At 59.1% G+C, this 56995-nt stretch carries 52 protein-coding genes and 1 tRNA gene (1 of these 53 running past the window's edge); 38 read left to right on the top strand and 15 right to left on the bottom strand.

Annotated elements, in window-relative coordinates; genetic code table 11:
• From uppS to ispD, 19 genes are all read left to right on the top strand, one after another.
• Positions 1 to 426 carry the 3' portion of a polyprenyl diphosphate synthase gene (gene uppS / locus AC07XF_RS15530; RefSeq protein WP_495027173.1) on the top strand. Its footprint begins 330 nt before the window's first position, so 426 of the gene's 756 nt are visible here — the last part of the coding sequence; the start codon falls outside the window, past its left edge; the stop codon is at positions 424 to 426.
• Positions 426 to 1232: a phosphatidate cytidylyltransferase gene (locus AC07XF_RS15525; protein WP_495027172.1), complete on the top strand. Its 807-nt coding sequence runs from the start codon at positions 426 to 428 to the stop codon at positions 1230 to 1232. Before uppS ends, AC07XF_RS15525 begins: the two co-directional genes overlap by 1 nt.
• Entirely contained in the window at positions 1229 to 2419 is a 1191-nt protein-coding gene (ispC, locus tag AC07XF_RS15520) for a 1-deoxy-D-xylulose-5-phosphate reductoisomerase (protein WP_495027171.1), read from the top strand. Before AC07XF_RS15525 ends, ispC begins: the two co-directional genes overlap by 4 nt.
• Before the next feature lie 53 nt (positions 2420 to 2472).
• A complete protein-coding gene (gene rseP, locus AC07XF_RS15515) occupies positions 2473 to 3825 on the top strand; it encodes a sigma E protease regulator RseP (protein ID WP_495027170.1) in 1353 nt (450 codons plus the stop codon).
• Positions 3826 to 3899: 74 nt separating this feature from the next.
• Positions 3900 to 6275, top strand: coding sequence for an outer membrane protein assembly factor BamA (gene bamA / locus AC07XF_RS15510; protein WP_495027169.1), 2376 nt, complete (start codon positions 3900 to 3902; stop codon positions 6273 to 6275).
• Between the two features lie 45 nt (positions 6276 to 6320).
• Positions 6321 to 6824: an OmpH/Skp family outer membrane protein gene (locus AC07XF_RS15505; protein WP_085724503.1), complete on the top strand. Its 504-nt coding sequence runs from the start codon at positions 6321 to 6323 to the stop codon at positions 6822 to 6824.
• 3 nt (positions 6825 to 6827) lie between these two features.
• Positions 6828 to 7883: a UDP-3-O-(3-hydroxymyristoyl)glucosamine N-acyltransferase gene (gene lpxD / locus AC07XF_RS15500; RefSeq protein ID WP_495027168.1), complete on the top strand. Its 1056-nt coding sequence runs from the start codon at positions 6828 to 6830 to the stop codon at positions 7881 to 7883.
• Between the two features lie 108 nt (positions 7884 to 7991).
• On the top strand, positions 7992 to 8432 hold the full coding sequence (gene fabZ / locus AC07XF_RS15495) for a 3-hydroxyacyl-ACP dehydratase FabZ (RefSeq protein ID WP_007978374.1): 441 nt from the start codon (positions 7992 to 7994) through the stop codon (positions 8430 to 8432).
• The gene (lpxA, locus tag AC07XF_RS15490; protein WP_495027167.1) at positions 8429 to 9205 is read left to right on the top strand and encodes an acyl-ACP--UDP-N-acetylglucosamine O-acyltransferase; all 777 of its coding nucleotides are present in this window, start codon (positions 8429 to 8431) and stop codon (positions 9203 to 9205) included. Before fabZ ends, lpxA begins: the two co-directional genes overlap by 4 nt.
• A gap of 2 nt (positions 9206 to 9207) precedes the next feature.
• The gene (gene lpxB / locus AC07XF_RS15485) at positions 9208 to 10338 is read left to right on the top strand and encodes a lipid-A-disaccharide synthase (protein WP_495027166.1); all 1131 of its coding nucleotides are present in this window, start codon (positions 9208 to 9210) and stop codon (positions 10336 to 10338) included.
• An 11-nt stretch (positions 10339 to 10349) separates the two neighbouring features.
• On the top strand, positions 10350 to 10976 hold the full coding sequence (gene rnhB / locus AC07XF_RS15480) for a ribonuclease HII (protein ID WP_008019543.1): 627 nt from the start codon (positions 10350 to 10352) through the stop codon (positions 10974 to 10976).
• Positions 10977 to 11053: 77 nt separating this feature from the next.
• On the top strand, positions 11054 to 14575 hold the full coding sequence (dnaE, locus tag AC07XF_RS15475; protein WP_008052762.1) for a DNA polymerase III subunit alpha: 3522 nt from the start codon (positions 11054 to 11056) through the stop codon (positions 14573 to 14575).
• A 139-nt stretch (positions 14576 to 14714) separates the two neighbouring features.
• A complete protein-coding gene (locus tag AC07XF_RS15470; RefSeq protein ID WP_421139264.1) occupies positions 14715 to 15662 on the top strand; it encodes an acetyl-CoA carboxylase carboxyltransferase subunit alpha in 948 nt (315 codons plus the stop codon).
• 131 nt (positions 15663 to 15793) lie between these two features.
• Entirely contained in the window at positions 15794 to 17122 is a 1329-nt protein-coding gene (gene tilS / locus AC07XF_RS15465) for a tRNA lysidine(34) synthetase TilS (protein WP_495027165.1), read from the top strand.
• Between the two features lie 274 nt (positions 17123 to 17396).
• Positions 17397 to 19028 (top strand): CTP synthase, encoded by a 1632-nt coding sequence (gene pyrG, locus AC07XF_RS15460; RefSeq protein WP_495027164.1) that lies wholly within the window; start codon positions 17397 to 17399, stop codon positions 19026 to 19028.
• A 5-nt stretch (positions 19029 to 19033) separates the two neighbouring features.
• A complete protein-coding gene (gene kdsA / locus AC07XF_RS15455) occupies positions 19034 to 19879 on the top strand; it encodes a 3-deoxy-8-phosphooctulonate synthase (RefSeq protein WP_495027163.1) in 846 nt (281 codons plus the stop codon).
• Between the two features lie 171 nt (positions 19880 to 20050).
• Positions 20051 to 21340, top strand: a complete 1290-nt coding sequence (gene eno, locus AC07XF_RS15450) for a phosphopyruvate hydratase (RefSeq protein WP_008019783.1) — start codon at positions 20051 to 20053, stop codon at positions 21338 to 21340.
• 169 nt (positions 21341 to 21509) lie between these two features.
• On the top strand, positions 21510 to 21788 hold the full coding sequence (gene ftsB / locus AC07XF_RS15445) for a cell division protein FtsB (RefSeq protein WP_007970710.1): 279 nt from the start codon (positions 21510 to 21512) through the stop codon (positions 21786 to 21788).
• A complete protein-coding gene (gene ispD / locus AC07XF_RS15440; protein WP_495027162.1) occupies positions 21785 to 22492 on the top strand; it encodes a 2-C-methyl-D-erythritol 4-phosphate cytidylyltransferase in 708 nt (235 codons plus the stop codon). The genes ftsB and ispD overlap by 4 nt, the downstream gene beginning before the upstream one ends.
• A gap of 177 nt (positions 22493 to 22669) precedes the next feature.
• On the opposite strand, the gene AC07XF_RS15435 is transcribed toward ispD, so the two are convergent.
• Positions 22670 to 23566, bottom strand: a complete 897-nt coding sequence (locus tag AC07XF_RS15435) for a LysR family transcriptional regulator (RefSeq protein ID WP_495027161.1) — start codon at positions 23564 to 23566, stop codon at positions 22670 to 22672.
• Positions 23567 to 23673: 107 nt separating this feature from the next.
• On the opposite strand from AC07XF_RS15435, the gene AC07XF_RS15430 reads away from it, so the two are divergent.
• The 8 genes from AC07XF_RS15430 (at position 23674) to rpoS (ending at position 30808) form a co-directional block, all read left to right on the top strand.
• Positions 23674 to 24786 carry an S-(hydroxymethyl)glutathione dehydrogenase/class III alcohol dehydrogenase gene (locus AC07XF_RS15430; protein ID WP_495027160.1) on the top strand — a complete coding sequence of 371 codons (1113 nt, stop codon included), beginning with the start codon at positions 23674 to 23676 and terminating at the stop codon, positions 24784 to 24786.
• A gap of 8 nt (positions 24787 to 24794) precedes the next feature.
• Positions 24795 to 25640 carry an S-formylglutathione hydrolase gene (fghA, locus tag AC07XF_RS15425; RefSeq protein WP_495027159.1) on the top strand — a complete coding sequence of 282 codons (846 nt, stop codon included), beginning with the start codon at positions 24795 to 24797 and terminating at the stop codon, positions 25638 to 25640.
• Positions 25641 to 25683: 43 nt separating this feature from the next.
• A complete protein-coding gene (gene ispF, locus AC07XF_RS15420; RefSeq protein ID WP_007970721.1) occupies positions 25684 to 26157 on the top strand; it encodes a 2-C-methyl-D-erythritol 2,4-cyclodiphosphate synthase in 474 nt (157 codons plus the stop codon).
• On the top strand, positions 26154 to 27212 hold the full coding sequence (gene truD, locus AC07XF_RS15415; RefSeq protein WP_495027158.1) for a tRNA pseudouridine(13) synthase TruD: 1059 nt from the start codon (positions 26154 to 26156) through the stop codon (positions 27210 to 27212). The genes ispF and truD overlap by 4 nt, the downstream gene beginning before the upstream one ends.
• A complete protein-coding gene (surE, locus tag AC07XF_RS15410) occupies positions 27200 to 27949 on the top strand; it encodes a 5'/3'-nucleotidase SurE (RefSeq protein WP_495027157.1) in 750 nt (249 codons plus the stop codon). The genes truD and surE overlap by 13 nt, the downstream gene beginning before the upstream one ends.
• Before the next feature lie 41 nt (positions 27950 to 27990).
• Complete coding sequence (locus AC07XF_RS15405) at positions 27991 to 28626, top strand: protein-L-isoaspartate(D-aspartate) O-methyltransferase (protein WP_172435346.1); 636 nt, start codon at positions 27991 to 27993, stop codon at positions 28624 to 28626.
• A 211-nt stretch (positions 28627 to 28837) separates the two neighbouring features.
• Positions 28838 to 29695 carry a peptidoglycan DD-metalloendopeptidase family protein gene (locus tag AC07XF_RS15400; protein WP_495027156.1) on the top strand — a complete coding sequence of 286 codons (858 nt, stop codon included), beginning with the start codon at positions 28838 to 28840 and terminating at the stop codon, positions 29693 to 29695.
• A 105-nt stretch (positions 29696 to 29800) separates the two neighbouring features.
• Positions 29801 to 30808: an RNA polymerase sigma factor RpoS gene (gene rpoS / locus AC07XF_RS15395; RefSeq protein ID WP_007990225.1), complete on the top strand. Its 1008-nt coding sequence runs from the start codon at positions 29801 to 29803 to the stop codon at positions 30806 to 30808.
• A gap of 608 nt (positions 30809 to 31416) precedes the next feature.
• On the opposite strand, the gene fdxA is transcribed toward rpoS, so the two are convergent.
• The gene (gene fdxA, locus AC07XF_RS15390) at positions 31417 to 31740 is read right to left on the bottom strand and encodes a ferredoxin FdxA (RefSeq protein ID WP_495027155.1); all 324 of its coding nucleotides are present in this window, start codon (positions 31738 to 31740) and stop codon (positions 31417 to 31419) included.
• 142 nt (positions 31741 to 31882) lie between these two features.
• Positions 31883 to 34462, bottom strand: a complete 2580-nt coding sequence (gene mutS / locus AC07XF_RS15385; protein WP_495027154.1) for a DNA mismatch repair protein MutS — start codon at positions 34460 to 34462, stop codon at positions 31883 to 31885.
• A gap of 209 nt (positions 34463 to 34671) precedes the next feature.
• On the opposite strand from mutS, the gene AC07XF_RS15380 reads away from it, so the two are divergent.
• The 5 genes from AC07XF_RS15380 (at position 34672) to recX (ending at position 38156) form a co-directional block, all read left to right on the top strand.
• Positions 34672 to 35406, top strand: a complete 735-nt coding sequence (locus AC07XF_RS15380) for a LexA family transcriptional regulator (protein ID WP_495027153.1) — start codon at positions 34672 to 34674, stop codon at positions 35404 to 35406.
• Between the two features lie 172 nt (positions 35407 to 35578).
• The gene (locus AC07XF_RS15375) at positions 35579 to 35920 is read left to right on the top strand and encodes a phage holin family protein (protein ID WP_495027152.1); all 342 of its coding nucleotides are present in this window, start codon (positions 35579 to 35581) and stop codon (positions 35918 to 35920) included.
• A gap of 117 nt (positions 35921 to 36037) precedes the next feature.
• A complete protein-coding gene (locus AC07XF_RS15370) occupies positions 36038 to 36538 on the top strand; it encodes a CinA family protein (RefSeq protein ID WP_007971146.1) in 501 nt (166 codons plus the stop codon).
• Positions 36539 to 36621: 83 nt separating this feature from the next.
• Positions 36622 to 37680 carry a recombinase RecA gene (gene recA, locus AC07XF_RS15365; protein WP_007996915.1) on the top strand — a complete coding sequence of 353 codons (1059 nt, stop codon included), beginning with the start codon at positions 36622 to 36624 and terminating at the stop codon, positions 37678 to 37680.
• Positions 37681 to 37688: 8 nt separating this feature from the next.
• Positions 37689 to 38156, top strand: a complete 468-nt coding sequence (gene recX, locus AC07XF_RS15360; RefSeq protein WP_495027151.1) for a recombination regulator RecX — start codon at positions 37689 to 37691, stop codon at positions 38154 to 38156.
• A 46-nt stretch (positions 38157 to 38202) separates the two neighbouring features.
• On the opposite strand, the gene AC07XF_RS15355 is transcribed toward recX, so the two are convergent.
• Positions 38203 to 39321, bottom strand: a complete 1119-nt coding sequence (locus AC07XF_RS15355) for an LOG family protein (protein WP_495027150.1) — start codon at positions 39319 to 39321, stop codon at positions 38203 to 38205.
• A gap of 481 nt (positions 39322 to 39802) precedes the next feature.
• Between AC07XF_RS15355 and AC07XF_RS15350 the strand changes: the two genes are divergently transcribed.
• Positions 39803 to 39997 carry a hypothetical protein gene (locus AC07XF_RS15350; RefSeq protein WP_085715629.1) on the top strand — a complete coding sequence of 65 codons (195 nt, stop codon included), beginning with the start codon at positions 39803 to 39805 and terminating at the stop codon, positions 39995 to 39997.
• Here the strand turns inward: AC07XF_RS15350 and AC07XF_RS15345 are convergent, their stop codons facing one another.
• Positions 39998 to 40420 (bottom strand): quorum-sensing-regulated virulence factor family protein, encoded by a 423-nt coding sequence (locus AC07XF_RS15345; RefSeq protein ID WP_007990204.1) that lies wholly within the window; start codon positions 40418 to 40420, stop codon positions 39998 to 40000. It lies immediately after the preceding gene.
• 187 nt (positions 40421 to 40607) lie between these two features.
• Here AC07XF_RS15345 and AC07XF_RS15340 point away from each other — a divergent pair, with 187 nt between their 5' ends.
• From AC07XF_RS15340 to AC07XF_RS15330, 3 genes are all read left to right on the top strand, one after another.
• Complete coding sequence (locus tag AC07XF_RS15340) at positions 40608 to 41366, top strand: tRNA-uridine aminocarboxypropyltransferase (RefSeq protein WP_495027149.1); 759 nt, start codon at positions 40608 to 40610, stop codon at positions 41364 to 41366.
• 219 nt (positions 41367 to 41585) lie between these two features.
• Positions 41586 to 42236, top strand: a complete 651-nt coding sequence (gene erdR, locus AC07XF_RS15335) for a response regulator transcription factor ErdR (RefSeq protein ID WP_495027148.1) — start codon at positions 41586 to 41588, stop codon at positions 42234 to 42236.
• Between the two features lie 75 nt (positions 42237 to 42311).
• Complete coding sequence (locus tag AC07XF_RS15330; protein WP_007990199.1) at positions 42312 to 42674, top strand: diacylglycerol kinase; 363 nt, start codon at positions 42312 to 42314, stop codon at positions 42672 to 42674.
• Here the strand turns inward: AC07XF_RS15330 and AC07XF_RS15325 are convergent.
• Positions 42671 to 43597 carry a LysR family transcriptional regulator gene (locus AC07XF_RS15325; protein WP_007996903.1) on the bottom strand — a complete coding sequence of 309 codons (927 nt, stop codon included), beginning with the start codon at positions 43595 to 43597 and terminating at the stop codon, positions 42671 to 42673. The two genes, AC07XF_RS15330 and AC07XF_RS15325, sit on opposite strands and share 4 nt — an antisense overlap.
• Positions 43598 to 43742: 145 nt before the next feature.
• Between AC07XF_RS15325 and fpr the strand changes: the two genes are divergently transcribed.
• Positions 43743 to 44522 carry a ferredoxin-NADP reductase gene (fpr, locus tag AC07XF_RS15320; RefSeq protein ID WP_003443014.1) on the top strand — a complete coding sequence of 260 codons (780 nt, stop codon included), beginning with the start codon at positions 43743 to 43745 and terminating at the stop codon, positions 44520 to 44522.
• Between the two features lie 182 nt (positions 44523 to 44704).
• On the opposite strand, the gene tsaA is transcribed toward fpr, so the two are convergent.
• From tsaA to rimO, 6 genes are all read right to left on the bottom strand, one after another.
• Positions 44705 to 45400 carry a tRNA (N6-threonylcarbamoyladenosine(37)-N6)-methyltransferase TrmO gene (tsaA, locus tag AC07XF_RS15315; protein ID WP_495027184.1) on the bottom strand — a complete coding sequence of 232 codons (696 nt, stop codon included), beginning with the start codon at positions 45398 to 45400 and terminating at the stop codon, positions 44705 to 44707.
• A gap of 185 nt (positions 45401 to 45585) precedes the next feature.
• Positions 45586 to 46356 carry an SDR family oxidoreductase gene (locus AC07XF_RS15310; protein ID WP_495027147.1) on the bottom strand — a complete coding sequence of 257 codons (771 nt, stop codon included), beginning with the start codon at positions 46354 to 46356 and terminating at the stop codon, positions 45586 to 45588.
• Between the two features lie 213 nt (positions 46357 to 46569).
• Positions 46570 to 47040, bottom strand: a complete 471-nt coding sequence (locus tag AC07XF_RS15305; RefSeq protein ID WP_007996900.1) for a YehS family protein — start codon at positions 47038 to 47040, stop codon at positions 46570 to 46572.
• A 76-nt stretch (positions 47041 to 47116) separates the two neighbouring features.
• A complete protein-coding gene (locus AC07XF_RS15300) occupies positions 47117 to 47827 on the bottom strand; it encodes an rRNA pseudouridine synthase (protein WP_495027146.1) in 711 nt (236 codons plus the stop codon).
• A gap of 201 nt (positions 47828 to 48028) precedes the next feature.
• Positions 48029 to 48502 (bottom strand): GNAT family N-acetyltransferase, encoded by a 474-nt coding sequence (locus tag AC07XF_RS15295; RefSeq protein ID WP_495027145.1) that lies wholly within the window; start codon positions 48500 to 48502, stop codon positions 48029 to 48031.
• Positions 48503 to 48614: 112 nt separating this feature from the next.
• Positions 48615 to 49952: a 30S ribosomal protein S12 methylthiotransferase RimO gene (rimO, locus tag AC07XF_RS15290; RefSeq protein WP_008052161.1), complete on the bottom strand. Its 1338-nt coding sequence runs from the start codon at positions 49950 to 49952 to the stop codon at positions 48615 to 48617.
• 291 nt (positions 49953 to 50243) lie between these two features.
• Here rimO and AC07XF_RS15285 point away from each other — a divergent pair, with 291 nt between their 5' ends.
• Complete coding sequence (locus AC07XF_RS15285; RefSeq protein WP_495027144.1) at positions 50244 to 52145, top strand: potassium transporter Kup; 1902 nt, start codon at positions 50244 to 50246, stop codon at positions 52143 to 52145.
• Between the two features lie 253 nt (positions 52146 to 52398).
• Here the strand turns inward: AC07XF_RS15285 and AC07XF_RS15280 are convergent, their stop codons facing one another.
• From AC07XF_RS15280 to AC07XF_RS15270, 3 genes are all read right to left on the bottom strand, one after another.
• On the bottom strand, positions 52399 to 53694 hold the full coding sequence (locus tag AC07XF_RS15280) for a virulence factor family protein (RefSeq protein WP_495027143.1): 1296 nt from the start codon (positions 53692 to 53694) through the stop codon (positions 52399 to 52401).
• Positions 53694 to 56336, bottom strand: coding sequence for a bifunctional lysylphosphatidylglycerol flippase/synthetase MprF (gene mprF / locus AC07XF_RS15275; RefSeq protein WP_495027142.1), 2643 nt, complete (start codon positions 56334 to 56336; stop codon positions 53694 to 53696). The genes AC07XF_RS15280 and mprF overlap by 1 nt, the downstream gene beginning before the upstream one ends.
• Before the next feature lie 279 nt (positions 56337 to 56615).
• Positions 56616 to 56692: transfer RNA gene (locus tag AC07XF_RS15270), tRNA-Met, on the bottom strand.
• Positions 56693 to 56995 lie beyond the last annotated feature (303 nt).

The following is a 56995-nucleotide window of genomic DNA, read 5'->3' as shown; positions in this document are numbered from 1 at the left end:
TTTCATCCCGAGCTGCAGGCTGCCATGCGCGAAGCCGAGGCCATGACAGCTGGTGCCAATCGTTTTGTCCTGCAGATCGCCGCCAATTACGGCGGTCAGTGGGATATTGCGCAAGCTGCGCAACGACTGGCGCGAGAGGTTCAGGCCGGACACTTGCGTCCGGAAGACATCACACCTGATCTGCTGCAGGCCTGCCTGGTCACGGGTGACCTGCCGCTGCCGGACCTGTGTATCCGGACCGGTGGCGAGCACCGCATCAGCAACTTCCTGCTCTGGCAGCTGGCCTATGCCGAGTTGTATTTTTCCGACCTGTTCTGGCCGGACTTCAAACACGATGCCATGCGCAATGCGCTGGCCGATTTCGCTTCCCGCCAGCGCCGCTTCGGTAAAACGAGCGAGCAGGTCGAGGCTGGAGCCCGGGTTTAATGCTTAAACAACGAATCATCACCGCACTGATCCTGCTGCCGATAGCCCTGTGCGGGTTTTTCCTGCTTGAAGGTTCCGGTTTTGCACTGTTCATCGGGCTGGTCGTAACCCTTGGTGCCTGGGAATGGGCGCGTCTGGCGGGTTTCGCCGGTCAAGCGTTCCGCGTCGGCTATGCCGCTGTGGTCGCTTTGATGCTGTTCGTCATGTACATCCTGCCCGGCCTCGCGCCTTGGGTATTGGGCGCTTCGGTGCTGTGGTGGGCAGTGGCGACGTATCTGGTGCTGACCTATCCGCGTTCGAGCGAGCATTGGTCCAACGCAGCGACCAAGTTGGTGATCGGTCTGTTGATTCTCCTGCCGGCCTGGCAAGGCCTGGTACAGATCAAGCAATACCCGCTGGGTAACTTGCTGATCATGGCGGTGATGGTGTTGGTCTGGGGGGCCGATATTGGTGCCTACTTCTCCGGTCGTGCTTTCGGCAAGCGCAAGCTCGCACCGCAGGTCAGTCCGGGCAAAAGCTGGGAAGGCGTGTACGGTGGTCTGGCGCTGAGTCTGGTGATTACCGCATTCGTTGCTCTGGTGCGCGACTGGACGGTGGCCGAGCTGCTCAAAGGGCTGATCGGCGCTGCACTCATCGTGTTTATCTCGGTGGTGGGCGACCTCACTGAAAGCATGTTCAAGCGCCAGTCCGGCATCAAGGACAGCAGCAATCTGCTTCCGGGTCACGGTGGTGTGCTGGATCGTATCGACAGCCTGACGGCAGCGATACCGGTGTTTGCCGTGCTGCTGTGGATGGCAGCCCCATGAGCCGCCCGCAACAGATTACCGTTCTGGGGGCGACCGGTTCGATTGGTCTGAGTACGCTCGACGTCATCGCTCGCCACCCTGATCGTTATCAAGTCTTTGCCTTGAGTGGTTTCACTCGCTTGAGTGAATTGCTGGCGCTATGCGTGCGCCATGTCCCGCGATTTGCTGTAGTGCCTGAGGTCGCTGCTGCCCGCACCTTGCAGGATGATTTGCGCGCGGCGGGTCTTTCGACCCGGGTTCTGGTGGGTGAGGAAGGTTTGTGTCAGGTTGCCTCCGATCCGGAAGTCGATACGGTCATGGCGGCCATCGTTGGCGCAGCGGGATTGCGCCCGACACTGGCAGCGGTCGAAACCGGCAAGAAGATCCTCCTGGCCAACAAAGAAGCGCTGGTCATGTCCGGTGCATTGTTTATGCAGGCAGTGCGCAAGAGCGGTTCGGTGTTGTTGCCGATCGATAGTGAACACAACGCGATTTTCCAGTGCATGCCGCTGGATTATGCCCGTGGCCTTGAGGCGGTCGGCGTGCGTCGGATTTTACTGACGGCTTCCGGTGGCCCGTTCCGACAGACGCCAATGGCTGAGTTGGCGCATGTTTCACCTGACCAGGCGTGTGCTCACCCGAACTGGTCCATGGGGCGAAAAATCTCCGTTGATTCGGCCAGCATGATGAACAAGGGGCTTGAGTTGATCGAAGCCTGCTGGCTGTTCGATGCCAAGCCATCCCAGGTCGAGGTAGTGATTCACCCGCAAAGCGTGATTCATTCGCTCGTCGACTATGTCGATGGTTCTGTCCTGGCGCAGTTGGGTAATCCGGACATGCGCACGCCCATCGCCAATGCCCTGGCCTGGCCTGAGCGGATCGATTCGGGTGTGGCGCCACTGGATCTGTTTACCATTGCGCGCCTGGATTTCCAGGCGCCTGACGAAGAGCGTTTCCCGTGCCTGCGCCTGGCTCGTCAAGCGGCCGAAGCGGGTAACAGCGCGCCGGCGATGCTCAATGCAGCGAACGAAGTGGCGGTGGCGGCATTTCTCGACGAACGGGTTCGTTACCCGGAAATCGCGAGTATCATCGAAGAAGTACTGAATCTGGAGCCTGTAGTGGCAGTGGATGATCTCGATGCAGTGTTCACGGCAGACGCGAAGGCGCGATTGCTGGCCGGACAGTGGTTGAGCCGTCACGGACGGTAAATGCTGCGGATAGTTGACCCAGGCAGCAGCGGATAGGATTGCGGAGAAAGTAGATGAGCGCGCTCTATATGATTGTCGGCACCCTGGTCGCTCTGGGTGTGCTGGTCACCTTCCACGAGTTCGGCCATTTTTGGGTCGCGCGTCGCTGTGGGGTCAAAGTGCTGCGCTTCTCCGTAGGCTTCGGCATGCCATTGCTGCGCTGGCACGACAGGCAAGGTACCGAGTTCGTTGTGGCCGCGATCCCGTTGGGCGGCTACGTCAAAATGCTCGACGAGCGTGAGGGTGAAGTTCCCCTCGATCAGCTCGACCAGACCTTCAATCGCAAATCCGTTCGTCAGCGCATAGCCATCGTAGCCGCGGGGCCGATAGCCAACTTCCTGTTGGCATTGGTGTTCTTCTGGGGATTGGCAATGCTCGGCAGCGAGCAGGTGCGTCCGGTTATCGGGGCTGTCGAGTCCGGCAGTATTGCGGCCAAGGCGGGATTGAGCCCTGGCCAGGAAATCATGGCCATTGATGGTGAGGCGACTTCCGGCTGGGCGGCGGTGAACCTGCAATTGGTTCGTCGCCTGGGCGAAAGCGGCTCGTTGCAGATAATGGTGCGCGAGCAAGGCTCCACGGCCGATTCTCCTCGTGAGCTTGTGCTGGACAAATGGCTCAAAGGGGCCAACGAGCCCGACCCTATCCACTCGTTGGGCATTCGTCCCTGGCGCCCGGCATTGCCGCCCGTTCTGGCCGAACTCGATCCAAAGGGGCCGGCTCAGGCTGCCGGCCTGAAGACCGGTGATCGGTTGCTGGCGCTCGATGGTCGTACGCTGGACGACTGGCAGCAGGTAGTCGACACCGTCCGTATGCATCCTGATACCAAAATCATGCTGCGGGTTGAGCGTGACGGTGCTCAAATCGACGTCCCGGTGACGCTGGCCGCTCGCGGCGAGAGCAAGTCACCCAGCGGTTACCTGGGGGCAGGGGTGAAGGCTGTCGATTGGCCACCTGAGATGATCCGCGAAGTCAGTTACGGCCCATTGGCAGCGATTGGCGAGGGGGCTCGACGTACCTGGACCATGAGCGTGCTGACCCTCGATTCACTGAAGAAAATGTTGTTCGGTGAGCTCTCGGTAAAAAACTTGAGTGGACCGATAACCATTGCTAAAGTGGCGGGCGCTTCGGCCCAGTCGGGTGTTGCTGATTTCCTGAATTTCCTTGCTTATCTGAGTATTAGCCTGGGGGTTCTGAACTTGTTGCCCATTCCGGTACTGGATGGGGGGCATTTGTTGTTTTATCTGATCGAGTGGGTGCGTGGTCGTCCCTTGTCAGATCGGGTGCAAGGTTGGGGGATACAGATCGGTATCAGTTTGGTGGTCGGGGTGATGTTGCTTGCTCTGGTCAATGATCTGGGTCGACTGTAACGCTTCGCTGAATTGCGAATCTGCCGCATTTTGCGGCAGTTTGTTTATTGCCAGTTGGAATAAGAAAGGACTTCATGAAACGTCTGCTGCTAACTGCGGTTCTCACCGTATTGATGATCGCCGAAGTTCACGCCGAGTCCTTCACTATCTCTGATATTCGCGTCAATGGCCTCCAGCGGGTCTCCGCGGGTAGCGTCTTTGGTGCTTTGCCGTTGAACGTCGGTGAACAGGCGGATGATCGTCGCCTGGTGGAATCCACTCGTGCTCTGTTCAAAACCGGTTTCTTTCAAGATATCCAGCTGGGCCGCGATGGCAACGTCCTGGTCATTACGGTAGTCGAGCGCCCGTCGGTCGCCAGTATCGAGATCGAAGGTAACAAGGCGATCTCTACCGAAGACCTGATGAAAGGCCTCAAGCAATCCGGTCTGGCCGAAGGCGAGATCTTCCAGCGTGCCACCCTCGAAGGTGTGCGTAACGAACTGCAGCGCCAGTACGTCGCTCAGGGTCGCTACTCGGCTACCGTCGATACCGAAGTGGTGCCGCAGCCGCGCAACCGCGTCGGCCTGAAGGTCAATATCAACGAAGGCACCGTTGCGGCGATCCAGCACATCAACGTGGTGGGCAACACAGTCTTTCCCGATGAAGACCTGATCGACCTGTTCGAACTCAAGACCACCAACTGGTTGTCGTTCTTCAAGAACGACGACAAGTACGCCCGTGAAAAGCTGTCCGGTGACCTGGAGCGTCTGCGTTCCTACTACCTGGACCGTGGCTATATCAACATGGATATCGCTTCGACCCAGGTATCCATTACGCCGGACAAGAAACACGTCTACATCACTGTCAACGTCAACGAAGGCGAAAAATACACCGTTCGTGACGTCAAGCTCAGCGGTGACCTGAAAGTCCCGGAAGACCAGGTCAAGTCCCTGCTGCTGGTGCAAAAAGGCCAGGTGTTCTCGCGCAAGCTGATGACCACGACCTCCGAGCTGATCACCCGTCGTCTGGGTAACGAAGGTTATACCTTCGCCAACGTCAACGGCGTGCCTCAACCGCACGATGAAGATCACACCGTAGACATCCTGTTCGCCGTCGATCCGGGCAAGCGTGCTTACGTGAACCGCATCAACTTCCGTGGCAACACCAAGTCCGAAGACGAAGTACTGCGTCGTGAAATGCGTCAGATGGAAGGCGGCTGGGCTTCGACTTACCTGATCGACCAATCCAAGACCCGTCTGGAGCGTCTGGGCTTCTTCAAGGAAGTCAACGTCGAGACCCCGGCCGTGCCGGGTGTCGATGACCAGGTGGACGTCAACTACAGCGTTGAAGAGCAAGCCTCCGGTTCGATTACCGCCAGCGTCGGTTTCGCCCAGAGTGCCGGCCTGATCCTCGGTGGTTCGATCACCCAGAACAACTTCCTGGGTACCGGTAACAAGGTCAGTATCGGTTTGACCAAAAGTCAGTACCAGACGCGTTACAACTTCGGTTTTGTCGACCCCTACTGGACCGCTGATGGCGTGAGCCTGGGTTACAACGCCTTCTACCGCACCACTGACTACAATGACCTCGACGTCGATGTAGCGAGCTATGCCGTCGACAGCCTGGGTGCAGGTGTGAGCGTCGGTTACCCGATCAGCGAAACATCGCGTCTGACCTTCGGCCTGAACGCGCAGCAGGACAAGATCAAAACCGGTATTTACACCGTTGACGAGATTTTCGACTTCGTTAACAAGGAAGGCGATCAGTACCTGAACTTCAAGGCTTCGGCCGGCTGGTCCGAGTCCACCCTGAACAAGGGCGTACTCGCAACCCGTGGTCATTCCCAGAGCCTGGTGCTGGAATCCACGGTTCCAGGCAGCGACCTGTCGTTCTTCAAGCTCGACTACCGTGGCCAGCTGTTCCAGCCATTGTCCGAGAACTACACCATGCGCCTGCATACCGAGCTGGGTTATGGCGATGGTTACGGTTCGACCGACGGCTTGCCTTTCTATGAAAACTACTATGCTGGTGGTTTCAACTCGGTACGTGGCTTCAAGGACAGCACTCTGGGTCCTCGCAGTACGCCAAGTACCGGCAAGAACCCTGGCACTCAATTCGACCCGGACCAGGATCCACTGCCGTTTGGTGGTAACGTCCTGATTCAGGGTGGTGCTGAAGTATTGTTCCCTCTGCCGTTCGTCAAGGACCAGCGTTCCCTGCGTACTTCGGTATTCTGGGATGTGGGTAACGTGTTCAATTCATCGTGCTCGGATACCACAAACGCCGATGGCACGAAGTCCAACACCAAGTGCGACGATATCAGCTTGAGCAACATGGCCAGTTCTGTCGGTGTGGGTGTGACCTGGGTCACCGCACTGGGTCCTCTGAGTTTCGCGTTGGCCATGCCAGTCAAGAAACCGGATAACGCTGAGACTCAAGTGTTCCAATTTTCCCTCGGCCAGACGTTCTAAGCGTCTGACCCAAGATAACGACAATGAATTTTGTAGGAGTGCATCGTGCGTAAGTTGACTCAATTGGTTCTCCTGGCCAGCGTACTGGTCGCTGGTCCGGCATTTGCCGACATGAAAATTGCTGTTCTGAACTATCAGATGGCTCTGCTGGAGTCCGACGCGGCCAAGAAATATGCCGTGGATGCCGAGAAGAAGTTCGGTCCTCAGTTGACCAAGCTCAAGGCGCTGGAAACCAGCGCCAAGGGTATTCAGGACCGCCTGATGGCCGGTGGCGACAAAATGCAGCAGGGCGAGCGCGAGCGTCTGGAGCTTGAATTCAAGCAAAAGGCCCGTGACTTCCAGTTCCAGTCCAAGGAACTGAACGAAGCCAAAGCCGTTGCCGACCGTGAAATGCTGAAGCAGCTCAAGCCGAAACTGGACAGCGCTGTGGAGGAAGTCATCAAGAAAGGTGCTTATGACCTGGTCTTCGAGCGTGGCGCAGTGATTGATGTCAAGCCTCAGTACGACATCACTCGCCAGGTTATCGAGCGCATGAATCAGCTGAAGTAATCCATGACCGTGACCATTAAGCTCGGCCAGCTGGCCGAGTTCCTCGGCGCCACGCTACGTGGCGACCCCGAGAAAGCAATTACTGGGCTAGCCACCTTGCAGGAGGCTGGCCCAGCTCAGTTGAGCTTTCTCGCAAACCCCCAATACCGTAAGTACCTGGCAGACAGTCAGGCTGCAGCGCTGTTGCTGAAGGCTGCTGATGCCGAAGGTTTTGCCGGTAATGCGCTGGTGGTGCCAGATCCGTATCTGGCCTACGCGCGTGTTTCCCACCTGTTCGATCCAAAGCCGAAAGCGGCTGCCGGTATTCACCCGACAGCCGTTGTGGCCGAGGACGCGGTGGTTGACCCGGCTGCGAGTATTGGTGCCTTTGCGGTGATCGAAAGCGCGGCACGTATTGCTGCCGGCGTGACCATCGGTGCGCATTGCTTCATCGGTGCCCGTTGCGAAATCGGCGAAGGCGGTTGGCTGGCCCCGCGGGTCACGCTGTACCACGACGTGCGCATCGGCAAGCGTGTGGTCATTCAGTCAGGTGCCGTGCTCGGTGGCGAAGGTTTCGGTTTTGCCAATGAGAAAGGTGTCTGGCAGAAAATTGCCCAGATCGGTGGTGTGTTGGTCGGTGACGATGTGGAGATTGGCGTGAATACCGCTATCGACCGCGGCGCATTGGCCGATACCGTTCTTGGTAATGGTGTGAAGCTCGACAACCAGATCCAGATCGCCCACAACGTTCAGGTCGGTGATCACACCGCCATGGCGGCCTGTGTCGGGATCTCCGGCAGCACCAAAATCGGCAAGCATTGCATGCTCGCTGGCGGTGTAGGGCTGGTGGGACATATCGAAATTTGCGACAACGTTTTCATCACCGGGATGACCATGGTGACCCACTCGATTACCGAAAAGGGTTCCTATTCTTCCGGTACGGCCATGCAGCCAGCAGCCGAATGGCGCAAAAGCGCGGCTCGCATTCGTCAGCTCGATGACATCGCGCGACGTCTGCGACAGCTGGAAAAGCAGGTAGGGGAAGTGACCCCTGACGGTAATGCTTCATCAGATGGCTGATACCATTTCCATATCAAGTGTGCACAGCCGCTAGACTGCCTCCTTGATTTGCTAGCGGAGCGTGTATCAGTCGCGCGCTCCCAATCTTTACATAGGCTTCCCCCCGAAATGATGGACATCAACGAGATTCGCGAATACCTGCCTCACCGTTACCCGTTCCTGCTGGTGGACCGGGTAGTGGAGCTGGATGTTGAAGGCAAGCGCATTCGCGCCTACAAGAATGTCAGCATCAACGAACCGTTCTTCAATGGTCACTTCCCTGCGCATCCAATCATGCCGGGCGTATTGATCATCGAGGCAATGGCTCAGGCTGCCGGGATCCTTGGTTTCAAAATGCTCGACGTGAAACCGGCTGACGGCACCCTCTATTACTTCGTCGGTTCCGACAAGCTGCGCTTCCGCCAGCCAGTATTGCCGGGCGATCAACTGATCCTTGAAGCCAAATTCATCAGCTGCAAGCGTCAGATCTGGAAGTTCGAGTGCCAGGCTTCGGTCGATGGCAAGCCTGTCTGCTCGGCTGAGATCATCTGTGCGGAACGCAAGCTATGAGTTTGATTGACCCTCGTGCAATCATCGATCCGACAGCCGTTCTGGCTGACGGCGTCGAGGTCGGCCCGTGGTCGATCGTCGGCGCAGGTGTGGAAATCGGCGAGGGGACAGTCATCGGGCCGCACGTGATTCTCAAGGGCCCGACCCGAATCGGTAAGCACAATCGCATCTACCAGTTTTCCTCGGTGGGTGAAGACACACCAGACCTGAAGTACAAAGGCGAGGAAACCCGCCTGGTGATTGGCGATCACAACGTCATCCGTGAAGGCGTGACGATTCACCGTGGCACCATCCAGGACCGTTCGGAAACGACCCTGGGCGATCACAATCTGATCATGGCCTATGCCCACATCGGCCACGACAGCGTTATCGGCAACCACTGCATCCTGGTCAACAACACCGCACTGGCGGGCCATGTGCATGTGGAGGACTGGGCAATCCTCTCCGGTTTTACCCTGGTTCACCAGTATTGCCACATTGGCGCCCACAGCTTCTCGGGCATGGGTACAGCGATCGGCAAGGATGTTCCTGCGTATGTCACGGTATTCGGCAACCCTGCCGAAGCCCGTAGCATGAACTTCGAGGGCATGCGCCGTCGGGGATTCAGCGAAGATGCGATCCACGCACTGCGCCGTGCCTACAAGGTGGTTTACCGCCAGGGCCTGACCGTGGAGCAGGCGCTCGTCGAACTGGCCGAACCATCGGCCCAGTATCCGGAAGTGGCGGTGTTCCGTGACTCCATCCAGTCTTCGACTCGCGGCATCACCCGCTAATCATGGCCAATCTGCGTATTGCGCTGGTAGCGGGTGAGGCTTCCGGTGACATTCTGGGCGCGGGCCTCATGCGCGCGCTCAAGGTTCGTCACCCGGCCGTTGAATTCATTGGAGTTGGCGGTCCGCTGATGCAGGCCGAGGGCCTGACCCCGTACTTCCCGATGGAGCGCCTGTCAGTGATGGGGCTGGTGGAAGTCTTGGGCCGTCTGCGCGAGTTGCTGGCGCGACGCAAAAAACTGGTCGCTGACCTGATCGCCGCCAAGCCCGATGTCTTCATCGGTATCGATGCGCCGGACTTCAACCTCAATATCGAACTCAAACTGCGCCAGGCCGGTATCAAGACGGTGCATTACGTCAGCCCGTCGGTCTGGGCCTGGCGACAGAAGCGTGTGCTGAAGATTCGCGAAGGCTGCGACCTGATGCTCACGCTGTTCCCGTTCGAAGCCAGGTTCTATGAAGAGAAAGGCGTGCCGGTGCGGTTTGTCGGTCATACCCTGGCCGATGCCATTCCACTCGAAGCCGATCGCGCGGCTGCGCGGGCCGAGCTCGGTTTGCCTGACGGGCCGCTGGTGGCGTTGATGCCTGGCAGCCGTGGCGGTGAGGTTGGCCGGCTCGGTGCGTTGTTTCTCGATACCGCGCAGCGCCTGCGGGCATTGCGCCCGGGTGTGCGGTTTGTCATGCCTTGCGCCAGTGCGCAACGTCGCGCACAGCTTGAAGAACTGTTGGCCGGTCGCGATCTGCCACTGACCCTGCTCGATGGACAGTCTCATCTGGCCCTTGCAGCGTGCGATGCGGTGTTGATTGCTTCCGGTACAGCAACGCTTGAAGCGTTGCTGTACAAACGGCCGATGGTGGTTGCCTACCGCCTGGCACCGCTGACGTTCTGGATTCTCAAGCGCATGGTGAAAAGCCCCTACATTTCGTTGCCGAACTTGTTGGCCCAGCGTCTGTTGGTGCCCGAGTTATTGCAGGACGATGCCACGGTCGGAGCGCTGGCCCAGACGTTGTCACCGTTGATCGAAGACGGGGAAGAGCAGACCCGTGGCTTTGACGAGATTCACCGGACCCTGCGTCTGGATGCCTCCAACCAGGCTGCGGACGCAGTGCTGAACCTGATCGGCCAAGTCAAATGAGTAAAACGAACATGCAGATGGGGCTGGATTTCACCTTGGTCGCTGAAGTCGAAGAGTTGGTTGCCGGCGTCGATGAAGTCGGTCGCGGCCCGCTCTGTGGCGCGGTGGTGACAGCGGCGGTGATCCTCGATCCGAACCGCCCGATCCTCGGCCTGAACGATTCGAAGAAGCTCACCGAAGCCCGTCGCGAAAAGCTCTACGACGAAATCTGCGAAAAAGCCCTGAGCTGGTGCATCGCTCGCGCCGAAGTCGAAGAAATCGACGAACTGAATATCCTGCACGCCACCATGTTGGCCATGCAGCGTGCTGTCGCCGGGCTGCATATCCAGCCGAAACTGGCGATGATTGACGGTAACCGTTGCCCGAAACTGCCGATGCGCTCCGAAGCTGTGGTCAAGGGCGACAGCAAGGTTCCAGCCATCGCCGCCGCATCGATTCTGGCCAAGGTCAGCCGCGACCGGGAAATGGCCGCGTTCGAGTTGATCTACCCCGGCTACGGCATCGGTGGTCACAAGGGCTACCCGACCCCCGTTCATCTGGAAGCACTCGCGCGTCTTGGCCCAACGCCGATTCACCGGCGTTCGTTTGCTCCGGTGCGGCTGGCCTATGAAGCTCGCGAAGGTTTGATCGAGAGTTAGTCGCAAGGCTGATTTTTTTTGCCAAGGCCCGGTACAATCCGGGCCTTGTTGTCTTCACGTTTCTAGACAGGATCACTATGCCGGCTTCATTCGTTCACCTACGCCTGCACACTGAATACTCCCTGGTCGACGGTCTGGTGCGGATCAAGCCGCTGGTCAAGACCCTGGTCGGCATGAACATGCCTGCCGTGGCGGTCACCGACCAGAACAACATGTGTTCCCTGGTCAAATTCTATAAAAACGCCATGGGTGCCGGGATCAAGCCGATCTGCGGCGCCGACCTGTGGCTGTCGAACAAGGATCCGGACAACCCGCTGAGCCGGATCAGCCTGTTGGTGATGAATGCCGAAGGCTATCGCAACCTTACTGAACTGATTTCCCGCGGCTTTATCGATGGTCAGCGCAATGGCGCGATCATCATCGAGCGCGAATGGGTAGCCGAAGCCAACGCAGGCCTGATCATGCTATCGGCGGCCAAAGAAGGCGAGATCGGCCAGGCCATGCTCAGCGGCAACCCGGCGGAAGCGGAAACCCTGGCCCGCGAATGGATGGAAGTGTTTCCGGATCGTTTCTATCTGGAAATCCAGCGCACCAACCGCCCCAACGATGAAGAACAACTGCACGGTGCCGTGGCGCTGGCCGAGAAGCTCGGCGCGCCGCTGGTGGCGACCAACGATGTGCGCTTCATCAAGCAGGAAGACTTCGCCGCCCACGAAACCCGCGTTTGCATCGGTGAGGGCCGTGCCCTTGACGATCCGCGGCGCTCGAAGAATTACAGCGATCAGCAGTACCTCAAAAGCGCCGAGGAAATGGCCGAGCTGTTCAGCGACATTCCCGAAGCGCTGGAAAACACCGTCGAGATCGCCAAGCGCTGCAACATCGAAGTGAAGCTGGGCACGCACTTCCTGCCCAACTTCCCGATCCCCGATGGCATGACCATCGACGAGTATTTCCGCAAGGTCTCGTTTGACGGTCTGGAGGAGCGGTTGGCGGTACTGCTGCCCAAAGACACCACCGAAGACTACGAGGCCAAGCGTCAGGTCTATGTTGATCGGCTGAATTTCGAGCTGGATATCATCATCCAGATGGGGTTCCCCGGTTACTTCCTGATCGTGATGGACTTTATCCAGTGGGCCAAGAACAACGGCGTACCGGTAGGTCCTGGCCGTGGATCGGGTGCCGGATCGCTGGTGGCCTATGTGCAGAAGATCACCGACCTCGACCCGCTGGAATACGACCTGCTGTTCGAGCGTTTCCTCAATCCGGAACGGGTATCGATGCCCGACTTCGACGTCGACTTCTGCATGGACGGTCGTGACCGGGTGATCGACTACGTGGCCGAGAAATACGGCCGCAACGCGGTAAGCCAGATCATCACTTTCGGTTCCATGGCCGCCAAGGCTGTGGTCCGTGACGTGGCGCGGGTGCAGGGCAAGTCCTATGGCCTGGCGGATCGTCTGTCGAAGATGATTCCGTTCGAAGTCGGCATGACCCTGGAGAAGGCCTACGAGCAGGAAGAAATCCTCCGTGACTTCATCAAGGTCGATGAAGAAGCCGCGGAAATCTGGGAGATGGCCCGCAAGCTCGAAGGCGTTGTGCGTAACGTCGGCAAGCACGCTGGTGGTGTGGTTATCGCGCCGACCAAGCTGACCGACTTTTCGCCAATCTACTGCGACGAGGCCGGTGACGGTCTGGTAACCCAGTTCGACAAGGATGACGTTGAAGCGGCCGGTCTGGTGAAGTTCGACTTCCTCGGCCTGCGGACCCTGACGATCATCGACTGGGCGCTGAAAACCATCAACCGCGACCGCGCCAAGGTCAACGAGCCACCGCTGGATATCGCGTTCATCCCGCTGGACGACAAGCCGACCTACACCCTGCTGCAAAAAGCCGAAACCACGGCAGTGTTCCAGCTTGAATCCCGCGGCATGAAAGAGCTGATCAAAAAGCTCAAGCCCGACTGCCTGGAAGACTTGATCGCACTGGTGGCGCTGTTCCGTCCGGGGCCGCTGCAATCGGGCATGGTGGATGACTTCATCAACCGCAAGCACGGTCGCGCCGAGCTGGCCTATCCGCACTCGGACTACCAGTACGAAGGCCTCAAGCCCGTACTGGCTCCGACTTACGGCATCATCCTGTACCAGGAACAGGTGATGCAGATTGCCCAGGTCATGGCCGGTTACACCCTCGGTGGCGCGGATATGCTGCGTCGAGCCATGGGTAAGAAAAAACCCGAGGAAATGGCCAAGCAGCGTGGCGGCTTCATTGAAGGTTGCGCCACCAACAATATTGATGCTGACCTGGCCGGTAACATCTTCGACCTGGTGGAAAAGTTCGCCGGTTACGGCTTCAACAAGTCGCACTCCGCCGCCTACGGGCTGGTGTCGTACCAGACCGCGTGGCTGAAGGCGCACTACCCGGCGCCGTTCATGGCCGCGGTACTCTCGGCGGATATGCACAACACCGACAAGGTCGTGACCTTGATCGAAGAAGTGCGGACCATGAAGCTGCGTCTCGACGCGCCGGACGTGAATACTTCCGAATTCAAGTTCACGGTGAACGACGAAGGCCGGATCATCTACGGCCTGGGTGCAATCAAGGGCGTGGGTGAGGGGCCGGTCGAGGCGATCACCGAAGCGCGTCTGGCCGGTCCGTTCAAGGATCTGTTCGATTTCTGCGCCCGGGTCGACCTCAAGCGTATCAACAAGCGCACCCTCGACGGTTTGATCCGCAGCGGTGCCCTGGATCGCCTCGGGCCGTATTTCCACGATGAGCAAAAAGCCTACCAGGCCAACATCGACCGCAATCGCGCGGTGCTGCTGACGGCCATGGAAGAAGCGATCAAGGCGGCCGAACAGACCGCGCGCACCCAGGACAGTGGTCACTCTGACCTGTTTGGCGGTCTGTTTGTCGAAGAAGACGCCGACGTCTACGCCAATCACCGCAAGGCCAAGGAGCTGACCCTCAAAGAGCGCCTGAAAGGGGAAAAAGATACCCTCGGCCTGTACCTGACCGGTCACCCGATTGACGAATACGAGGGTGAAATCCGTCGCTTCGCCCGCCAGCGCATCATTGATCTGAAACCGGCGCGCGATACCCAGACCGTCGCCGGGATGATCATCGCCCTGCGGGTGATGAAGAATAAAAAGGGCGACAAGATGGGGTTCATCACCCTTGATGACCGCTCTGGACGGATCGAGGCCTCGCTGTTTTCCGAGGCGTTCCATTCGGCGCAGTCGCTGTTGCAGACCGACGCGATGGTGGTGGTCGAAGGCGAGGTCAGCAATGACGACTTCTCCGGTGGCCTGAAGTTGCGGGTCAAGCGGGTGATGAGCATGGAAGATGCGCGCACCAATCTGGCCGAAAGCCTGCGCCTGAAGTTACATGCCAAGGACCTCAAGGGCGATCAGCTACGCTGGCTGGGTGAGCTGTTGAAGCGTCATCGCGGTGCGTGCCCGATCACCATGGACTACACCAGCCCTGATGCGAAAGCCTTGCTGCAGTTCGGCGAAGGCTGGCGGATCGATCCGGCGGATGCGTTGATTCAAGCCCTGCGTGACCAGTTCGGGCGAGACAACGTCTTCCTCCAATACCGTTGACGGTCAGTGCTATCAGATTGCCCTGACCTTGACCTGAATTTTTAATCTCGACCTCAACGCGCCTCTCCCTTAAGGTAGGGCGCGAATAGACAACCGGCCGGCCCAAGATCCCTTGGGACTCGACCCAAGACGGACGCCTATGAACCCGAATTTTCTAGATTTCGAACAGCCGATCGCCGACCTGCAAGCCAAGATCGAAGAGTTGCGCTTGGTCGGTAATGACAATTCGCTGAATATCGGCGATGAGATCTCCCGCCTGCAGGACAAGAGCAAAACGCTGACCGAAGACATTTTCGGCAAGCTGACCAGCTGGCAGATCGCACGTCTGGCGCGTCACCCGAAACGTCCGTATACCCTGGACTACATCGAACACATCTTCACCGAGTTCGACGAGTTGCACGGTGACCGCCACTTCTCCGACGACGCTGCGATCGTTGGCGGTATTGCCCGTCTGGACGACCAGCCGGTGATGATCATCGGTCACCAGAAGGGCCGTGAAGTGCGCGAGAAGGTTCGCCGCAACTTCGGCATGCCGCGTCCGGAAGGCTACCGCAAGGCATGCCGCCTGATGGAAATGGCTGAACGTTTCAAGATGCCGATCCTGACCTTCATCGACACCCCGGGCGCATACCCTGGCATCGACGCCGAAGAGCGCAACCAGAGCGAAGCGATTGCCTGGAACCTGCGTGTCATGGCCCGCCTGAAAACCCCAATCATCGCCACCGTGATCGGTGAGGGTGGTTCCGGTGGTGCACTGGCGATCGGTGTCTGCGACCAGTTGAACATGCTGCAATACTCGACCTACGCGGTGATCTCGCCGGAAGGTTGCGCTTCGATTCTGTGGAAAACCGCCGAGAAAGCACCGGATGCCGCAGAAGCGATGGGCATCACCGCCGAGCGCCTCAAAGGCCTGGGCATCGTGGACAAGGTGATTGGCGAGCCATTGGGTGGCGCGCACCGTGACCCGGCCGCTGCTGCGGCATCGATCCGCGCCGAGCTGAGCTCGCAACTGGCGATGCTGAAGAAGTTCGATAACGAAGCGCTGCTCAAGCGTCGTTACGATCGACTGATGAGCTACGGTCTCTGATCTGACCTCGGCTTGAATGTGGGAGCGGGTTTGCTCGCGAAAGCGGTATAACAATCAACTGATGTGTTGAATGTTCAGCCGCCTTCGCGAGCAAGCCCGCTCCCACATTTGATTTGTGCAAAGGGAAAGATATGGATCGGCCCGCGATTGACTTGCCTTCCAGGCTTTTGCTGAATCTGAAACCGTGGCGCAATGCTGCGACCTGGCGCATCGCCTTCTCTGGCGGCCTGGACTCCACCGTCCTGCTGCATCTGCTCGCATATCTCGCAAAAACCGAATCCCTGCCGGCGCTGAGCGCCATCCATGTTCATCACGGCCTTCAAGCTGTGGCCGATGCGTGGCCGGAACATTGTCGTTCTGTGTGCGCTGCGTTGGGTGTCCCGTTGCAGATCGTTCGGGTGCAGGTGCAGCCCGGTGCCAGTCTGGAGCGTGCGGCGCGGGATGCGCGTTATCACACGTTCGCCGACGTGACTCGGCCTGGCGACGTACTGCTGACGGCCCAGCACCGCGACGATCAGGCGGAAACCCTGCTGTTTCGATTGTTGCGCGGCGCGGGCGTACGCGGACTGTCGGGAATGCCGCGTCAGCGCTCGTTGGGCAAGGGCCATCTGCTGCGGCCATTGCTCGATGTCACGCGGGCTGAACTGGAGGCCTATGCCAACGAGCATGGCTTGAGCTGGATCGAAGATCCTTCAAACGAAGATCGGCAGTACTCGCGCAACTACCTGCGGCACCAAGTCTTCCCCGAATTGACCCGGCGCTGGCCACAAGCGGTGGCGACCATGGCTCGCAGCGCGGCACATTTGACTGAAGCGCAGGGGTTGCTCGAAGAACTGGCAGAAATGGATTTGCGTGAGGCCAACTCTGTCAGTGAGTTCGACTGGCTGGGATTGCGGTCCCTTGAACTGGCGCCGCTTGCGCAACTGTCTGATGCCCGGCAGCGCAATGCCCTGAGTCATTGGCTCGAGCCGCTGACCCGCCTGCCGGACACTGACCATTGGTCGGGTTGGGCGGATTTGCGCGACGCCACCGGCGATGCCTGCCCGGTGTGGCGGCTGGCCGATGGCGAACTGCACCGGGCAGGCGGGCGGATCTGGTGGCTGTCCGGTCGTTGGTTGCAACCTCTGCCTGCCGTCGGGGCATGGCAGAATCCGGCTTCACCACTGGTTATCCCGGACAACGGCGTGCTTTCGCTCACCGGGCAGATCCCCGACGGCCCGTTACAGATCCGCTATCGTGAGGGGGGAGAGGTCATGGCTTTGCCAGGCCGCGGCCATCGGGACCTGAAACGTTTGCTCAATGAAAGCGGTGTACCGTCCTTCGTGCGCGGCAGATTGCCGCTGCTCTACAAAGACGGGCAATTGCTGGCGGTAGCGAACCTCAAGGGGCTCGATGGCGATGCGAGCGGCGACTGGCATTTGCATTGGCAGCCATTGAACGAAGATCAAGGTTTGAGCTGAAAGGGGCTTTCCGGTAGACTACGCTCCCTTCTTGATACAACTTCTGTGGATTCGCCTGAATTGCAGGAGTTGCCGATTACCAAGCAGTCTTTGCTGGGCGATTCCAAAAAATGTGTAGCGAGCAACGAACCGGTGATTCATTTCCCGGTCTGTCCCAACGCGGCGGTTTTTTTGAAAGGTGCACTGTGATTAATGCAGGTGATCGGGGGCTTCGGCCTTCCTTCGCTTTCCCCGGCGGCTCGGACCGCTTTAACGCAGACTTCTAGGGTTTTTCATGACGCGCTACATATTCGTCACGGGCGGTGTTGTTTCTTCATTGGGGAAAGGCATTGCATCGGCATCATTGGCGGCCATCCTGGAGGCGCGGGGACTTAAGGTCACCATGCTGAAGCTGGACCCGTACATCAACGTCGACCCGGGCACCATGAGCCCGTTCCAGCACGGTGAAGTGTTCGTCACCCACGACGGCGCCGAGACCGACCTGGACCTGGGTCACTACGAGCGGTTCATCCGCACGACCATGACCCAGAACAACAACTTCACCACCGGCCGTGTCTACGAACACGTCCTGCGCAAAGAGCGCCGTGGTGACTACCTGGGTGCAACCATCCAGGTGATCCCGCACATCACCGACGAAATCAAGCGCCGCATCATCAAGGGTGCTGGCGACGCTGACGTGGCAATGGTCGAGATCGGTGGCACCGTGGGTGACATCGAGTCGCAACCGTTCCTCGAGGCGATCCGCCAACTGCGTTTTGAAGTCGGCGCCAAGCGCGCGATGCTGATGCACCTGACACTGGTGCCGTACATCGCCACTGCCGGCGAAACCAAAACCAAGCCAACCCAGCACTCGGTGAAGGAACTGCGTTCCATCGGCCTGCAACCAGACGTGCTGGTCTGCCGCTCCGACCACCCGATCGATGTGTCGTCCCGTCGCAAGATCGCGCAGTTCACCAACGTTGAAGAACGTGCGGTGATCGCCCTGGAAGACGCCGATACCATCTACAAGATCCCGGGCATCCTGCATTCCCAGGGCCTCGACGATTTCGTCGTCGAGCGTTTTGGCCTGCAATGCGGCGGTGCCGATCTGTCCGAGTGGGAAGCCGTGGTCGACGCCAAGCTCAACCCTGAGCATGAAGTCACCATCGCCATGGTCGGCAAGTACATGGAGCTGCTGGACGCCTACAAGTCGCTGATCGAAGCGATGAGTCACGCCGGCATCAGCAACCGTACCAAGGTCAACCTGCGCTACATCGATTCCGAAGACATCGAGAACCAGGGCACTGCGCTGCTGGAAGGCGTCGACGCAATCCTGGTGCCTGGCGGCTTCGGTCTGCGTGGCGTTGAAGGCAAGATCACCGCCGTGCAATACGCTCGCGAAAACAAGGTTCCGTACCTGGGTATCTGCCTGGGTATGCAAGTGGCCGTTATCGAGTTCGCACGTAACGTGATGGGCTGGAAAGACGCCAACTCCACCGAGTTCGATCGTGCAAGCGGTCACCCGGTCGTGGGTCTGATCACCGAGTGGGAAGATGCCACCGGCGCTGTCGAAACCCGTACCGAATCCTCCGATCTGGGCGGCACCATGCGTCTCGGCGCTCAGGATTGCCTGCTGGAGCCGGGTTCCCTGGTTCACGGTTGCTACGGCAAGGACGTGATTGTCGAGCGTCATCGTCATCGCTACGAAGTGAACAACAACCTGCTGCCGCAAATCATGGAAGCCGGTTTGAAAATCTCTGGTCGTTCCGGGGATGGCGCACTGGTTGAAGTGGTTGAAGCACCGGATCACCCATGGTTCGTCGCTTGCCAGTTCCACCCTGAGTTCACCTCGACGCCACGCGACGGTCACCCGCTGTTCAGCGGTTTCGTCAAGGCCGCGTTGGCTCAACACCAGAAGAAGGCGTAACCCCGATGGCACAGAAGATCATCCGCGTCGGCGACATCGAGATTGCCAACGACAAGCCCATGGTGCTGTTCGGCGGCATGAACGTGCTGGAAAGCCGTGACATGGCCATGCAGGTTTGCGAAGAGTATGTGAAGGTCACCGAAAAGCTCGGTATCCCTTACGTGTTCAAGGCCAGTTTCGACAAGGCCAACCGCTCTTCTGTGACCTCCTATCGTGGTCCGGGCCTGGAAGAAGGCATGCGCATCTTCCAGGACATCAAGCAAGCCTTCGGCGTGCCGGTCATCACCGACGTTCACGAGCCGGATCAGGCCGCGGTCGTCGCTGAAGTCTGCGACATCATCCAGTTGCCGGCCTTCCTGTCGCGCCAGACCGACCTCGTGGTCGCGATGGCCAAAACGGGCGCCGTGATCAACATCAAGAAAGCCCAGTTCCTCGCACCTCAGGAAATGAAGCACATCCTGAACAAGTGCGTGGAAGCGGGTAACGATCAGTTGATCCTCTGCGAGCGTGGTTCGAGCTTCGGCTACAACAACCTGGTCGTCGACATGCTCGGCTTCGGCATCATGAAGCAGTTCGAATACCCGGTGTTCTTCGACGTGACCCACGCGCTGCAAATGCCTGGCGGTCGCTCGGATTCCGCCGGTGGTCGTCGCGCCCAGGTCACCGACCTGGCGAAGGCCGGCATGAGCCAGTCGCTGGCCGGCCTGTTCCTGGAAGCCCACCCGGATCCGGACAACGCCAAATGCGACGGTCCTTGCGCCTTGCGTCTGGACAAACTGGAGCCATTTCTGGCCCAGCTCAAAGCCCTGGACGTACTGGTGAAGAGTTTTCCGACGGTAGAAACCGCGTAATCCTCATTTCTCCCTGTAGGAGCTGGCTTGCCAGCGAAGGCGTCCTCAAGACCTTCGCAAACTCGCGGGCCCATTCGCTGGCAAGCCAGCTCCTACAAAAAGCAATTTGATCCACAAGTTATAAAACGAGCGGTACACAGCTTTTTCGTCAACTTTGGAGTGTTTACAACAATGGCTAAAATCGTCGACATCAAAGGTCGTGAAGTTCTCGACTCCCGTGGCAATCCCACCGTGGAAGCGGACGTGCTTCTCGACAACGGCATCATCGGCAGTGCCTGTGCGCCGTCCGGTGCTTCCACTGGCTCGCGTGAAGCGCTCGAGCTGCGTGATGGCGACAAGAGCCGTTACCTGGGCAAGGGCGTCCTCAAGGCCGTCGCCAACATCAACGGTCCGATCCGCGACCTGTTGAAAGGCATGGACCCAAGCGACCAGAAAGCGCTCGATCTGGCAATGATCAAGCTCGACGGTACTGAAAACAAAGGTTCCCTGGGCGCCAACGCGATCCTCGCCGTTTCCCTGGCCGCGGCCAAGGCAGCAGCACAGGACCAGGACCTGCCGCTGTACGCTCACATCGCCAACCTGAACGGCACCCCGGGTGTTTACTCGATGCCGGTTCCGATGATGAACATCATCAACGGCGGCGAGCACGCCGATAACAACGTCGACATCCAGGAATTCATGGTTCAGCCAGTTGGCGCCAAGTCTTTCTCGGAAGGTCTGCGCATGGGCACCGAGATTTTCCACCACCTCAAAGCCGTGCTGAAGGCCCGTGGCCTGAGCACTGCCGTCGGTGACGAAGGTGGTTTTGCGCCAAACCTGGCTTCCAACGAAGACGCTTTGAAAGTGATCTCCGAAGCCGTGGCCAACGCCGGTTACAAGCTGGGCACTGACGTGACCCTGGCGCTGGACTGCGCCGCGAGCGAATTCTACGAAGACGGCAAGTACAACCTGTCCGGCGAGGGCCAGGTGTTCACTGCCGAAGGTTTCGCTGACTACCTCAAAGGCCTGACCGAGCGTTACCCGATCATCTCCATCGAAGATGGCCTGGACGAGTCCGACTGGGCTGGCTGGAAGATCCTCACTGACAAGATCGGCGAGAAGACCCAACTGGTAGGCGACGACCTGTTCGTAACCAACACCAAGATCCTGAAAGAAGGCATCGACAAAAAGATCGCCAACTCGATCCTGATCAAGTTCAACCAGATCGGCACCCTGACCGAAACCCTGGAAGCCATCCAGATGGCCAAGGCTGCTGGTTACACTGCCGTGATCTCGCACCGCTCTGGCGAAACTGAAGATTCGACCATTGCCGACCTGGCCGTGGGCACCTCGGCTGGCCAGATCAAGACCGGTTCCCTGTGCCGTTCCGACCGCGTTTCCAAGTACAACCAACTGCTGCGTATCGAAGAGCAGTTGAACGGCAAAGCCAAGTACAACGGTCGCGGCGAGTTCCGCGGCTGATTGTTAAATGGTAAAAAGTCAGCGGATTGTGTCGGAAAAATCGCTACAGCGACGTTTTTGCCACTAATCTGATGCCTTATAAGCACAAGCCTGGTTCTTCCAGGCTTCGTGCTATCAGAAGCTTCACGTTTGGCATGGCTGTCTTTTTTCACTGGATACCTGATATTCGATGCGCAGTCCCAATTGGTTGTTCCTCATTCTGCTTTTGTTGCTGGCTGGCCTGCAGTACCGCCTGTGGGTGGGAAATGGCAGTCTGGCGCAAGTGGCCGAGTTGACGCAGCAGATTGCGGATCAGCAAGCTGAGAACCAGGCATTGCTGGAGCGCAACCGGGTAATGGACGCCGAAGTCAGTGAGTTGAAAAAGGGCATGGAGACCGTTGAAGAACGGGCTCGCCATGAGTTGGGCATGGTCAAGGACGGTGAAACCCTTTACCAGTTGGCGCAATGAACCCGACGTTACCGGCCTTCTGGGCCGTGATTCCTGCCGCGGGCGTCGGTGCCCGTATGGCCGCGGACCGTCCCAAGCAATACTTGCAACTGGGCGGGCGCACTATTCTCGAACACAGCCTTGGCTGTTTCCTTGATCACCCTGGCCTGAAGGGCCTGGTGGTCAGTGTTGCACTTGACGATCCTTATTGGCCGAACCTGGCGTGTGCCAGTGATCCGCGTATTGCGCGGGTCGAGGGCGGCGCCGAGCGTTCGGGGTCGGTGCTCAATGCGTTGCTGCACTTGCACGCGCAGGGTGCCGACAATGAGGATTGGGTGTTGGTCCACGATGCCGCGCGGCCGAATCTCAGTCGTGACGATCTGGACAAGTTGCTGGCCGAGTTGGCTGACGATCCTGTCGGCGGGCTGCTGGCGGTGCCGGCACGGGATACGCTCAAACGGGTCGACAAGCAGGGTCGGGTGGTCGAAACCGTGGATCGCAGTGTGATCTGGCAAGCCTACACGCCGCAGATGTTCCGACTTGGGGCGTTGCATCGGGCTTTGGCGGACAGTCTGGTGGCCGATGCCGTTATTACCGACGAAGCTTCGGCGATGGAGTGGGCCGGTTCGGCACCACGCCTGATCGAAGGGCGATCCGATAACCTCAAGGTTACGCGTCCCGAAGACCTTGAGTGGTTGCGTCAGCGTTGGGCCAATCGCCGCTAAGTTGTGCGGCAATCAACTTTGAGACCGCGTCGCGCCTTTCGCGAGCAAGCCCGCTCCCACATTTGATCGGTGTTGCCCGCAATTTTTGTGAGCAAGACTGTTCCCCTGTGGGAGCGGGCTTGCTCGCGAAAGCGCCGTTTCAGTCAGCCAATCTGTCACTGAGAAACACTGGTGGTTCTAACCCCGATACTCCGGCCTCTCAGCCAACCCCTCCTTCAAGTAATCCACCAACTTGCGCACCTTCGGCGACAAATGCCGTTGCTGCGGATACAGCGCCCAAACCGCTGTGTTCGGCGGTTGATGCGCCTCCAGCAACGAAATCAACGCGCCGCTATGCAAATGTTCCAGCACGTAATAGTCCGGCAACTGACACAGTCCTACGCCTTGTAGCGCGGCATCCAGCACCGCTTGTCCACTGTTGCAGCGCCAGTTTCCCTGCACCCTTTGCGAAAACTCCCGCCCGTTCTGTTCCAGTTGCCAGAGGTCCGAGCTGCCGATGAGGCAGTTGTGACGACTGAGTTCTGACAGGCTGTGTGGGCGACCGTAGCGCTCAAGGTAAGAAGGCGAGGCGCAGAGAAACATCCTTCGTGGTGCAAGGCGGGTGGCCACCAATCGTGAGTCCTGCAAACGCCCGAGGCGAATTGCCAGATCGAGGCCGTCGTGCACCAGGTCGAGTTGCCGGTTGGTTAGTTCGATATCGATGCGCAATTGCGGATACAGCCCCATGAAACGTGTCACCAGCGGCACGATAAAGCGCTCGCCATATGCCACGGCGCAGGTCATGCGCAGCATGCCCTTGGGTTCGCTGGTCAAGTCGCCGACCGCTCGCAATGCTTCTTCCCGCCCATCCTGCAAGCGCTGACAATGTTGCAGGAAGGTTTGCCCGGCTTCGGTCAGCGTGACCCGGCGGGTACTGCGATAAAGCAGGCGGGTTTGCAGGCGCTCTTCAAGGCGGACGATTTGTCGGCTGACGTGGGAGGAGGAAACGCCCAGGCGCTCCGCAGCAGCGGTGAACTGGCTGCATTCGGCGACGGCGACGAATTCGTCTATGCCTTCCCAGCGGTTTTCGGACATTGGGGATTATCCCTGTGTGGCAATAATATTTTGCATTTGTCTCGATTATTCATCTTGCGGCTGTGTATTACACTCCCCTGACTCGTTTTTATTCACTGGAGAATCCCATGATCAAGTCGCGCGCCGCCGTTGCCTTCGAGGCCAAGAAACCTCTGGAGATCGTTGAAGTCGATGTCGCCATGCCCAAGGCCGGCGAAGTGTTGCTGCGCGTGGTGGCCTCCGGTGTCTGCCATACCGATGCCTACACCCTGTCCGGTGCGGACCCGGAAGGTATCTTCCCGTCGATCCTCGGTCACGAAGGCGGGGCGATTGTCGAGGCGATCGGTGAGGGCGTGACCTCCGTTGCGGTGGGCGACCATGTGATCCCGCTGTACACCCCGGAATGCCGCCAGTGCAAATTCTGTCTGTCAGGCAAAACCAACCTCTGCCAGGCGATTCGCGCGACCCAGGGCAAAGGTCTGATGCCGGACGGCACGACTCGTTTTTCCTACAAGGGCCAGCCGATTTTCCACTACATGGGGACTTCGACGTTCTCCGAGTACACCGTGCTTCCGGAAATCTCCGTGGCGAAAATCGCCAAGGAAGCGCCACTGGAAAAAGTCTGCCTGTTGGGCTGCGGTGTCACCACGGGCATCGGTGCAGTGCTCAATACCGCCAAGGTGAAGCCGGGTGATACCGTGGCCATTTTCGGCCTCGGCGGCATTGGTTTGTCCGCTGTCATCGGCGCCGTGAAAGCCAAGGCTGCGCGGATCATTGCCATCGACATCAATCCGGCGAAGTTCGAGATTGCCAAGCAACTGGGTGCAACCGACTGCGTGAACCCGAAAGACTTCGAACGCCCGATCCAGGAAGTCATCGTCGACATGACCGATGGCGGTGTCGACTTTTCCTTCGAGTGCATCGGCAACGTGCAACTGATGCGTGCAGCGCTGGAGTGCTGCCACAAGGGTTGGGGCGAGTCGGTCATCATCGGTGTTGCCGGTGCTGGTCAGGAAATCTCCACCCGTCCGTTCCAGTTGGTCACCGGCCGCGTCTGGCGTGGTTCGGCGTTCGGTGGCGTACGTGGCCGCACCGAGTTGCCGAGCTATGTGGAAATGGCCGAGACCGGCGAGATTCCGCTGGATACCTTCATCACCCACACCATGGGCCTGGAAGATATCAACAAGGCGTTTGACCTGATGCATGAAGGAAAAAGCATCCGTTCCGTCATCCATTTCTGAGGTCGGACATGAGCCTGGAAAACATTTCCTGCCAGAAAAGCTTCGGCGGCTGGCACAAACGCTATCGCCATCGCTCGGAAGTGCTCGGTTGTGACATGGTGTTCGCCGTCTACCTGCCGCCACAGGCGGAGCAGGGCGGCAAGCTGCCGGTGTTGTACTGGTTGTCCGGCCTGACCTGCACCGACGAGAATTTCATGCAGAAGGCCGGCGCCATGCGCATGGCCGCCGAGTTGGGGCTGATCATCGTCGCGCCGGACACCAGTCCTCGCGGTCCTGACGTGCCGGGGGATCCGGATGGCGCCTGGGACTTCGGCCTCGGCGCCGGTTTTTACCTGAATGCCACCCAGGAACCGTGGTCGCGACACTATCGGATGCATGACTATGTCGTGCAGGAATTGCCGGCATTGGTCGAAGCCCATTTCCCAGCGTCGGACAGACGCGGCATCAGCGGCCATTCCATGGGTGGCCACGGCGCGCTGGTCTGCGCTTTGCGCAATCCGGGGCGTTATCTGTCGGTGTCGGCGTTCTCGCCAATCAACAATCCGATGGATTGCCCGTGGGGGCAGAAAGCCTTTTCCCGCTATCTGGGAGAAGACCGTTCGAAATGGCGCGAATGGGATGCCTGTGCATTGATTGCCGAGGCTGATGAAAAGCTGCCGTTGCTGGTCGATCAAGGAGATCGCGACGATTTTCTCGCCAATCAACTCAAGCCGGAAGCCTTGCAACAGGCGACCAAACTGGCCGGTCACCCGCTGACGTTGCGCCTGCAGCCCGGCTATGACCACAGCTATTTCTTCATCGCCAGTTTCATCGATGAGCACTTGCGGCATCACGCGCATGCTCTGGTTGGCTAATGCAGGTAGAATCACGCCCTGACAAACATCGGGGCGTTTTTTTATGCGTATTGGCCACGGCTATGATGTGCACCGTTTCGCTGAAGGCGATTTCATCACTCTGGGCGGCGTGCGCATTGCACACAGCTTCGGGTTGCTCGCGCACTCTGACGGTGACGTCCTCTTGCACGCCTTGAGCGATGCCTTGCTCGGCGCAGCGGCGCTGGGAGACATCGGCAAGCATTTCCCGGATACCGACCCGCAATTCAAGGGCGCCGACAGCCGCGCGCTGTTGCGTCACGTCGTCGCACTGGTCCATGCCAAAGGCTGGAAAGTCGGCAATGTCGATAACACCATCGTCGCCCAGGCGCCGAAAATGGCCCCGCATATCGAATCGATGCGCGCGCTGATTGCCGCGGATCTTCAAGTAGAGTTGGATCAAGTGAACGTGAAAGCTACCACCACCGAAAAGCTCGGCTTTGTCGGTCGCGAAGAAGGCATTGCCGTGCATTCCGTTGCCTTGTTGCTGCGCGCATGAACGAACTGCAATTGCTCGGCCCGCGGGCTTACGGTGAGGCCCTCGGCACAGCGGTCCTGAAAGCGATCGCGGAAGATTTCCAGGTTGACGAAGTGCTCGACATTCCCCTGAGTGGCGAAGGCGAACACCTGTGGATCTGGGTGGAAAAGCGCGGCCTGAATACTGAAGAAGCTGCGAGGCGGATTGCCAAGGCTGCGGGTGTGCCACTGCGCACCGTCAGTTATGCCGGGCTCAAGGACCGTCAGGCGTTGACTCGCCAGTGGTTCAGCGTGCAATTGCCGGGCAAGGCCGATCCTGATCTGTCGGCCGCGGAAAACGATACGCTGAAGATCCTCAAGACCGTCCGCCACAAACGCAAACTGCAACGCGGCGCGCACTCGGCCAATGGTTTTACGTTGCGCCTGACTCAATTCGCCGGCGACAAGTCTGCGCTTGAAGAGCGTCTGCAACTGATCGCCAAACAAGGCATCCCCAATTATTTCGGTGCTCAGCGTTTCGGCCATGATGGCGGTAACGTGGTCGATGCTCGCACCTGGGCCGCACGCAAGGCCTTGCCGGAGCAGCGCAACGTGCGCTCGCGGCTGCTCTCCACGGCGCGCAGTTTTCTGTTCAATCAGGTGTTGGCCGCGCGTGTCGCCGATGGCACCTGGCAGCGTGCCCAGGTGGGCGATCTGCTGGCGTTCACCGACAGCCGCAGCTTTTTCCCGGCAGGTGAGGCTGAGTGCAGCGACCCGCGCCTGGCGATTCTCGATCTGCACCCGACCGGTCCGCAGTGGGGCGAAGGTGACTCGCCGGCCACGGGCGTTGTCCATGAACTGGAGCAGGCCATCGCCGCACGCGAAGCGGATTTGCGTGATTGGTTGATCAATGCCGGTATGAGCCACGAACGTCGCATCCTGCGGCTGCCCATTGGCGGGTTGACGTGGCATTATCCCGAGCCTGACATTCTGCAACTGGAATTCGTCCTGCCGGCCGGATGTTTCGCCACCGTATTGGTGCGTGAACTTGTTGATCTGGTGCCGGTGGGGCAGACGGACAGCCCATGCGTATTCTGATTTCTAACGACGATGGGGTAACCGCACCCGGTCTCGCCGCGCTTTATGCTGCGCTGGCGGATTACACCGAATGCGTGGTTATCGCCCCGGACCAGGACAAAAGCGGCGCCAGCAGTTCGCTGACGCTCGATCGTCCGTTGCACCCGCAAACCCTGGCCAACGGCTTTATCAGCCTCAATGGCACGCCAACCGATTGCGTGCACCTGGGCCTCAACGGCCTGCTGGAGCGCGAAGCGGACATGGTGGTTTCCGGTATCAACCTGGGCGCAAACCTGGGGGACGATGTCCTGTATTCCGGTACGGTGGCGGCGGCTCTTGAGGGGCGTTTCCTGAAACACCCTTCGTTTGCCTTTTCGTTGGTCTCACGACAAGTAGAGAACCTACCCACTGCTGCCTATTTCGCGCGCAAACTGGTCGAAGCCCATGCTGACCTGGAACTGCCACCGCGTACGGTACTGAACGTGAACATTCCCAATTTGCCGCTGGACCGTATCCGCGGTATCCAGTTGACTCGCCTGGGCCATCGCGCCCGTGCCGCGGCACCGATGAAAGTGGTGGATCCGCGGGGCAAGTCCGGTTACTGGATCGCGGCGGCCGGGGATGCCGAAGACGGTGGCCCGGGTACCGATTTCCATGCGGTGATGCAGGGTTATGTTTCAATCACGCCGTTGCAACTCGATCGCACGTTCAATGATGCCTTCAGAAGTCTGGACGGCTGGCTGGAGGGACTGCGCTGATGAGTCGCGAACAAGACGATATGCTGCGTCGCGGCATCGGCATGACCTCCCAGCGAACCCGGGAGCGGCTCATCCAGCGCCTGTATGAAGAAGGCATCTCCAACGCCAGGGTGCTGGAGGTCATTCGCCGGACCCCGCGTCACCTGTTCGTCGACGAAGCGCTGGCGCACCGTGCCTATGAAGACACGGCGCTGCCGATCGGTAACAACCAGACCATCTCCCAGCCTTATATGGTGGCGCGCATGAGCGAGCTGCTGCTGGAGGCCGGTCCCCTCGACAAGGTGCTGGAGATCGGCACCGGGTCGGGCTATCAGACGGCGGTCCTGTCGCAACTGGTCGAGCGTGTGTTCTCGGTCGAGCGCATCAAGGTTCTGCAGGATCGGGCAAAGGAGCGCCTGGTTGAACTGAACCTGCGCAACGTGGTGTTCCGCTGGGGCGATGGTTGGGAGGGCTGGCCGGCACTGGCGCCGTACAACGGGATTATCGTCACTGCAGTGGCGACCGATGTGCCCCAGGCATTGCTTGATCAGTTGGCACCGGGAGGGCGAATGGTGATCCCGGTCGGGGCCGGCGAAGTCCAGCAATTGATGCTGATCATTCGCGAGGAGCAAGGCTTTTCCAGGCATGTTCTGGGGGCTGTACGCTTCGTGCCATTGCTCAATGGGCCACTGGCCTGAGCATTTGTTCCGACACGCTGAATTCTCTTCGATTGCCTTTGTCTTACAGCGGCATCGTTCAGTTGAACGGGATTCATCGTCAGACAGCAAACGTGTGCGCGACACCGATTCGCCGCATTAAAGGTAAAGCGTGCACGGCCCGTTATACTTGCGACAGTTCATGCCGGACTCCGGTATTTCACATTTTCAGCCACCACAAAGGGAGCGGCGGGTGAGTCTCACAGTCATTGCGCAGCGTATGAGTAAAACGAGCTTTCAGCGCCTGGTGACTGGCCTTGTCTTGAGCACCTTGCTGGTCGGTTGTTCCAGCAACAAATCCAGTGATGTGCGTGTCCTGGACCGCAACAATGCTGCGGCCCAGCGTCCGGCCGTGACCACGGGGCAATACGTCGTTCGCCCCAAGGACACGCTGTTCTCCATCGCCTTCCGTTACGGCTGGGACTACAAGGCCCTGGCGGCACGTAACAATATTGCTGCGCCTTACACCATCCATCCGGGTCAGACGATTCGCTTTGATGGTCGTACCGATTCAACGTCGACGGCGGTGGTCAGTTCGTCCAGTTCAACACCTTCGTCTTCGAGTAAAACCACGGTCATTCGTCGTCCGGTAAACGGTGCGACCACCAGCACAACGACGGTTGTACCGTCCGTCGCGAACAAGCCGGCACCCGCTCCGTTGCCCCCTCCCGGGCCAGCCCCGACCGGCTGGGGATGGCCATCTAATGGCATTCTGATCGGGAAATTCTCTTCAAACGGTAGTTTGAATAAAGGAATTGATATCGCCGGAGATTTGGGACAGCCTGTTTTAGCTGCGTCTGATGGGACGGTGGTATACGCCGGGAGTGGCTTAAGGGGCTACGGCGAATTGGTAATCATCAAACACAGCGAAACCTACGTAAGTGCCTACGGACATAACCGCAGGCTGTTGGTTCGGGAGGGGCAGCAGGTCAAGGTTGGACAGTCAATTGCCGAAATGGGGTCAACGGGTACAGACCGGGTGAAACTGCATTTTGAGATTCGCCGCCAAGGTAAACCTGTAGATCCGCTGCAATTCCTGCCACGTCGTTGATCGCTTACCAGCCTGTTCCGTCTCGTAGAGGGGACAGGCTCCAGCGTTGCCAGGGATAAAGGCGCCGCTTGAGCTTGAGGTCGAACTCACCAAAGGACTATAACAATGGCTCTCAGTAAAGAAGTGCCGGAGTTTGACATCGACGATGAGGTTCTCCTGATGGAGAGCAGCATCGATACGGATTCGATGTCGAATGATGAAGGGGCGGCTCCACCTTCCGTTCGTGCCAAATCCAAACACTCCGCATCGTTGAAACAGCACAAGTACATTGACTACACGCGGGCACTTGATGCCACGCAGCTGTATCTCAATGAAATTGGTTTCTCTCCCCTCCTTTCACCCGAAGAAGAAGTTCATTTTGCGCGCCTGTCGCAAAGTGGCGATCCGGCCGGGCGCAAGCGCATGATTGAAAGCAACCTGCGGCTGGTGGTGAAAATCGCCCGACGCTACGTCAATCGTGGGCTGTCGCTGCTGGACTTGATCGAAGAGGGCAACCTCGGCTTGATCCGGGCGGTGGAGAAGTTCGATCCGGAACGCGGTTTCCGCTTTTCGACCTACGCGACCTGGTGGATTCGCCAGACCATCGAACGCGCAATCATGAATCAGACCCGGACCATCCGGTTGCCGATTCATGTGGTCAAAGAGCTGAACGTGTACCTGCGGGCCGCGCGGGAGCTGACGCAAAAACTCGACCATGAACCCTCTCCCGAAGAAATCGCCAACCTGCTGGAAAAACCGGTAGGAGAGGTCAAGCGTATGCTCGGCCTTAACGAGCGGGTTTCTTCGGTCGACGTCTCGCTGGGTCCGGATTCGGATAAAACCCTGCTGGATACCCTGACTGACGACCGCCCAACCGATCCATGCGAACTGTTGCAGGACGACGACCTGTCCCAGAGCATCGATCAATGGCTCTCGGAATTGACCGACAAGCAACGCGAAGTGGTTGTACGCCGCTTCGGTCTGCGCGGCCATGAAAGCAGTACCCTTGAAGACGTAGGCCTGGAAATCGGCCTGACCCGGGAGCGGGTCAGACAGATTCAGGTGGAAGGCTTGAAGCGGCTGCGCGAGATCCTGGAAAAAAATGGTCTGTCGAGCGAGTCGCTGTTCCAATAAGGCACTCACTGCGATGGCATAAGAAACCCCGACCTGCTCGGGGTTTTTTTTGGTTGCGATTCAAAGGATTTACTCCGATCCAGTGTGGGAGCGGGCTTGCTCGCGAAGGCGGTCTAACCGGCAACATTGATGCTGAATGTGATGGCCTCTTCGCGAGCAAGCCCGCTCCCACAGGGTGGTGTTTTGTCTGGCAGGTCTATTTCGCGTTAGCTCGGGATTTTGGTTTCGTGTTGTAAGCCTCGGCTTACTCTTGCGTAAGTGTTCGTTATTTTTACACCCTGACAGTCGTCTATGCCGAATGTTGTATGCATTTATCTTTATGATTTATATAACTATTTTTTATTATTTATGATGTGTGACAGACAGGTTTCGCGCCAATGGGCGATTGATTCCGGAGAGGAAAACTCTAGTATTCAGGTTGTGTCGACGGACAGACACGTCCTTCAAGGATGAGGGAAAAGGATATTGCGGGACGCGATTCATCAGGACGATGAAAAGGAATACAGGGAATAGGGAAGAAGTGTGGGCGGGTCAAACCGCCCCCTTTTTTTTGCCTGCAGAAAAGCAAAAAGGCCCTTGTGGGGCCTTTTTAGGGAACGCGGGGGTAATCAGCGTTCGAGGTGTTCGATCTTGTCTTTCTTGCCATCCCACTCGGCGGAATCTGGCAGCGGATCCTTGCGTTCGGTGATGTTTGGCCAGATATCGGCCAGCTCTGCGTTCAGCTCAATGAAGTTTTCCATGCCGGACGGAACCTCATCTTCAGAGAAGATAGCCACAGCAGGGCATTCAGGTTCGCACAGCGCGCAATCGATGCACTCATCCGGGTGAATCACCAGGAAATTCGGGCCTTCGTAAAAGCAGTCCACCGGACAGACTTCTACGCAGTCGGTGTACTTGCACTTGATGCAGTTGTCGGTGACGACGAAGGTCATTTCTAATTTTCTCCTCAGGCGCGGCTTGCTGCGCCCCTTCTCGTAGGGGTCGCCAGGTTTGGGAGCGATAGTCTGCTGGTCAGGCTATTAGCCAGCAGCATCCCAAACCGCGCGAGATTCTAACAGCTTGCAAGCCGCTGCGTTAGATCCGTGTCTTTAGTGTATAGAGCATTTCGAGAGCACGGCGTGGCGTCATGTCGTCCAGATCGAGCTTGGCCAGTTCATCCAGCACCGGGTGCGGCAGACTGGCAAACATGTCGCTTTGCTGTGGAGCAGCCGGTTTACCTTTGGCAGGTGCTGGCGACTCATGGGGCAGGGCGGTGTCTTCCAGGCGGCTCAAATGCTCGCGGGCACGGGTAATCACCTCACTCGGTACGCCTGCCAGCTGCGCAACGGCCAGGCCATAACTCTGGCTGGCAGGGCCGGGCAGCACGTGGTGCAGGAACACGATGCGTTCATTGTGCTCGGTGGCATTGAGGTGCACGTTGGCCACCAGCGGCTGGGCTTCCGGCAGGACGGTCAGTTCAAAGTAGTGGGTGGCGAACAGCGTGTAGGCACGCAGATGCGCCAGGCGTTCGGCCGCCGCCCATGCCAGGGACAGACCGTCGAATGTGCTGGTGCCGCGCCCGACTTCATCCATCAGTACCAGGCTGCGCTCGGTGGCGTTGTGCAGAATGTTCGCGGTTTCGCTCATCTCCACCATGAAGGTCGAGCGCCCGCCGGCCAGGTCATCGCTGGAACCGATCCGGGTGAAGATGCGATCGACCAGCGACAATTCGCAACTGGCCGCTGGCACGAAGCTGCCGATGTGCGCCAGGAGCACAATCAAAGCGGTCTGGCGCATGTAGGTGGATTTACCGCCCATGTTCGGGCCGGTGATCACCAGCATGCGCGTGTTGTCGTCCAGGCTCAGGTCGTTGGCCACGAACGGCGTGGTCAGCACCTGCTCGACCACCGGATGGCGGCCCTGGCTGATGCGCATGCACGGTTCGCTGACGAAGCGCGGGCAGTTCAGGTCAAGGTTCAGCGCACGTTCGGCCAGGTTGCTCAAGACGTCCAGCTCGGCCAGGGCGCCGGCGGTGTCCTGCAACGGTGGCAACTGGGCAATCAGGTCTTCGAGCAGTGCTTCGTACAGCATCTTCTCGCGGGCCAGGGCGCGGCTCTTGGCTGACAATGCCTTGTCTTCGAACGCCTTGAGTTCCGGCGTAATGAAACGCTCGGCGCCTTTGAGCGTCTGGCGGCGAATATAGTCGGCCGGTGCCGACTCCGCTTGCTTGCTTGGCAGCTCGATGAAGTAACCGTGGATGCGGTTGTAGCCGACCTTCAGGTGGGACAGGCCGGTGCGGGCCTTTTCCCGTGCTTCGAGGTCGATCAGGAATTGTCCGGCGTTTTCGCTGAGCGACTGCAGTTCGTCGAGTTCGCTGTCATAGCCGGTTTTCAGCACGCCGCCGTCACGAATGACCGCGGGCGGGTTGTCGATGATGGCTTTTTCCAGGAGTGCCGCCAGTTCCGGGTAGGTGCTGGTGATGCTGGCGAGTTGCTGGAGGTGCGGGGCTTCGAGCTCCGTCATTGCCACTTGCAGCTCGGGCAGTGCGCCGAGGGCGTCACGCAAGCGGGCGAGGTCGCGTGGGCGGGCATTGCGCAGGCCGATCCGCGCAAGAATCCGCTCGATGTCACCGATTTCCTTGAGCTGCGGTTGCAGTCTTTCGAAACGGTAACCGTCGAGCAGGCACGTGATTGAGGTCTGACGCGCCAACAGCACCGTCAAATCGCGTAACGGGCGATTCAGCCAGCGGGTCAGCAGGCGGCTGCCCATGGCGGTCTGGCAACGGTCCACCACCGATTGCAGAGTGTTGTCGCGGCCGCCGGCCAGGTTGGTGTCGAGCTCCAGGTTGCGACGGCTGGCGCCATCGAGCACCACGGTGTCGTCCAGGCGTTCATGACGCAAGCTGCGCAAATGGGGCAGGGCGGTGCGCTGGGTTTCTTTGGCGTAGGCCAGCAGGCAACCGGCGGCGCCGATGGCCAGGGTCAGGTTTTCGCAGCCAAAGCCTTTGAGGTCCTGGGTCGAGAATTGCTGGCACAGGCTTTTGAGCGCCGAATCGCGCTCGAAATCCCACGGCGCACGGCGACGCACACCGCGGCGTTTTTCCGCCGGCAAGTCCTTGGGCCAGTCATCCGGGATCAGCAGTTCCACGGGATTGACCCGCTCCAGTTCCGCCAGCAGGTTTTCCCACCCCTTGATTTCCAGCACGCTGAAGTTGCCACTGGTGATATCCAGCACCGCCAGGCCGAACAGGCGCTCATCGCCCAGGACGGCGGCGATCAGGTTGTCGCGTCGCTCATCGAGCAGCGCTTCGTCACTCACCGTCCCCGGCGTGATGATGCGCACGACCTGCCGCTCTACCGGTCCTTTGCTGGTGGCCGGGTCGCCGACCTGCTCGCAGATCACCACCGACTCGCCAAGCTTCACCAGTTTTGCCAGGTAACCCTCGGCGGCATGGTAAGGAATCCCGCACATCGGAATCGCCTGGCCAGCCGACTGCCCGCGGGCGGTCAGGGTGATGTCCAGCAACTTCGCAGCCTTCTTCGCGTCTTCATAGAAGATCTCGTAGAAGTCGCCCATGCGGTAGAACATCAGCTGGTCCGGGTGCTGGTTTTTCAGGCGCCAGTACTGCTGCATCATCGGGGTGTGGGAGGACAGGTCGGAGACGGCTTTATTCATCGGATTGTCAGGAAGCTCGTTGAAAGAGGTGGGGCAAAAGCAGGGCAACGGCCGGGCTTTTCCGCGATGGGCGCAAGGTTACCATGGGCGCTCTACCCGACGCAGGCATCGCGGCCGGGTGACACCCTTACGATGCAAAAAACAGGTTATGCATCGATTATGCAATTCGGCATTTGTCTTCTGCGAAAATAACCAGCACTATGCGCGTTATGCAAAAACGCAACGTATCTACCGTCTTAAGGGCATTGCTCGATCAGCACGGGATCTCCCCCACGGAGCTTCACCGTCGTACCGGCGTGCCTCAATCCACGCTCTCGCGCATTCTCAGCGGGAAGATCGTCGATCCTTCGGATAAACATATTTCGAAGATCGCCGAGTATTTCTCCGTGAGCACCGACCAATTGCGAGGTCGCGCGGACGTCGCGCCTGCCGCCAATGCCGGGCGCGCTCCTGTGCATTCGGAACTCAAGGATATAAGCCTGTGGGACGACGATACCCCTGTCGATGACGACGAGGTGTCGGTCCCCTTTCTTCGCGAGGTTGAATTGGCCGCAGGATCGGGAAGATTCGTCATCGAAGAAAGCGAGCGCTCTAGCCTGCGGTTTGGCAAGCGTAGCCTGCGCCATAACGGCGTGCAGTTCGACCAGGCCAAGTGCGTGACAGTGCGAGGCAACAGTATGTTGCCGGTGCTGCGCGACGGCGCCACGGTCGGGGTCAATGCCGGCAAATGCGGCATTGGCGATATCGTTGACGGCGACCTTTATGCAATCAATCACAACGGCCAACTTCGGGTGAAACAGCTTTATCGTCTGCCGAGCGGAGTCCGTCTGCGCAGCTTCAATCGTGACGAGCATCCGGACGAAGATTACACCTTTCAGGATATCCAGGAGGAGCCGATTGTTATCCTCGGACATGTCTTCTGGTGGGGCATGTACGCCCGCTAATGCCTGTACGTTCAAAAAAAACCGCTTCCCGAGCGGTTTTTTTTCGTGCGTTGAAAACATTGGATCGTCTTTTTGTATGCGTCAGTGCATTGACTGAGTATGCATAAGTGCATAGTCTTGCTGCCTACCTATTCAAGAACGCGGTGCGACCGTTCACTCAAGGAGGCATGAAATGACCGCTGAGCAATATGCGTTGCTGGACATGCCTCTTTGGCTGGTCATCATCCTGCCAATACTCGGTGGCGTTACCGGTGAAATGTGGCGTGCCGATAAAGAGGGCGTTCGTGGCTGGCCCCTTATCCGGCGCCTGAGCTTGCGGTCTGGCTCCAGCATGATCTGCGGCGCCTCGGTCATCATGCTGCTGCACGCCGCCAATGTTTCCATTTGGGCGGCTTGTGCGGGAGGTTGTTTAGCGGCAATGGCCGGGACAGACGTCGTTTTAGGGTTGTATGAGCGTTGGGTGGCCAAGCGCATGGGGATCGATCATGTTCCGTCCGCTGATGTGGAAGATTGATTCCCCGGCAGGCCTTTTCCAGAGCCTCTGGTTCTTTACATTTTGATCGATCCTGTAACTTGCAAGTGCGGTCTGCTCGTGTACGGTTAACCCATCCCGCCCCATCAGGAGAAGACCGTGAAAGTAATCACCCAGCTCGCCGCTGACCTTGGCAGGCAATTGCAGATTCTCAATGCCCACGTTTCCACGGCCGAGTCCTGCACCGGAGGCGGGATCGCCGAGGCGATCACCCGTATTCCGGGCAGCTCGGCGTGGTTCGAGGCCGGTTACGTCACCTATTCCAATCTGCAGAAGAACCTGCAACTGGATGTTCCTGTGGAGTTGTTCACCACGGTGGGGGCGGTCAGTCGCGAGGTGGTCGAAGCGATGGCCAGGGGGGCGCAGGAAAAAAGTCGCGCGTATTTTTCCGTGGCGGTCAGTGGCGTAGCCGGGCCGGACGGTGGTTCGCCGAGCAAGCCAGTGGGGACGGTTTGGCTGGCCTGGGGCGTGGGCGAGCGAGTGTTCAGCGAGTTGCAACACTTCGCCGGTGACCGCGACGAGGTGCGCCGACAAACGGTGAAGGCCGCGCTAGAGGGGCTGCTGCGCTATGCCGCGGCAGAAATCTCAAATCAGGGGTAGGCGATCCGGAAACGCTGTGGAATAATACTGGCTACTTATACAGGTGTTGGCCGTCAGGCCTTATTGATTACGTGAGGACTTTAATGGACGACAACAAGAAGAAAGCCTTGGCTGCGGCCCTGGGTCAGATCGAACGTCAATTCGGCAAGGGTGCCGTAATGCGTATGGGCGATCAGGACCGCCAGGCGATTCCGGCCATTTCCACTGGCTCTCTGGGTCTGGACATCGCTCTCGGCATCGGCGGCCTGCCAAAAGGCCGTATTGTTGAAATCTACGGTCCTGAATCTTCCGGTAAAACCACGCTGACCTTGTCCGTGATCGCCCAGGCTCAAAAAGCCGGCGCGACCTGCGCATTCGTCGACGCCGAACACGCCCTCGACCCTGAGTACGCCGGCAAGCTGGGCGTCAATGTCGACGACCTGCTGGTTTCCCAGCCGGACACCGGCGAGCAGGCCCTGGAAATCACCGACATGCTGGTGCGTTCCAACGCGGTTGACGTGATCATCGTCGACTCCGTAGCCGCTCTGGTGCCAAAGGCTGAAATCGAAGGCGAAATGGGTGACATGCACGTGGGCCTGCAAGCCCGTCTGATGTCCCAGGCGCTGCGTAAAATCACCGGTAACATCAAGAACGCCAACTGCCTGGTGATCTTCATCAACCAGATCCGTATGAAAATCGGCGTGATGTTCGGCAGCCCGGAAACCACCACGGGTGGTAACGCACTGAAGTTCTACGCATCGGTTCGTCTGGATATCCGTCGTACTGGTGCGGTGAAAGAAGGTGATGAAGTCGTCGGTAGCGAAACCCGCGTCAAGGTTGTGAAGAACAAAGTGGCTTCGCCGTTCCGTCAGGCCGAGTTCCAGATTCTTTACGGCAAGGGCATCTACCTCAACGGTGAGATGATCGACCTGGGTGTTTTGCACGGTTTCGTTGAGAAGTCCGGTGCCTGGTATGCCTATGAAGGCACCAAGATCGGTCAGGGCAAGGCCAACTCGGCCAAGTTCCTGGCGGACAACCCGGAAGTCGCGGCAAAGCTGGAGAAGCAACTGCGTGACAAGCTGCTGTCCCCGGCATCGGTAGCAGACGCCAAAGCTTCTGCGGTCAAAGAGACCGAAGACGACCTGGCTGACGCAGATATCTGATCGAAGCGATGACTGCCGTACTCGATACACTCGTCGCGGTGCGGCGAACCGCAATGGACCTGCTCGCACGACGCGAGCACGGTCGAGTCGAGCTGACGCGTAAACTGCGTCAGCGCGGCGCCCTCCCTGAAATGATCGAAACAGCGCTCGACCGGTTGACGGAAGAGGGGTTGTTGTCCGAAACCCGTTACCTCGAAAGTTTCGTTTCCTACCGTGCCCGTTCGGGTTATGGCCCTTTACGCATTCGTGAAGAGTTGAGCCAGCGCGGTCTGCAGCGCATCGACATTGAACTCGCCCTGCGTGAGAGCGGTATCGACTGGCAGGAGCAACTGGCCGATACCTGGCGGCGCAAGTTCTCCGGGCAATTGCCGGTGGACGCCCGGGAGCGAGCCAAACAAGGCCGGTTTCTGGCGTATCGGGGATACTCCATGGAAATGATCAACCGCCTGTTCAGCGGTCGGGGGATGGACGATTGAACTGAAACGGCCCGCTATTTCGATAGCGGGCCGTTTTTTTTATGCCTCACGTAACCTTTGATGACTCCCGCGTACGCTGCTGTACCTGGGGTTTTGATGGCGTCCAGTTTTCCTGCAGGTTGATGTAGTCCACAAGTTCGCGTAGACGGCCATGGTTGCGGGCGTTGAAGTTGAAGACCAGCCGCGCCAGATGGCTGAATTCGGCTTCGTCGTGTTCTCCATCGCGGTAAGCGTGCTGATGGAAATGATCACTCAGACACAGGTCGGCGAAAGCCTCCTGCATATGTTCGAGTGCCCGGTCGTTGAGTGTGTGATTCATGCGAATCAGGAACTGATGCTTGAGCCAGCGACTGGAGTGGAAGTTGCTGTAGAACTGGTTGATGTGCTCCACCGCTTCTTCGACGCTGTAGACCAGTTTCACCAGCTTCATGTCAGTGGGCAGGATGTAACCGTTTTCCTCCAGTTGCTGATGAATGAAGTCCAGCGCGCCTTGCCAGAATTTGCCGCCCGGCGCATCCAGTAGCACTACTGGCACCAATGGGCTCTTGCCGGTCTGGATCAGCGTCAGCACTTCCAGCGCTTCATCCAGCGTACCGAAGCCGCCTGGGCACAGCACAAGGGCGTCGGCTTCCTTGACGAAGAACAGTTTGCGGGTGAAGAAAAAATGGAACGGCAGCAGGTTGGTCGTGCCGTCGACCGTGGGGTTGGCATGCTGTTCGAAGGGCAGGGTGATGTTGAAACCCAGGCTGTGTGTCAGGCCGGCTCCTTCATGGGCCGCGGCCATGATGCCGCCACCGGCGCCGGTAATGACCATCATATCCGAGCGCGCCAGCGCGGCGCCGAGCTCCCGGGCCATGCTGTAGAGCGGATGTTCCATGGGGGTGCGGGCCGAGCCGAACACCGTGACTTTACGTCGCCCCTTGAATTGTTCGAGCACGCGGAAAGCCTGTTCCAGCTCACGTAAGGCTTGCAGGGTGATTTTGGCATTCCAGCGATTGTGGTCTTCCTGGGCCATGCGTAGCACGGTCAGGATCATGTCGCGGTAGATCGGGATGTTCGGGCTGTTGGGTGAAATCAGCTTGAGTTGCTCTTCGACCTTGCTGATGAGGTCATGGCCGCTCTCTTCAAAATGACGGCTCAGGAGGTCATTCGGTTGGTAAGGCATTCAACTTCTCCTTCTGCACAGAACCCTCGGCCCGAGAACGTACGTCGGTGCCACGACACTTCATGTGTCGCTGTCTGCCCAAGCCCATGCCTGGGCGATCGACTTGATCCGAAAGGCATCGGATCATCCAAACAGGCTCTGTTTTTCCCTTGGATGAAAGAAACGTTCGCACAACACGACAAGCGACGGGCAGCCCCTTTCCAGCCCTGAAAAAGTAAACGTTGATACGCTGAAATCTAGACCTTCAGAGTAATTTGCGCTGACTTGATCATTGCGCCACAAAGTCTTTCCTGGCAACCGCTTATTGACGATTTGCAAGGTGCTTTCACCGCTCGTCTGAACGTACGTCGCATGTGCGGCACTCTGATTTACTAAGTTACAGGCGTCACACGACAACTTTGCGTCTACGGCAGGGCGCACGGTACGAACGGTTTAAGGATATATCGCTCAATCATGAGTGAGGTGCAGGGAGGCGGGAACCATGGCCAGAGTCGTTCTGGAGATCGATACGCAACTGTATCGATTGCTGAAGTCATCAGCCGAGACCAATCACTTGAGTCTCGAAGAGGAGTGCTGCCGGCGTTTGCGCGGCGGCGAACGCCGTTCACATTACTTGCAGGCGCTGTTGGCAGAATTGCGCGCCGAAGATGAACAGCGGCGCGCCAATTCCCGGTGATTACTTTTTCTTCTTGGCCGGTTGCAGGCAGTCCGATTCCTGGAAGCTTGCGGAGCCGACCGGACGGTTGGTCTTCACCTCGGTGAAGTCGTAACGCATGATCGCGCCCTTGGCCATCAGCTTGCGAAAACCTTCGTTTCTGCAGACAGAAGCTCCCAACTGGAAGTACACGGCTTTCGGGTCTGCCCGCATCTTGTCGGCGTGGCTGCTCTGCACGCTCAGATGGTTGATCAGCTGTTTGCCTTCAACGGTGTAGCCTTGATCGAGTATGTCTTCGTTGATCGCTCGTGGAGTGCCGACGCTGCTCTGGGTGGCGACGTTTTGCAGCATTTTGTTCAGTTCCGTGTCTTTCAGGGACGCAGCCTGAGCGTTGAAGGACGACGCCAGCAAAATGGCCGCGGTAGGAACGATAAGGCGCAGCATGAAACTCTCCTGGTTCAGTGATGGGGGTTTGACCCGTCACGTGACTGTGCGTTCAGTGGCGGCGAATTATAGGGGAGGCGGGCTGGACGGTACAGGCTTGCGCCGGGCTGTCTGGTAAACTGGCGGCACTTTTTACCTGTCGAGAGTTTTTCGTGTCGATTTCCGTTTCCTGTCGGCGTTGCCCGCAATGAGCCGTGCCAGCGCGCGATTTGCATTGAATGCTGTAGCCCGCTTGCGCGACCAGCGCATCGATGAGGGCATCAAGCCGATTCAGGCCCGTGGCTGGCGCGCCCCGCGTTGCCATGATTGCCGGGTGATCGAGAGCCACTGCCTGTGCGCATGGCGTCCGCAGGTCGAGACTCGCTCTGGCGTGTGCCTGATCATGACCAACAAGGAAGTCTTCAAGCCGAGCAACACCGGTTGGCTGATCGCCGATGTGGTACCTGACAACCATGCCTTCATCTGGTCCCGTACCGAGGTCGATCCACAGTTGCTGGCGCTGCTGTCCGACCCGCAATGGCAGCCTTACCTGGTGTTTCCGGGTGAGTACGTCGAGCCTGAGCGTGTGACAAACAGCGTGGACGTCGATGGCACAAAGCGCCCGTTGTTCATTCTGTTGGATGCGACCTGGACCGAAGCGCGGAAGATCTTTCGCAAGAGCCCCTATTTCGACCGACTGCCGATCCTCAGTCTGTTGCCCGAGAAACTTTCCCGTTACCGGTTGCGCCGATCAACCCGCAGCGAACATCTGTGTACGGCGGAGGTTGCCGCGCTGTGCCTCGACCTTGCAGGCGATGTGGCCGCTGCATCGGCGCTGGATGCCTATTTCGATGTGTTCAGCCAGCATTACCTCGATGCCAAACATCAGCTGGAAATGAACGTTTCGACCCCGGCGCACGCCGAGTTGATGCCCTATGTTCAGCTGGCAACCCCATTGGTGAACTGATTGTTGCGCGCACTGCAATAAAGTGTACTGGCCATGCGGCTTGACCACCCCGGCTTGGCTGGGCATGCTTGGCGCCGATCAGGGTGCGGCCAGCGTTTGCAACGCCGTTTTTTGCGTTGAGCGTGCCCTTGTCAGTGCAGCTCCGTGGCTGTGCCTTGAGTTGCTTTGGCGAGGTCCGAATGCATCGGGCGCTCCATGAAAAACAGGATCATTTGAAAAATGGCCACATACGAAATCCTGATTGCCGATGACCACCCACTTTTTCGTAGTGCCTTGCATCAAGCGCTGACCCTGGGCCTTGGCCCGGACGTCCGTCTGGTGGAAGTGGCGAGCATCGCCGAACTGGAAGTCCGCCTGACGGAAAAGTCCGATTGGGATCTGGTACTGCTGGACCTGAACATGCCGGGGGCCTATGGGTTTTCCGGGCTGGTCCTGCTGCGCGGTCAGTACCCGCAGATTCCGGTGGTTATGGTCTCGGCGCAGGAAGAGCCGACCATCATGGTCAAGTCTCGTGAATTCGGCGCCAGTGGCTTCATTCCAAAATCCAGCGACTTGGGTGTGATCCAGAAAGCGGTGCGTGCGGTCCTTGATGGCGACGTGTTCTGGCCGCCGCAGGCGTTCGAAGCGGTCAGTGTCTCCGATGAGGCCAAGGCGGCCAGCGAAGGCCTTGCCAGTCTGACGCCGCAGCAATTCCGGGTGCTGACCATGGTCTGCGAAGGTTTGCTGAACAAGCAGATCGCCTACGAGTTGAGTGTTTCCGAGGCGACTATCAAGGCGCACGTAACCGCGATTTTCCGTAAACTGAATGTGCGGACCCGGACCCAGGCAGCGCTGCTCTTGCAACAACTTGAGTCAATTTCCAGCCATTAACGGCTGGCAACTTCACGCTTTTTTGACTTTGGTTGAACTAGCTTTTCCACTTCCTTTTTGTCAGTTGCCCACTCTATGTCACCTTTCAAAGGCCAGACCGGCCTGAAACGAATTCTCAATGCTTCCGGTTATTCGCTGGACGGCCTGCGTGCAGCCTTCACCGGTGAAGCCGCCTTTCGGCAATTGGTATTGCTCAACGTCATCCTGATTCCGTTGTCGTTCTTCCTGAATGTCAGCCGGGTCGAACGGGCGTTGTTGATCGCGGTATGCCTGTTGGCGCTGATTGTCGAGTTGCTTAACTCGGCAGTGGAAGCGGCCATCGACCGCATTTCCCTTGAACGGCACCCGCTGTCCAAGAATGCCAAGGACATGGGCAGTGCTGCCCAGCTCGTGGCATTGAGCATGATTGCCCTGGTGTGGGCGGTGATTCTGCTCTAAGCGATCGTCGGCAGCACGATCTCGTCGCTGCGCTGAACCCCGGCGGTGAAGGCGCGGCACAGATCGAGGAATTCGCGCATCGCCGATGTCTGATATTTCTGTTTATGCCAGATGAAATAAAACTGTCGCGCCAGATCCAGGTCCGGCGTTTCGACAGGCACCAGACTGCCGCGGCGGAATGCGTCGCGCAAAGCCAGCCTGGAAATACAGCCAATCCCCAAACCTGATTCCACCGCGCGTTTGATTGCTTCGGTGTGCTCAAGCTCTAGCCGGATATTCAAAGAAGTGCGGTGATGGCGCATGGCTTGATCGAAGGTCAACCGCGTGCCGGAGCCCTGTTCGCGCAAGATCCAGGCTTCGTGGCTCAACTCGTCCATGGTGGCCGTGCCGCGCTTGGCCAACGGATGCTGAGGGGCGCAAAACACCACCAATTCGTCCTCGACCCAGCTTTGTACTTCGATGTCCGGGTGACTGCAGTCGCCTTCGATCAGACCCAGATCAATTTCATAGTGGGCCACTTGCTGCACGATATTGGCAGTGTTCTGCACATGCAGCTTCACCTGGCTTTCCGGATGGCGCTGCATGAAGCCGCCGATCAGCAGGGTGGCCAGGTAATTGCCGATGGTCAGGGTTGCGCCCACGGCCAGCGAGCCGAAACCGGACTTGCCGTTGAGCAGGTCTTCGATTTCCTTGGCCTGGTCCAGCAGGGCGACGGCTTGCGGCAACAGCTGTTTACCGAGGGCGTTCAGGCTCAGGCGTTTGCCGGCGCGGTCGAACAACTGGCAGCTGCACTGGCGCTCCAGCTCGGTGATCGAGGTGCTCGCCGCCGATTGTGAGAGGTTGAGCAGGCCCGCAGCACGGGACACGCTTTCCTGCTGGGCGACGGCGACGAATACTTGAAGTTGACGGAGAGTAAATCGCATATCGATATAACCGATAACCCTTATCTTAATAATCCATTTAACAGATATTGTCTCTGCCTTTAGAATGCGATGCAATTGCGCAGAGCTGGCTTTCTTGCAGAGCACACCGAACACGCGCAGACAAATCTCCAGGAGTCCCACGTACATGAGCAACATGAACCACGAGCGTGTCCTCAGTGTTCATCACTGGAACGACACTCTGTTCAGCTTCAAGTGCACCCGTGACCCGGGCCTGCGCTTCGAGAACGGTCAGTTCGTGATGATCGGCCTGCAACAGCCCAACGGCCGCCCGCTTATGCGCGCTTACTCGATTGCCAGCCCGAACTGGGAAGAGCATCTCGAGTTTTTCAGCATCAAGGTGCCTGATGGTCCGCTGACTTCGCAGTTGCAGCATCTGAAGGAAGGCGACGAGATCATCATCAGCAAGAAGCCTACCGGCACGTTGGTGCTGGATGACTTGAAGCCTGGCAAACATTTGTACCTGCTCAGCACCGGTACCGGTCTGGCGCCGTTCATGAGCGTCATCCAGGACCCGGAAACCTACGAGCGTTTCGAAAAAGTGATCCTGTGCCACGGCGTGCGTTACGTCAACGAAGTCGCTTACCGCGAGTTCATCACCGAGCACCTGCCGCAGAACGAATTCTTCGGCGAAGCGCTGCGTGACAAGTTGATCTACTACCCGACCGTGACCCGCGAGCCGTTCGAGAACGAAGGTCGCCTGACCGACCTGATGCGCAGCGGCAAGCTGTTCAGCGACATCGGTCTGCCACCGATCAACCCGCAGGACGACCGCGCGATGCTGTGCGGCAGCCCGAGCATGCTCGACGAGACCAGCGAAGTGCTGAACAGCTTCGGCCTGAAGGTTTCGCCGCGGATGCGCGAGCCGGGTGATTACCTGATCGAGCGTGCATTCGTCGAGAAGTGACCGCAGGTCACGTTGTAGGAGCGAGCTTGCTCGCGATGGTCGTCAACGATAACGCGTTTTTTCTGGTGTAACGCGGTGCGCTCGAGTCCATCGCTGGCAAGCCAGCTCCTACAGTAGATGTGTATCGCAAAGAAAAGCCCGCATGGCCTGAGAAGGTCATGCGGGCTTTTTCGTTTCCGGGTTTATTTAACCGGGATAACTTCCAGGACCCGAATCACGTTTGTTTCCGGATAATGCCAACGCACATCCAGATCCCAGAACTGCGCACCGTATTCCCGCTCGGGTGCAGGCGTTTGATAGGCCGGGCGTGGATCCTGTGCCAGGCATTGCTCGATCAACTCAACCAAGGGCTCTTCAAGGCGCTGAGCATGCTCGTGAGCTTGTTGCAGCGCTGCATCCGTCCACTGCACGGGAATCAGCAACGGCGCAGCGCTGGCGATGCTGTTGGCGGCGGTATCGATGATGTCGGCGTAGGGCACGTAGGGTTTGATATCGAGAATCGGCGTGCCATCCAGCAGATCGATGCCCGAGATCCACAAGCGGTTGGCTTCGACCTTGTCCAGCTTCACCACCGACTGCCCGATGCCATTGGGGCGGTGGGTTGCGCGGGTGGCAAACACGCCCATGGATTTGTTGCCGCCGAGACGAGGAGGGCGGACCTTCAGGCGAGGTTTTTCCTCCAGGGCCTGGTGGAACAGGAACAGCAGCCACACGTGGCTGACCTGCTCCAGACCCTGCACCGCATCCCCTTGATCGAACGGCGCCACCAGTTCCAGCACGCCACGGGCGGCCGGGGCGAGTTGCGGTTGGCGCGGAATGGCGAACTTCTCCTTGAAACAGGAGCGCACGAAGCCGATGGGGGAAACGCTGTAGGTCATGGTTTGCGGTCGAGGCGGAATGAAGGCAGGCATGATAACCCACGCGACCTCTAGCCCGGTGGCGCCTGTCAGTCCGTCATCGCGGGCAAGCCACGCTCCCACAGGTTTTGTGATGGACACAAATTTTGTGTGCGCTCTAGAACCCTGTGGGAGCGTGGCTTGCCCGCGATGGGCGCGCCGCCGATCTACAGACTGAATCCGCCATCCAAAGGAATGATATTCCCGGTCATATAAGCTCCCGCGGTACTCGCCAGGCTGATCGCCAGCGCCGCCATCTCTTCCTCGCGGCCCCAACGCTTCATTGGAATCAACGCCGTATCCTGCGCCAGCGCCTGTTCATCGTTGCCAATGTGCTGGGTCATCTTGCTTGGAAAGCGTCCCGGGGCGATTACATTGACGTTGATGTGCTGGCTTACCAGTTCGCGCGCCAGAATCCTCGACAGTTGGTGCAACGCAGCCTTGCTCGGCCCGTAGGCATACGCCTGTTCACCGAAGGATGAAATCCCTGCCACCGAACCAATGTTGATGATCCGCGCCGGATTCTGCGCCGAGCCGGCCTTGCGCAGCAGCGGCAGGAATTGCTGGATGCAGTTGAATACCGACGTCACGTTGAGCTGCATGACTTTTTCCCAACCCTTGATCGGGTAGCTCTCCAGCGGTGCGCCCCAGGTGGTGCCGGCATTGTTCACCAGAATGTCCAGATGGGAGATCTGCTCGCCCAGGCGCGTGGCCAGTTGCAGGACGCCCTCTTCGTTGGCGAGGTTGGCCGCCATGGCATGGCAGCGTCCAAGTGCTCCGAGTTCGTCAGCGGTTTGCTGGCAGGCCTCGGCGTCGCGGGCGCAGACGTATACGGTGGCGCCTGCCTCGACGTAGGCCTTGGCGATCATTTTGCCGATACCGCGGGTGCCGCCGGTCACCAGGGCGGTGCGACCTTGCAGGGAAAAGTACGGGTGCATGGCGAATCCTGAGAGCTGAGGTCTTTACACCCTAGTCGTCAGCCGCGGTCAGCGGAGCCACTATTTTTGCGCGGAATAGGGAGGCATTCGGCCCTGTAGGAGCTGGCTTGCCAGCGAAGGATTCAAGAGCGCCGCGTTGATCCAGTCAACACGCGTTATCGTTTGCGACCATCGCTGGCAAGCCAGCTCCTACATAGGAAATGAGCCTTGAACTTACTGCGGACGAACGCGCAGGGTCAGGCCCTTGAGGAAATTGCGCAGCAACTGGTCGCCGCACGGGCGATAGTTGGTGTGGCCGAACTTGCGGAACAGCGCGCTCAGTTCAGGCTTGGACACCGGGAACTCGGCGGCCTTGAGGATCGCGTGCATGTCGTCTTCTTTCAGCTCGAACGCCACACGCAGCTTTTTCAGGATGATGTTGTTGGTCACCGGCACTTCGATCGGCTGCGGCGGACGGCTTTCGTCCTTGCCGCGCTTGAAGATCACCAGGCCATCGAGGAAATGCGCCATGACGTCGTCCGGGCAGCGTACGAAGCCTTCTTCGTCTTCCTCTTTCTTGTCGAGGTACGTCACCAGGTCCGCCAGGGCTACGTCCTTGCCGCCGAGCTTGATGATCTCGATGACTTTTTTGTCGCTGATGTCGAGCATGTAGCGCACGCTGCGCAGTACGTCGTTATGGATCATGTGTGCAGTCCTGATAGTTCAGCTATGGGCGCCGCCGAAAACAGCAGCGCCGAAAGGTGTGGCGGCGCGGGAAGTCTTAGAACTTCTCTTTGCCGGACAAGTAGCGCCATTGCCCCACGGGCACTTTGCCGATGGACACGCCGCCGATGCGGATGCGGCGGATGGCGACGACCTTCAGGCCGACGGCCTGGCACAGCTGGGCGATGATGCCCGGTTGCGGGTTCTTCATGGCAAAGCGCAGGCGGTTTTCGTTCTGCCAGCTGGCCTTGACCGCCGGCAATTCCTTGCCCTTGTAGGTCAGGCCGTGGTTCAGGCGGTTCAAACCGTGAGCCACCATCTCGCCTTCAACCTCGACCACATACTCCTGCTCGATCTTGCTGGAGTCGGCGGTGAGTTTGCGCAGGATTTTCCAGTCCTGGGTGAACACCAGCAGACCGCTGGCGTTGGCCTGCAGGTCGGTGCTGGCGGTCAGGCGCAGGAAATGGCCACGCAACGGGCGCTTGCCGTAACGGTGTTCTTCGCTCAGGGTCTCGGCGCCGAGGGTGGTCATGGCGGTGTCTGCATCCATGCCGGCGGGCACATTGAGCAGCAGCGTCACAGGCTCCGGTGCAGTGGCCTTGGCTTCTGGATCAAGCTCGACTTTCTGGGCGTCGACCTTGAATTGCGGCTCGTCGATGACCACGCCGTCGACGGTGACCCAGCCGCCCTCGATGAACAGCTCAGCCTCCCGACGGGAACAGCCGACGAGTTCGATGAGGCGTTTGGAGAGACGAATCGGGTCAGTCATGTCAGGGCCGTAACAAAAAGGGGGTGGGCATTGTACCTGCCTGGCGCCGGTTAATCCCGGTTCCATTTGCACCGTATGGCTTTTCCTGTAGGAGCTGGCTTGCCAGCGATGGATTCGAAAGCGCCGCGTATATTCTGAAAGAGCGCGTTATCGTTAACCACCATCGCTGGCAAGCCAGCTCCTACGGTGTTTTGTGTTGTGTCAGGCATGTTTTGAGTGTTGTTGGGGCTGGCGCAAGCGCATGTGCAGCAGCGGATACGGCTGGCCCATGCCATCGACTTCCGAGCGACCGATGACCTCGAAGCCCTGCTTGAAGTAAAAGCCGAGGGCTTGCGGGTTTTGTTCGTTGACGTCCAGTTCGTTGGCGTTCAGGTGTTCCAGGGCATAGCGCAACAATTTCTTGCCCAGGCCCTGGCCGCGATGGTCAGGGTCGATGAAGAGCATTTCGATCTTGCCTGCCGCGACGCCGGCGAACCCGGTGATGCGTTGGCTCGAATCTTTGGTGCAGATCAGCATCACGGCGTCGAGGTAGCGGGTCAGCACCAGGTTTTTCAGCAGTTCGATGTAGCTGTCCGGCAGAAAGTCGTGGGTGGCACGTACCGAGGCCTCCCAGACCCGGGTCAATTCTTCGTAGTCGCTGAGTTTCGGCGTGTGGATGACCGAATGCTGACGCATGCCCGTCTGCTCCTTATGCAGTGGTTGATAGGAATCCTTCCATCTGCAAACGATAGCCGTAAAAAAGCCCCGCATCTCGTCAAGAGAGCGGGGCTCTGCGTATTTTTTGCGTTTAGATCTGTTCAGCCCACAGATCGTATTCGTCGGCGTCGGTCACTTTGCACCAGACCTTGTCGCCCGGCTTGAGGTTGCTGCCGTTATCGATGAATACGTTGCCGTCGATTTCCGGGGCGTCGAAGAAGCAGCGACCCACTGCGCCTTGCTCGTCGACTTCATCGACCAGCACTTCGATCTCACGGCCGATGCGCATTTGCAGGCGTGCCGAGCTGATGGCCTGCTGGTGCGCCATGAAACGCTCCCAACGGTCCTGCTTGACGTCGTCCGGGACGACTTCCAGGTCCAGGTCATTGGCCGGTGCGCCCTCGACCGGCGAGTACTGGAAGCAGCCGACGCGGTCGAGTTGTGCTTCGGTCAGCCAGTTCAGCAGGTACTGGAAATCTTCTTCGGTTTCGCCAGGGAAGCCGACGATGAAGGTCGAACGGATGATCAGGTCCGGGCAGATTTCGCGCCAGTTCTTGATCCGTGCCAGGGTCTTGTCTTCGAAGGCCGGGCGTTTCATCGACTTCAGCACTTTCGGGCTGGCGTGCTGGAACGGGATGTCCAGGTACGGCAGGATCTTGCCGGCGGCCATCAACGGGATCAGCTCGTCAACGTGCGGGTACGGGTAAACGTAGTGCAGGCGAACCCAGACGCCGAGGGTGCTCAGGGCTTCGCAGAGTTCGGTCATGCGGGTTTTCACCGGCGCGCCGTTCCAGAAACCGGTGCGGTATTTCACATCGACGCCGTAGGCGCTGGTGTCCTGGGAGATCACCAGCAGCTCTTTGACGCCGGACTTGACCAGGCGCTGGGCCTCGTCGAGCACGTCGCCCACCGGACGGCTGACCAGTTTGCCGCGCATCGACGGGATGATGCAGAAGCTGCAGCTGTGGTTGCAGCCTTCGGAAATCTTCAGGTAGGCGTAGTGGCGCGGGGTCAGTTTGATGCCCTGCGGCGGCACCAGGTCGATCAGCGGGTTGTGGTCCTGGCGTGGCGGCACGACTTCGTGCACGGCGTTGACCACTTGCTCGTACTGCTGCGGACCGGTCACGGCCAGCACGCTCGGGTGTACGTTGCGAATGTTGCCTTCTTCGACGCCCATGCAGCCGGTCACGATGACCTTGCCGTTTTCCTTGATGGCTTCGCCGATCACTTCCAGGGACTCGGCCTTGGCCGAATCGATGAAGCCGCAGGTGTTGACCACCACGACGTCGGCGTCCTGGTAAGTGGACACGACGTCATAGCCTTCCATGCGCAGCTGGGTAAGGATGCGCTCAGAGTCGACCAGTGCTTTGGGGCAACCCAGGGATACGAAGCCAACCTTTGGATTGGCCGGCGCAGGAGTGGTGGACATGTCTAACCTCGGTATTTTGTGACGCCGCTTGCCGGGCAGGGCAAAACCGACGGACGGGCGCTTGAACTGCGCCTCTGATCAAAAAGTGCGCAATTCTAGCGATGAGTCGTTCACTTGACCAGCTTTATGCAGGGAAATACGACGAGTGCTGCGCTATGCTTCGCGCCGTTGGGCTTTACCAATTTTTTACAGTCAACAAAACGTCTGTAACGTGAAGTAAAACAGCGCATGCTGCACGACAAAGCATAGTGCTTCTTCAAAGAAGCCGGGTCTGGGAAGTAGGAGTGGTGGATGGGTCAGGCAAGTAGTCAGACTGCGGGCGCCGAGCATTCGGCGGTGAAGCCGATCGGCATGCTGGTCGCGGCAGTCGGGGTGGTTTATGGCGATATCGGCACCAGTCCGTTGTACACCCTCAAAGAAGTGTTTTCCGGAGGCTATGGCGTGCCGGTCAACCATGACGGAGTGCTGGGGATCCTGGCACTGATCTTCTGGTCGCTGATCTGGGTCGTATCGATCAAGTACATGATGTTCGTGCTACGCGCCGACAACCAGGGCGAAGGCGGCATCATGGCCTTGACCGCACTGGCCCGGCGGGCGGCGGCGGGGCACGCCAAATTGCGCACGTTGCTGGTGGTCTGCGGACTGATTGGCGCGGCGTTGTTCTATGGCGACAGCATGATTACCCCGGCGATCTCCGTGCTTTCGGCAATTGAAGGCCTGGGGCTGGCTTTTGAAGGCATCGACCATTGGGTGGTGCCATTATCGCTGGTGGTGCTGGTCGGGTTGTTTCTGATTCAGAGTCACGGGACTGCGCGCATCGGCATTCTGTTCGGGCCGATCATGGTCACCTGGTTCCTTGTGCTGGGGGCGTTGGGCGTCTATGGCATCAGCCAGCATCCGGAAGTCCTGCAAGCGATGAACCCGGTGTGGGGCGTACGTTTCTTCATGGTCCATCCGGGCATGGGCGTGTCGATTCTCGGCGCTGTGGTGCTGGCATTGACCGGTGCCGAGGCCCTGTACGCGGACATGGGCCACTTCGGTCGCAAGCCGATCGCTCGTGCCTGGTTCATCCTCGTGCTACCAGCGCTGGTGCTGAACTATTTCGGTCAGGGTGCCTTGCTGCTGGGCGACCCGGAAGCGGCTCGTAACCCGTTCTACCTGCTGGCACCGAGCTGGGCATTGATCCCGCTGGTCGGCTTGTCGACCCTGGCCACGGTGATTGCCTCGCAAGCGGTGATTTCCGGTGCGTTCTCCCTGACCCGTCAGGCGATCCAGCTCGGTTACATTCCGCGCATGCACATCCAGCACACTTCCAGCGCCGAACAGGGCCAGATCTACATCGGCGCGGTGAACTGGGCGCTGATGGTCGGCGTGGTGCTGCTGGTGCTGGGCTTCGAATCCTCCGGTGCCCTGGCCTCGGCCTACGGTGTGGCGGTGACCGGGACCATGCTGATGACCAGCATTCTGGTGTCCGCGGTGATCCTGCTGCTGTGGAAGTGGCCACCGGTCCTTGTGGTGCCAATCCTGTTGGGTTTCCTGCTGGTAGACGGTGTGTACTTCGCCGCCAACGTGCCGAAGATCGTTCAGGGCGGTGCATTCCCGGTGATCGCCGGTTTCGCGCTGTTTGTGCTGATGACCACCTGGAAGCGTGGCAAGCAGTTGCTGGTCGAGCGTATCGATGAGGGTGGTTTGCCGCTGCCGATCTTCATCAGCAGCATTGCCGTACAACCGCCTCATCGTGTTCAGGGCACCGCTGTGTTCCTGACGGCGCGGCCGGATGCCGTGCCCCACGCGCTGTTGCACAATCTGCTGCATAACCAGGTACTGCACCAGCAAGTGGTGCTGCTGACGGTGGTGTACGAAGACATCCCGCGAGTGCCGCCAACACGGCGGTTCGAGGTCGATGCCTACGGCGAAGGTTTCTTCCGGGTGATCCTGCACTTCGGCTTTACCGACGAGCCGGACGTACCGAAGGCATTGAAACTGTGTCATCTCGATGAACTGGATTTCAGTCCGATGCGCACCACGTACTTCCTCAGCCGCGAAACGGTCATCGCCTCCAAGCTCGAAGGCATGTCCCGCTGGCGTGAGGCGCTGTTTGCGTTCATGTTGCAGAACGCCAATGGCAACCTGCGTTTCTTCAATCTGCCGTTGAACCGGGTGATTGAACTGGGTACTCAGGTCGAGATGTAAGCCTCATCAAAAAGCCCCCGTTGCCATTGCGGTAGCGGGGGCTTTTTTGTGGGTGAGTGCAAAACTGCAAGGCTATGAAGATCCAGTGTGGGAGCGGGCTTGCTCGCGAAAGCGGTGTGTCAAATTGCATCTATGTCGCCTGACACGCCCCCTTCGCGAGCAAGCCCGCTCCCACAGGGGATGTGTGGTGTGTGGTGGAATGAAAAAGCCCCCGCTACCGTGAGGTAACGAGGGCTTTTTGCGGGCTGTCAGATCACTCTGTAGCAGCCGTTTCCTTCGGCTGGCGCTTCTCGATGATGTCCACCAGACGCTTGGCCAGCGCCGGGTAGTTTTCGTCGAAGTGGTGGCCGCCAGGCAGTTTCATCGCTTCGCCCACCGCAGTCTTGTCGGTGCAGCCGCTTTCGTCGGTTTCTTCTTCACCGTAGATGCACACCACTTTGGCGGCTGGCAGCTTGGCCATTTCCGGGCCGGTGGCGGCTTCCTTGCCGGCGTTGCCGAGCCAGCCTTCGACTTCGATTTCAAAGCTGCCGGTACGGGCGAAGGCCAGCAGGATGATGGCGTCAACGCGATTCTGTTCCGACTCGGCCAGGCGGTTGTAAATCGCCGGCAGAACATCCGCGCCGAACGAGTAACCGGTCAGGATGAAGCGCTTGGTGCCCCATTTCTGCCGGTAGTGTTGCATCAGTTCAGCCAGGTCCAGCGCACTTTGCTCCGGGCTCTTGTGCTGCCAGTAGTAGCGCAGGGTGTCGATGCCGACCACCGGGTAGCCGATCTTGGCCATCTCGCCCGCCACGTCGCGGTCGAGGTCGCGCCAGCCGCCGTCGCCGGACAGGAACAGGGTCACGGTGTCCCTGGCCTGGCCCGCCGGCACTTCGACCACCGGGATCTGCAGGCCGCCAGCGGCTTTGTCGCCACCGACGAGGATCTTGCGCAGTTCGTTGTTCAACACTTGCGGCAGGTTGATGTCGTAGTCGCTGATGCTGGTTTCGGCATTGACCTGGTCGCGCACAAAACCGGCGCTGGTATCGTCCGGGTTGTCGTTCCACGCTGCCAGCCAGTGGCCGTGGGCGGCGCTTTTCGGCAGCAGGTGAGTGCAGCCACCCTTTTCCAGGGCCAGGTCGACCGAGACGGCGTAAGCCTTGTCATCCTTTTGCTCGGACAACCAGCGCCAGGCCAGCACGGCGCCCGGGCCGATACCGCTGACCAGGGTCGCCGGGCCTTTGAGTTCTCTCAGGCCCGATTGCAGGGCGCGGCTTTGCAGCAGGCAGTCCTTGGGCAGGATCACCTGGACAATCTGCGCCGAGCCACTACGGCTCAGGGTCATCAATTGCTTGTCGCTGAGTTTCTGGTCTTCGTTGACCGCCACCAGCACCTGGGCGCGTGGCGTGGTGCCGGGGATGACACGGGTCATCGCCGCACCGTCGGCCGGGGTCAGCCATTCGAGGGTCGGTTCCGGTGCCGGGCGTTTCAGGTACCAGTAACCGCCACCGAGAATCAGGGCCACTATCACCAGTGTGCCCAATACATACCGCAAGGAGCGTTGAATCATCAGCGTTTCACCAATCCGGTCAAGCCGCCCGCGATCAGGGCAGCAGTGTCGGCCAGCGCAACCAGCGGATCGAGTCCGGCGGGCACGGCCATATAACGGGGTTCCCAATCAGGCTGGAACTTGTCTTTGAAGCGGCGCAAGCCCTGGAAGTTGTACAGCTGCTCACCACGGCGGAATACCATCGAGCCCAGGCGCTGGGTCAATGGTGCGCCGCGACGGGGTTGCAACCCCGACAACGGCACCATGCCCAGGCTGAAACGCGCGTATCCATGGTTTTTATAATGTTGAATCAGGCCGACCATCATGAACTCCATGGTCAGCTTCGGGGCATCCGGGTGCGCGCGCATCAGGTCGAGGCTGGCCAGGTCATGGCCGTAGGTCTCGAGCAAGTTGGCGAACGCTACCGGGCGACCCTCGAAACGAATCACCGCGATACGAAAATACTTGAGGTAGTCATCGCTGAAGCGGCCCAGCGAAAAACCTTTTTCCCGGACGTTCTTGCCGGTCAGCCAGGCATCGGAGATCACCTTGAGCTCATCCATCGGTGCGTGGCCGGGCTCGAAGATTTCCAGCGACAGGCCGTCACGGGTACCACGGTTCCAGGTGTAGCGCAGGTCCTTCATCTCTTTGCCCTTGGCTTCGAGATCAAAACGCTTAAGGTCGACCCGGGCTTCTTCGCCAAGCTTGATCGCCGTCAGACCGATGTCCATGTAGTACGGCAGGTTCTCTGCGCGCACTTGATAGAACACGGGGCGGGCGTGGTGGATGTCGCACAGGTCGCGGAACTGCCAGATCATTTCCGCCCGTTGCTGGCCCGGGCCGATCGGGTCATACAGCGCCACCAGGCTGCGGCCGCGACGGGCGTACATCAGGAACGCTTCGTCATTGGGGTGAAACAGCAGCGCCTTGTCACCGGTCAGGGCCAGACCACCATCCGGTTGGGCCGATGCCATGAGGATCTTGCTGGCGCGTTCCAGTTCGTCGGGCGTCGGCAGGTGTATGACCGGGCGCGCGGTGCGCAGCAGCCAGGTCAGCGACACCACGACCAGCAGAACCGCGGCACCGAGCAGTGAACGCAGGCCGCGAGGGGCGTCGGCGTCAAGGGTGAACTGCCACCAGAGTTGGTGGCTGTAGGGAACGTCCTGATAGGCGAACAGCAGCAGCCAGATCGACGCGCCGAGCACGCACAGGCTGGCGACCAGGTACAACGGCGAGAACGGCACCTCGGTCAGGCGGCTGGGGCGATAGAACGAGCGGCGGAATACCCCGAGCAGGCTCGCCGTCAGCACCATCAGGCTGGCTTCTTCCCAGTCAAAGCCCTTGAGCAGCGAGAGCAGGGCGCCGACCAGCAACAGAATGGTGGTCAGCATCCACGCGGCCGACAGCCGGCGACGCAGCCCCTGGGCCAGCAACAGGCACAGAACGCCGACCAGGCTGGCGCCAAAGTGCGAAGCATCGACCAGTCGATGGGGGATCAGAAAACCGATGTGCTCCAGGCGCGTGTCGATTTCCGGGGTGGCGCCGGAGAACAGCAGGACAACACCGGACAGGAATACCAGCACCGCCAGTATCGGCGCCGCCAGGCCTGAGGCTGCGCGCAATGTCTGGCGTGTCTGGAACAGGCGCTGGCCTTCGTTGATCAGCAGCAGCAGGCAGGCCACCAGCAACGGCAGGACCACGTAGATCAAGCGATAGAGCAGAAGGGCGGCCGCCAGTGGTGCGGCGCCAAGGGTGTCGGAAAACGCGGCCAGCAAAATTGCCTCGAACACCCCGACACCGCCCGGCACATGGCTGAGCACACCGGCGGCCAAAGCCAGCAGGTACACCAAAAGGAACGCGCCAAAGGGCGGTGTTTCCGGTAGCAGCAGATAGAGCACGGTTGCGGCGGCTGCTACGTCCAGGGCGGTGATGATCAATTGCAGGAACGTCAGTCGAAGCCCGGGCAGGCGTAAGGTGCGGCGTCCGACCTTGACCAGCAGGTTGTCCGGGTAAGGCTGTTCCGGCAGTCGACGACGGTAGATGCCTAAGGCCAGCACCGAAAACAGCACGAGCACGGCAGTCGCCACAACGCCCAGCAAAACCTCGGAGAGACCCAGGGCGGTGGACGCGGCAGGCAGGTCGCTGAGCGTCGCCAGGGCGGCCAGCGGCGGCAGCGCGCAACCCAGCGAGAGGCTGGCGAACAGCGTCATGCGGGCGACTTCAGCCGCTCCCAGGCCATGACGGGCATAGAGGCGATAGCGAACCGAGCCGCCCGACAACATTGAAAGACCGATGGCGTTGCCGATGGCGAAGGCCGTGAAACCGCCCAGTGCCAGCGTGCGTGGTGCCAGGTTCGCCTCGGCATAGCGGCTGGCCGACCATTCGTAGCCGAGCAGAATGATGAAGCCCACCACGGTTGCGCCCAGTGCACCCATCAAGGCAGGTTTCGGAACTTCGAGGATTGAGTCGTGCAGCGCGTAAAGGTCGAGCTCGCTCAACAGGTGACGACAGGCGATCAGCGCGATCGCGAACAACAGCAGGGTGACCGCCAGGCCAATGGGTTGACGGTATTTGCTCAATCGATCGAGCAGGCGCAGACGCTCGGCCTTGATCGGTTGTGTCGCTGTGACAGTGTCTTGTGAATCAGACGAGTTGGCGCGCATCAATCACCTCTTGGATTGTGCGCGACAGGATGGGGGTATCCAGCCAAGTTACCAATCCCTGTAGAAAAAAATAATCACAAATATTAACGCCTATCACCCGGCAACAGGGGCGGCGCGTTATCAGTCGTGAAGGCTTCAGCCTGCGATAGAGCATAGTCTGAACTCGGCGCATGGGTGACCCCCAAACGGCTTGCTACACAGTGACAGATCATTGTTGCGAAAGGACTTTTTCAACAGATACAAAAAAGGCCACTCTTTCGAGTAGCCTTTTTTGATGTTTGGTTGCGGGAGCCGGATTTGAACCGACGACCTTCGGGTTATGAGCCCGACGAGCTACCAGACTGCTCCATCCCGCGTCTGTGTGGCGGCATTCTATAGAGATACGCCGGGGTGTCAACCGTTAATCCTGAAGCAGGTCAAATAAACGTTGAATTGCGGCAAACGGTCGCAGCGATGGCCTAAGTTTCGGAATCAGAACGATTTCCGGTTTTCGCGTCGCCGAGTGTCCAGACCTTGTTTTGGTTCTCGACGCTACAAAACGAGCGCGCACAAAAAAAGCCACTCTTTCGAGTAGCCTTTCTTGATGTTTGGTTGCGGGAGCCGGATTTGAACCGACGACCTTCGGGTTATGAGCCCGACGAGCTACCAGACTGCTCCAT

It is taken from the genome of Pseudomonas sp. GW821-FHT01C01, assembly GCF_059422645.1.
This window is presented reverse-complemented; position numbering and strand designations above follow the sequence as displayed.

Excerpts from the sequence above, each read along its gene's own strand:
- lpxA (WP_495027167.1), top strand. The coding sequence starts at position 8,429 with ATGAGTTTGATTGACCCTCGTGCAATCATCGATCCGACAGCCGTTCTG.
- tsaA (WP_495027184.1), bottom strand. The coding sequence starts at position 45,400 with ATGACCTACAGCGTTTCCCCCATCGGCTTCGTGCGCTCCTGTTTCAAG.
- mutS (WP_495027154.1), bottom strand. The coding sequence starts at position 34,462 with ATGAATAAAGCCGTCTCCGACCTGTCCTCCCACACCCCGATGATGCAG.
- AC07XF_RS15375 (WP_495027152.1), top strand. The coding sequence starts at position 35,579 with ATGACCGCTGAGCAATATGCGTTGCTGGACATGCCTCTTTGGCTGGTC.
- AC07XF_RS15430 (WP_495027160.1), top strand. The coding sequence starts at position 23,674 with ATGATCAAGTCGCGCGCCGCCGTTGCCTTCGAGGCCAAGAAACCTCTG.
- eno (WP_008019783.1), top strand. The coding sequence starts at position 20,051 with ATGGCTAAAATCGTCGACATCAAAGGTCGTGAAGTTCTCGACTCCCGT.
- recA (WP_007996915.1), top strand. The coding sequence starts at position 36,622 with ATGGACGACAACAAGAAGAAAGCCTTGGCTGCGGCCCTGGGTCAGATC.
- AC07XF_RS15310 (WP_495027147.1), bottom strand. The coding sequence starts at position 46,356 with ATGCACCCGTACTTTTCCCTGCAAGGTCGCACCGCCCTGGTGACCGGC.
- rseP (WP_495027170.1), top strand. The coding sequence starts at position 2,473 with ATGAGCGCGCTCTATATGATTGTCGGCACCCTGGTCGCTCTGGGTGTG.
- AC07XF_RS15340 (WP_495027149.1), top strand. The coding sequence starts at position 40,608 with ATGAGCCGTGCCAGCGCGCGATTTGCATTGAATGCTGTAGCCCGCTTG.
- ispD (WP_495027162.1), top strand. The coding sequence starts at position 21,785 with ATGAACCCGACGTTACCGGCCTTCTGGGCCGTGATTCCTGCCGCGGGC.
- lpxB (WP_495027166.1), top strand. The coding sequence starts at position 9,208 with ATGGCCAATCTGCGTATTGCGCTGGTAGCGGGTGAGGCTTCCGGTGAC.
- AC07XF_RS15280 (WP_495027143.1), bottom strand. The coding sequence starts at position 53,694 with ATGATTCAACGCTCCTTGCGGTATGTATTGGGCACACTGGTGATAGTG.
- AC07XF_RS15355 (WP_495027150.1), bottom strand. The coding sequence starts at position 39,321 with ATGCCTTACCAACCGAATGACCTCCTGAGCCGTCATTTTGAAGAGAGC.
- pyrG (WP_495027164.1), top strand. The coding sequence starts at position 17,397 with ATGACGCGCTACATATTCGTCACGGGCGGTGTTGTTTCTTCATTGGGG.
- AC07XF_RS15405 (WP_172435346.1), top strand. The coding sequence starts at position 27,991 with ATGACCTCCCAGCGAACCCGGGAGCGGCTCATCCAGCGCCTGTATGAA.
- fabZ (WP_007978374.1), top strand. The coding sequence starts at position 7,992 with ATGATGGACATCAACGAGATTCGCGAATACCTGCCTCACCGTTACCCG.
- AC07XF_RS15470 (WP_421139264.1), top strand. The coding sequence starts at position 14,715 with ATGAACCCGAATTTTCTAGATTTCGAACAGCCGATCGCCGACCTGCAA.
- ispC (WP_495027171.1), top strand. The coding sequence starts at position 1,229 with ATGAGCCGCCCGCAACAGATTACCGTTCTGGGGGCGACCGGTTCGATT.
- rpoS (WP_007990225.1), top strand. The coding sequence starts at position 29,801 with ATGGCTCTCAGTAAAGAAGTGCCGGAGTTTGACATCGACGATGAGGTT.
- tilS (WP_495027165.1), top strand. The coding sequence starts at position 15,794 with ATGGATCGGCCCGCGATTGACTTGCCTTCCAGGCTTTTGCTGAATCTG.
- AC07XF_RS15525 (WP_495027172.1), top strand. The coding sequence starts at position 426 with ATGCTTAAACAACGAATCATCACCGCACTGATCCTGCTGCCGATAGCC.
- AC07XF_RS15285 (WP_495027144.1), top strand. The coding sequence starts at position 50,244 with ATGGGTCAGGCAAGTAGTCAGACTGCGGGCGCCGAGCATTCGGCGGTG.
- erdR (WP_495027148.1), top strand. The coding sequence starts at position 41,586 with ATGGCCACATACGAAATCCTGATTGCCGATGACCACCCACTTTTTCGT.
- lpxD (WP_495027168.1), top strand. The coding sequence starts at position 6,828 with ATGACCGTGACCATTAAGCTCGGCCAGCTGGCCGAGTTCCTCGGCGCC.
- fpr (WP_003443014.1), top strand. The coding sequence starts at position 43,743 with ATGAGCAACATGAACCACGAGCGTGTCCTCAGTGTTCATCACTGGAAC.
- AC07XF_RS15345 (WP_007990204.1), bottom strand. The coding sequence starts at position 40,420 with ATGCTGCGCCTTATCGTTCCTACCGCGGCCATTTTGCTGGCGTCGTCC.
- AC07XF_RS15295 (WP_495027145.1), bottom strand. The coding sequence starts at position 48,502 with ATGCGTCAGCATTCGGTCATCCACACGCCGAAACTCAGCGACTACGAA.
- rnhB (WP_008019543.1), top strand. The coding sequence starts at position 10,350 with ATGCAGATGGGGCTGGATTTCACCTTGGTCGCTGAAGTCGAAGAGTTG.
- dnaE (WP_008052762.1), top strand. The coding sequence starts at position 11,054 with ATGCCGGCTTCATTCGTTCACCTACGCCTGCACACTGAATACTCCCTG.
- AC07XF_RS15380 (WP_495027153.1), top strand. The coding sequence starts at position 34,672 with ATGCAAAAACGCAACGTATCTACCGTCTTAAGGGCATTGCTCGATCAG.
- fghA (WP_495027159.1), top strand. The coding sequence starts at position 24,795 with ATGAGCCTGGAAAACATTTCCTGCCAGAAAAGCTTCGGCGGCTGGCAC.
- ftsB (WP_007970710.1), top strand. The coding sequence starts at position 21,510 with ATGCGCAGTCCCAATTGGTTGTTCCTCATTCTGCTTTTGTTGCTGGCT.
- rimO (WP_008052161.1), bottom strand. The coding sequence starts at position 49,952 with ATGTCCACCACTCCTGCGCCGGCCAATCCAAAGGTTGGCTTCGTATCC.
- mprF (WP_495027142.1), bottom strand. The coding sequence starts at position 56,336 with ATGCGCGCCAACTCGTCTGATTCACAAGACACTGTCACAGCGACACAA.
- AC07XF_RS15325 (WP_007996903.1), bottom strand. The coding sequence starts at position 43,597 with ATGCGATTTACTCTCCGTCAACTTCAAGTATTCGTCGCCGTCGCCCAG.
- bamA (WP_495027169.1), top strand. The coding sequence starts at position 3,900 with ATGAAACGTCTGCTGCTAACTGCGGTTCTCACCGTATTGATGATCGCC.
- truD (WP_495027158.1), top strand. The coding sequence starts at position 26,154 with ATGAACGAACTGCAATTGCTCGGCCCGCGGGCTTACGGTGAGGCCCTC.
- AC07XF_RS15350 (WP_085715629.1), top strand. The coding sequence starts at position 39,803 with ATGGCCAGAGTCGTTCTGGAGATCGATACGCAACTGTATCGATTGCTG.
- surE (WP_495027157.1), top strand. The coding sequence starts at position 27,200 with ATGCGTATTCTGATTTCTAACGACGATGGGGTAACCGCACCCGGTCTC.
- AC07XF_RS15330 (WP_007990199.1), top strand. The coding sequence starts at position 42,312 with ATGTCACCTTTCAAAGGCCAGACCGGCCTGAAACGAATTCTCAATGCT.
- AC07XF_RS15305 (WP_007996900.1), bottom strand. The coding sequence starts at position 47,040 with ATGATCCATAACGACGTACTGCGCAGCGTGCGCTACATGCTCGACATC.
- AC07XF_RS15435 (WP_495027161.1), bottom strand. The coding sequence starts at position 23,566 with ATGTCCGAAAACCGCTGGGAAGGCATAGACGAATTCGTCGCCGTCGCC.
- AC07XF_RS15300 (WP_495027146.1), bottom strand. The coding sequence starts at position 47,827 with ATGACTGACCCGATTCGTCTCTCCAAACGCCTCATCGAACTCGTCGGC.
- kdsA (WP_495027163.1), top strand. The coding sequence starts at position 19,034 with ATGGCACAGAAGATCATCCGCGTCGGCGACATCGAGATTGCCAACGAC.
- ispF (WP_007970721.1), top strand. The coding sequence starts at position 25,684 with ATGCGTATTGGCCACGGCTATGATGTGCACCGTTTCGCTGAAGGCGAT.
- recX (WP_495027151.1), top strand. The coding sequence starts at position 37,689 with ATGACTGCCGTACTCGATACACTCGTCGCGGTGCGGCGAACCGCAATG.
- fdxA (WP_495027155.1), bottom strand. The coding sequence starts at position 31,740 with ATGACCTTCGTCGTCACCGACAACTGCATCAAGTGCAAGTACACCGAC.